The sequence below is a fragment of the Chryseobacterium defluvii genome (genome assembly GCF_014204415.1).
Lineage (GTDB): Bacteria > Bacteroidota > Bacteroidia > Flavobacteriales > Weeksellaceae > Chryseobacterium > Chryseobacterium defluvii_A.
The window spans coordinates 288,358-346,028 of record NZ_JACHLE010000003.1; the positions used below are offsets into that span (position 1 = coordinate 288,358).

General features: G+C 37.0%; 51 protein-coding genes (1 of these 51 running past the window's edge). 18 read left to right on the plus strand and 33 right to left on the minus strand.

From position 1 onward, the window contains the following. From murD to HNP38_RS12955, 10 genes are all read left to right on the plus strand, one after another. Positions 1-1,188 carry the 3' portion of a UDP-N-acetylmuramoyl-L-alanine--D-glutamate ligase gene (murD, locus tag HNP38_RS12910; protein WP_184190161.1) on the plus strand. It extends 138 nt beyond the left edge of the window, so 1,188 of the gene's 1,326 nt are visible here — the last part of the coding sequence; its start codon lies beyond the left edge, outside the window; its stop codon occupies positions 1,186-1,188. A gap of 69 nt (positions 1,189-1,257) precedes the next feature. Then, positions 1,258-2,496, plus strand: coding sequence for an FtsW/RodA/SpoVE family cell cycle protein (locus tag HNP38_RS12915; protein ID WP_184190163.1), 1,239 nt, complete (start codon positions 1,258-1,260; stop codon positions 2,494-2,496). Positions 2,497-2,590: 94 nt separating this feature from the next. After that, complete coding sequence (murG, locus tag HNP38_RS12920; protein WP_184190165.1) at positions 2,591-3,694, plus strand: undecaprenyldiphospho-muramoylpentapeptide beta-N-acetylglucosaminyltransferase; 1,104 nt, start codon at positions 2,591-2,593, stop codon at positions 3,692-3,694. Positions 3,695-3,752: 58 nt separating this feature from the next. Further along, positions 3,753-5,123: a UDP-N-acetylmuramate--L-alanine ligase gene (gene murC / locus HNP38_RS12925; protein WP_184190167.1), complete on the plus strand. Its 1,371-nt coding sequence runs from the start codon at positions 3,753-3,755 to the stop codon at positions 5,121-5,123. An 85-nt stretch (positions 5,124-5,208) separates the two neighbouring features. Further along, complete coding sequence (locus tag HNP38_RS12930) at positions 5,209-6,204, plus strand: cell division protein FtsQ/DivIB (protein WP_184190169.1); 996 nt, start codon at positions 5,209-5,211, stop codon at positions 6,202-6,204. Between the two features lie 81 nt (positions 6,205-6,285). After that, the gene (ftsA, locus tag HNP38_RS12935) at positions 6,286-7,668 is read left to right on the plus strand and encodes a cell division protein FtsA (protein WP_184190171.1); all 1,383 of its coding nucleotides are present in this window, start codon (positions 6,286-6,288) and stop codon (positions 7,666-7,668) included. An 80-nt stretch (positions 7,669-7,748) separates the two neighbouring features. After that, on the plus strand, positions 7,749-9,668 hold the full coding sequence (ftsZ, locus tag HNP38_RS12940) for a cell division protein FtsZ (RefSeq protein WP_184190173.1): 1,920 nt from the start codon (positions 7,749-7,751) through the stop codon (positions 9,666-9,668). A gap of 97 nt (positions 9,669-9,765) precedes the next feature. Next, the gene (locus tag HNP38_RS12945; protein WP_184190175.1) at positions 9,766-10,212 is read left to right on the plus strand and encodes a GatB/YqeY domain-containing protein; all 447 of its coding nucleotides are present in this window, start codon (positions 9,766-9,768) and stop codon (positions 10,210-10,212) included. Positions 10,213-10,647: 435 nt separating this feature from the next. Next, a complete protein-coding gene (locus HNP38_RS12950; protein WP_184190177.1) occupies positions 10,648-11,058 on the plus strand; it encodes a BrxA/BrxB family bacilliredoxin in 411 nt (136 codons plus the stop codon). 106 nt (positions 11,059-11,164) lie between these two features. Beyond that, complete coding sequence (locus HNP38_RS12955) at positions 11,165-12,679, plus strand: GH3 auxin-responsive promoter family protein (RefSeq protein ID WP_184190179.1); 1,515 nt, start codon at positions 11,165-11,167, stop codon at positions 12,677-12,679. Positions 12,680-12,708: 29 nt separating this feature from the next. Here the strand turns inward: HNP38_RS12955 and HNP38_RS12960 are convergent, their stop codons facing one another. The 30 genes from HNP38_RS12960 to HNP38_RS13105 all read right to left on the minus strand — a co-directional run bounded on the left by HNP38_RS12960 (position 12,709) and on the right by HNP38_RS13105 (position 44,077). After that, on the minus strand, positions 12,709-13,080 hold the full coding sequence (locus HNP38_RS12960; RefSeq protein WP_184190181.1) for a YtxH domain-containing protein: 372 nt from the start codon (positions 13,078-13,080) through the stop codon (positions 12,709-12,711). 28 nt (positions 13,081-13,108) lie between these two features. Then, entirely contained in the window at positions 13,109-13,465 is a 357-nt protein-coding gene (locus HNP38_RS12965; protein WP_184190183.1) for a hypothetical protein, read from the minus strand. A 60-nt stretch (positions 13,466-13,525) separates the two neighbouring features. Further along, entirely contained in the window at positions 13,526-14,518 is a 993-nt protein-coding gene (locus tag HNP38_RS12970; protein ID WP_184190185.1) for an endonuclease/exonuclease/phosphatase family protein, read from the minus strand. Between the two features lie 7 nt (positions 14,519-14,525). Beyond that, positions 14,526-15,293 (minus strand): rhomboid family intramembrane serine protease, encoded by a 768-nt coding sequence (locus tag HNP38_RS12975; protein WP_184190187.1) that lies wholly within the window; start codon positions 15,291-15,293, stop codon positions 14,526-14,528. A 5-nt stretch (positions 15,294-15,298) separates the two neighbouring features. After that, positions 15,299-17,077 (minus strand): DNA mismatch repair endonuclease MutL, encoded by a 1,779-nt coding sequence (gene mutL, locus HNP38_RS12980; protein ID WP_184190189.1) that lies wholly within the window; start codon positions 17,075-17,077, stop codon positions 15,299-15,301. 256 nt (positions 17,078-17,333) lie between these two features. After that, positions 17,334-18,467, minus strand: coding sequence for a DUF7005 family protein (locus HNP38_RS12985; RefSeq protein ID WP_184190191.1), 1,134 nt, complete (start codon positions 18,465-18,467; stop codon positions 17,334-17,336). A 1-nt stretch (position 18,468) separates the two neighbouring features. Further along, positions 18,469-21,378: an NHLP bacteriocin export ABC transporter permease/ATPase subunit gene (locus HNP38_RS12990; RefSeq protein ID WP_184190193.1), complete on the minus strand. Its 2,910-nt coding sequence runs from the start codon at positions 21,376-21,378 to the stop codon at positions 18,469-18,471. Between the two features lie 11 nt (positions 21,379-21,389). After that, positions 21,390-23,588 (minus strand): NHLP family bacteriocin export ABC transporter peptidase/permease/ATPase subunit, encoded by a 2,199-nt coding sequence (locus tag HNP38_RS12995; protein WP_184190195.1) that lies wholly within the window; start codon positions 23,586-23,588, stop codon positions 21,390-21,392. A 19-nt stretch (positions 23,589-23,607) separates the two neighbouring features. Continuing rightward, positions 23,608-24,870 (minus strand): NHLP bacteriocin system secretion protein, encoded by a 1,263-nt coding sequence (locus tag HNP38_RS13000; protein ID WP_184190198.1) that lies wholly within the window; start codon positions 24,868-24,870, stop codon positions 23,608-23,610. Between the two features lie 12 nt (positions 24,871-24,882). After that, positions 24,883-26,457, minus strand: a complete 1,575-nt coding sequence (locus HNP38_RS13005) for a TolC family protein (RefSeq protein ID WP_184190200.1) — start codon at positions 26,455-26,457, stop codon at positions 24,883-24,885. 26 nt (positions 26,458-26,483) lie between these two features. Then, positions 26,484-27,005, minus strand: a complete 522-nt coding sequence (locus HNP38_RS13010; RefSeq protein WP_184190202.1) for a cyclic nucleotide-binding domain-containing protein — start codon at positions 27,003-27,005, stop codon at positions 26,484-26,486. A gap of 82 nt (positions 27,006-27,087) precedes the next feature. Further along, positions 27,088-27,426 carry an NHLP leader peptide family RiPP precursor gene (locus tag HNP38_RS13015; protein WP_184190204.1) on the minus strand — a complete coding sequence of 113 codons (339 nt, stop codon included), beginning with the start codon at positions 27,424-27,426 and terminating at the stop codon, positions 27,088-27,090. A 22-nt stretch (positions 27,427-27,448) separates the two neighbouring features. Next, positions 27,449-28,102: a helix-turn-helix domain-containing protein gene (locus HNP38_RS13020; RefSeq protein WP_184190206.1), complete on the minus strand. Its 654-nt coding sequence runs from the start codon at positions 28,100-28,102 to the stop codon at positions 27,449-27,451. Positions 28,103-28,466: 364 nt separating this feature from the next. Then, the gene (locus HNP38_RS13025) at positions 28,467-28,712 is read right to left on the minus strand and encodes a hypothetical protein (RefSeq protein ID WP_184190208.1); all 246 of its coding nucleotides are present in this window, start codon (positions 28,710-28,712) and stop codon (positions 28,467-28,469) included. Positions 28,713-29,095: 383 nt separating this feature from the next. After that, positions 29,096-29,815, minus strand: coding sequence for a LytR/AlgR family response regulator transcription factor (locus tag HNP38_RS13030; protein WP_184190210.1), 720 nt, complete (start codon positions 29,813-29,815; stop codon positions 29,096-29,098). Between the two features lies 1 nt (position 29,816). After that, entirely contained in the window at positions 29,817-30,968 is a 1,152-nt protein-coding gene (locus HNP38_RS13035; protein WP_184190212.1) for a sensor histidine kinase, read from the minus strand. A gap of 73 nt (positions 30,969-31,041) precedes the next feature. Continuing rightward, positions 31,042-31,935: a thiopeptide-type bacteriocin biosynthesis protein gene (locus tag HNP38_RS13040; RefSeq protein ID WP_184190214.1), complete on the minus strand. Its 894-nt coding sequence runs from the start codon at positions 31,933-31,935 to the stop codon at positions 31,042-31,044. Next, entirely contained in the window at positions 31,922-34,144 is a 2,223-nt protein-coding gene (locus tag HNP38_RS13045; RefSeq protein WP_184190216.1) for a lantibiotic dehydratase family protein, read from the minus strand. Before HNP38_RS13045 ends, HNP38_RS13040 begins: the two co-directional genes overlap by 14 nt. 522 nt (positions 34,145-34,666) lie before the next feature. Continuing rightward, positions 34,667-35,407, minus strand: a complete 741-nt coding sequence (locus tag HNP38_RS13050) for a DUF3667 domain-containing protein (protein ID WP_184190218.1) — start codon at positions 35,405-35,407, stop codon at positions 34,667-34,669. A 269-nt stretch (positions 35,408-35,676) separates the two neighbouring features. Further along, positions 35,677-36,561 (minus strand): CPBP family intramembrane glutamic endopeptidase, encoded by an 885-nt coding sequence (locus tag HNP38_RS13055; protein ID WP_184190220.1) that lies wholly within the window; start codon positions 36,559-36,561, stop codon positions 35,677-35,679. A gap of 17 nt (positions 36,562-36,578) precedes the next feature. Then, complete coding sequence (gene lanM / locus HNP38_RS13060; protein ID WP_184190222.1) at positions 36,579-38,468, minus strand: type 2 lanthipeptide synthetase LanM; 1,890 nt, start codon at positions 38,466-38,468, stop codon at positions 36,579-36,581. An 88-nt stretch (positions 38,469-38,556) separates the two neighbouring features. After that, entirely contained in the window at positions 38,557-38,913 is a 357-nt protein-coding gene (locus tag HNP38_RS13065) for a TOMM propeptide domain-containing protein (RefSeq protein WP_184190224.1), read from the minus strand. A gap of 33 nt (positions 38,914-38,946) precedes the next feature. Continuing rightward, the gene (locus HNP38_RS13070; RefSeq protein WP_184190226.1) at positions 38,947-39,309 is read right to left on the minus strand and encodes an NHLP leader peptide family RiPP precursor; all 363 of its coding nucleotides are present in this window, start codon (positions 39,307-39,309) and stop codon (positions 38,947-38,949) included. Positions 39,310-39,333: 24 nt separating this feature from the next. Then, positions 39,334-39,663 carry an NHLP leader peptide family RiPP precursor gene (locus HNP38_RS13075; protein ID WP_184190228.1) on the minus strand — a complete coding sequence of 110 codons (330 nt, stop codon included), beginning with the start codon at positions 39,661-39,663 and terminating at the stop codon, positions 39,334-39,336. A gap of 24 nt (positions 39,664-39,687) precedes the next feature. Next, positions 39,688-40,008: a TOMM propeptide domain-containing protein gene (locus tag HNP38_RS13080; RefSeq protein ID WP_184190230.1), complete on the minus strand. Its 321-nt coding sequence runs from the start codon at positions 40,006-40,008 to the stop codon at positions 39,688-39,690. Between the two features lie 29 nt (positions 40,009-40,037). Further along, entirely contained in the window at positions 40,038-40,400 is a 363-nt protein-coding gene (locus tag HNP38_RS13085) for an NHLP leader peptide family RiPP precursor (RefSeq protein WP_184190232.1), read from the minus strand. Positions 40,401-40,461: 61 nt separating this feature from the next. Further along, entirely contained in the window at positions 40,462-40,812 is a 351-nt protein-coding gene (locus tag HNP38_RS13090) for an NHLP leader peptide family RiPP precursor (RefSeq protein WP_184190234.1), read from the minus strand. 11 nt (positions 40,813-40,823) lie between these two features. Further along, positions 40,824-41,153: an NHLP leader peptide family RiPP precursor gene (locus tag HNP38_RS13095; RefSeq protein ID WP_184190236.1), complete on the minus strand. Its 330-nt coding sequence runs from the start codon at positions 41,151-41,153 to the stop codon at positions 40,824-40,826. A gap of 481 nt (positions 41,154-41,634) precedes the next feature. Next, on the minus strand, positions 41,635-43,629 hold the full coding sequence (locus HNP38_RS13100; protein WP_184190238.1) for an adenylate/guanylate cyclase domain-containing protein: 1,995 nt from the start codon (positions 43,627-43,629) through the stop codon (positions 41,635-41,637). Between the two features lie 106 nt (positions 43,630-43,735). Next, on the minus strand, positions 43,736-44,077 hold the full coding sequence (locus HNP38_RS13105) for an NHLP leader peptide family RiPP precursor (protein WP_184190240.1): 342 nt from the start codon (positions 44,075-44,077) through the stop codon (positions 43,736-43,738). Positions 44,078-44,377: 300 nt separating this feature from the next. On the opposite strand from HNP38_RS13105, the gene HNP38_RS13110 reads away from it, so the two are divergent. The 5 genes from HNP38_RS13110 (at position 44,378) to HNP38_RS13130 (ending at position 49,226) form a co-directional block, all read left to right on the plus strand. Next, entirely contained in the window at positions 44,378-44,914 is a 537-nt protein-coding gene (locus HNP38_RS13110; protein ID WP_184190242.1) for a hypothetical protein, read from the plus strand. Between the two features lie 39 nt (positions 44,915-44,953). Next, complete coding sequence (locus HNP38_RS13115) at positions 44,954-45,610, plus strand: hypothetical protein (RefSeq protein WP_184190244.1); 657 nt, start codon at positions 44,954-44,956, stop codon at positions 45,608-45,610. Beyond that, positions 45,586-46,383: a sensor histidine kinase gene (locus HNP38_RS13120; protein WP_184190246.1), complete on the plus strand. Its 798-nt coding sequence runs from the start codon at positions 45,586-45,588 to the stop codon at positions 46,381-46,383. The genes HNP38_RS13115 and HNP38_RS13120 overlap by 25 nt, the downstream gene beginning before the upstream one ends. Next, positions 46,380-47,126, plus strand: a complete 747-nt coding sequence (locus tag HNP38_RS13125) for a LytR/AlgR family response regulator transcription factor (protein ID WP_184190248.1) — start codon at positions 46,380-46,382, stop codon at positions 47,124-47,126. The genes HNP38_RS13120 and HNP38_RS13125 overlap by 4 nt, the downstream gene beginning before the upstream one ends. Before the next feature lie 279 nt (positions 47,127-47,405). Then, a complete protein-coding gene (locus HNP38_RS13130; protein ID WP_184190250.1) occupies positions 47,406-49,226 on the plus strand; it encodes a S8 family peptidase in 1,821 nt (606 codons plus the stop codon). 231 nt (positions 49,227-49,457) lie between these two features. Here HNP38_RS13130 and HNP38_RS13135 read toward each other — a convergent pair whose 3' ends face one another. Beyond that, a complete protein-coding gene (locus HNP38_RS13135; RefSeq protein ID WP_184190252.1) occupies positions 49,458-51,491 on the minus strand; it encodes a hypothetical protein in 2,034 nt (677 codons plus the stop codon). 514 nt (positions 51,492-52,005) lie between these two features. Here HNP38_RS13135 and HNP38_RS13140 point away from each other — a divergent pair. Next, a complete protein-coding gene (locus HNP38_RS13140; RefSeq protein ID WP_184190254.1) occupies positions 52,006-53,643 on the plus strand; it encodes a helix-turn-helix domain-containing protein in 1,638 nt (545 codons plus the stop codon). 385 nt (positions 53,644-54,028) lie between these two features. Here HNP38_RS13140 and HNP38_RS13145 read toward each other — a convergent pair whose 3' ends face one another. Next, positions 54,029-54,403: a tail fiber domain-containing protein gene (locus HNP38_RS13145; RefSeq protein ID WP_184190256.1), complete on the minus strand. Its 375-nt coding sequence runs from the start codon at positions 54,401-54,403 to the stop codon at positions 54,029-54,031. Further along, the gene (locus tag HNP38_RS13150; protein ID WP_184190258.1) at positions 54,384-55,343 is read right to left on the minus strand and encodes a hypothetical protein; all 960 of its coding nucleotides are present in this window, start codon (positions 55,341-55,343) and stop codon (positions 54,384-54,386) included. The genes HNP38_RS13145 and HNP38_RS13150 overlap by 20 nt, the downstream gene beginning before the upstream one ends. A 1,076-nt stretch (positions 55,344-56,419) precedes the next feature. Here HNP38_RS13150 and HNP38_RS18025 point away from each other — a divergent pair. After that, a complete protein-coding gene (locus tag HNP38_RS18025; RefSeq protein ID WP_228461062.1) occupies positions 56,420-57,058 on the plus strand; it encodes a phage integrase SAM-like domain and Arm DNA-binding domain-containing protein in 639 nt (212 codons plus the stop codon). 9 nt (positions 57,059-57,067) lie between these two features. Further along, a complete protein-coding gene (locus HNP38_RS18030) occupies positions 57,068-57,646 on the plus strand; it encodes a tyrosine-type recombinase/integrase (RefSeq protein ID WP_317166734.1) in 579 nt (192 codons plus the stop codon). Positions 57,647-57,671 lie beyond the last annotated feature (25 nt).

Genomic DNA, 57,671 nt, shown 5'->3' on the forward strand with positions numbered 1-57,671 from the left:
ATTGAATTTGAAGAAGAAAACCACGACGAAGAAAGAATTCTAAATGCTGACTGGATCGTAAAAAGCCCGGGAATTCCAAAAAAGGCAGAGATCATTTCTAAAATTCATCAGAAAGGGATCAGGCTTTCCTCTGAAATTGAATTTGCTTCGGAATTTACCCAGGCCAAGATCATTGCCATCACAGGAAGCAATGGAAAAACAACGACAACATCCCTCATTTATTATATCCTGAAAAATGACGGATTAAACGTAGGCTTAGGCGGAAACATCGGGTATAGCTTTGCAAAGCAGGTTGCCGATGAAAACCACGAATATTATGTGTTGGAAGTAAGCTCCTTCCAGCTGGATGATATTCAGAATTTCAGGCCGTATATTTCTTTACTGCTGAACTTGTCACAGGATCATTTGGATCAGTACAATTACAACTATGAAGAATATGCGCTGGCAAAATTCAGGATCGCTGAAAACCAGGAAAATGACAACTTTTTCATCTACAATAAAGATGACGAAATGAGTAAAAACATTCTCGAAAAACTGGAAATAAAAGCAAAAATGATCCCCTTTTCAACCAAAGAAACATTGTCTGAAGGAGGTTTTATTGATGGAGATAATATAGTGATCAAGATAAAGGACGGGTTCTCCATGAAGATTGATGAACTGTCATTATTGGGAAACCACAATGTGGCAAACAGTCTCGCCGCTTCCATTGCCGGTAAGATTTTAGAGATCAGCAATGAAAGCATCAGGAACTCATTAATGACCTTTCAGGCAGTAGAACATAGATTGGAATTTGTTTCAGAGATCGATGGCGTAAAATATATCAATGACAGCAAGGCAACCAATGTAAATGCAACCTATTACGCTTTAGAAAGCATGAAAACCCCGACAGTCTGGATCGTAGGAGGGCAGGATAAAGGAAATGATTACTCGGAAATTGAAAATCTGGTTAAAAGAAAAGTAAAAGCAATAGTATGCTTAGGAATTGATAATCATAAAATTATAGACTTCTTTAAAGACAAAAAAGAGTTTATTTATGATACGTCAAGCATGGAAGAAGCGGTAAAGATATCAAAATCCGTTGCCAAGAACGGGGATACTGTATTATTATCTCCATGCTGCGCAAGCTTTGATCTGTTCAAAAACTATGAAGACAGAGGACATCAGTTTAAAGAACAAGTATTAAAATAAATGTAAAAAGTAAAAAGTCTGTTGTACAAAGTACATTTTACATTGTACAAGATACATGAATACAAAAATATGAACGAACAAGACACAGAAAGCAGATTTGAATTTCTAAAGGGTGATAAAGTACTTTGGATGGTCATTCTTGTGACCTCTATCTTCTCTATTTTCCCTGTATACTCTGCAAGTTCTAATCTGGAATATATTGTGAACAACGGGACCACAACCGGTCACGTCATCAAGCATATGTTCTTTGTACTTCTGGGTCTGGGGATCATGAGACTGGTCGGAACCGTAAAATATGAATACATTGGAAAACTCAGCAGCATTCTGCTTGGCTTGATGATCATTCTTTTGGTGGTAACCATGTTCACCGGACAAACCATTGACGGAGCCAGTGCCTCCAGATGGTTAAAGATCCCGGGAACACCTATTTCCTTCCAGCCGTCATCATTCGCATTCCTCATGCTGGTCATTTATCTGTGTAGGTATCTGACCAAGAAAATAACCCGGGAAAGGCTTCCGATCGAGAACATCATGTACATCTTCGGTCCCATTCTTCTTGTTTTTGTATTGGTGGCAAAAGATAACGGTTCTACTGCATTAATGATCCTGATGGTTTCCGTAGTGGTTTTAGTGATAGGACAACTTCACTGGAAATACATTGCAGGATTTATTTCCGCATCATTTGTGGCAATAGTCCTGTTCCTGCTGGTTGCCTTAAATACCGATTTAATTGGTGGAAACCGTGTCCATACATGGATGAGCCGTATAGAAACCTTTACCTCAAGCAAAGCAAAAACAGCAGATACCGATGATGAAAGTGTAAAAGCCAAAAATTACCAAGTAATGCAGGCAAAAGCAGCCATCGTACATGGTGGAATTACGGGAATGGGACCAGGAAAAAGCGCTTTAAAGCAAATGCTTCCCCAATCCGCATCCGACTTCATTTTTGCCATCATTGTTGAAGAATACGGATTAATAGGAGCCGCTTTCCTTATCAGTATGTATCTGATCATGATGATACGGATCGTGATGATAGCCAGTAAAATGCCCGCATTTTTCGGGTCGTTGCTCGTCCTCAGTCTCGGGGTGATGATCTTTATACAGCTTGCGGTAAATATTGCCGTAGCCGTCAACCTGATACCGGTAACAGGACAGCCCCTGCCATTGATAAGTTATGGGGGGACATCCATGCTGGTGACCTACATTCAATTAGGAATCATCCTGAATGTGAGTTCAAGGATCCAGATATATGATGAAGAAGGAATGGGCAAAAAACAAAGTGTTGCAGAAATAAATGATATCGCATAAATAAAGTTATAAAAGAACATAGGCATTGAGCCCCGAAGGGATGCCTTAACACAGAACAGGATGCAATCCTGTCAGATTGATATAAAACAAAAAAATGAGCAAAAAATTAAAAGTATTATTATCCGGCGGAGGAACAGGAGGTCACATCTTCCCAGCCATCGCCATTGCAGATGAGATCAGAAAAAGATTTCCTGATACTGAATTTTTGTTCATTGGTGCTAACGGAAAAATGGAGATGGAAAAAGTTCCGCAGGCAGGCTATAAAATTGAAGGCATAGATATCGCCGGAATAGACAGAGGGAACCTTTTATCCAATCTCAGCCTTCCTTTTAAGATCTTTAAAAGCTTATCAAGATCTAAAAAGATCATTAAAGAGTTTGCTCCTGATTTTGCCGTAGGAACAGGTGGTTTTGCAAGTGGCCCGGCTTTATATGAAGCCAGCAGATTAAGGATCCCGATCTTTATTCAGGAACAGAATGCCCACGCAGGAGTAACCAATAAAATCTTAAGTAAAAAAGCGCAGGCCGTTTTTACAGCCTATCCGAAAGTAGAAGGTTTTCCTAATGAAAAAATAAAATTTCTAGGCAATCCTATCCGTTCAACTATTATTTCAGGGATGGAAGAAACCTCTGGAGCAAAAGAAAAAATGGGCCTTAATAAAGACAGGCTTACCATTTTATCAGTAGGCGGATCATTAGGTTCAAGAACATTAAATAATGCATGGAAGGCTAACCTAACCAAAATTATTGATAAAGATTACCAGCTGATTTGGCAAACCGGAAAGCTGGATTATAAAGATATCCTTGAAGAAACAAAAGACATAGACAGCAGAAATATTCAGGTTCTTGAATTCATCAAAGAAATGGAGCTGGCCTATTCTGCAGCCGATGTCATTGTTTCAAGAGCAGGAGCTATTGCCATTTCAGAGCTGGCGGTAGCGCAAAAACCGGTTTTGCTGGTTCCCTTCCCTTTTGCGGCAGAAGACCATCAGACCAAAAACGCCATGACGCTTGTTGAAAAAAATGCCGCAAAAATGGTGAAAGACTCTGAAGTGCAGGACAAATTCTGGGATACTCTGGAAGAGATCTGTGAAAATGAAAATGTAAGAAAAGACATGTCTAAGAATCTGCTATACTTTGCCAAGCCAAATGCAGCCAAGGAAATTGTAGATGAAATAATGAATGTTATAATAGGATAATTTGATGATGAGTTAATTTTTAATCTTTAAATCATTTTAATCTTTTAATTTTTAATAAATGAACAATTTAGAAACATATCAGAATTTTTACTTCGTTGGAATCGGAGGCATCGGTATGAGTGCTTTGGCACGCTATTTCAATGCATCTGGTAAAAAAGTTCTGGGCTATGATAAGACCAACACCAAACTCACTCAGGAACTGATGAATGAGGGAATTGATATTGTTTTTGAAGATCTCATCGATGAAAGGATAATCTCTCTTCAGAAAGAGAATACACTGGTGATCTATACTCCTGCTATCAAAGTACTAGGAATTTTAGATCATTTCCACCAAAATAATTTCGAAGTATTAAAAAGAGCAAAAGTACTTGGATTAATTACTGAAAATACAGATTGCATAGCCGTTGCAGGAACACACGGTAAAACAACAACTTCTACCTTAGTTTCTCACCTATGCAAAGAAGCCGATTTACCTTTCTCATGTTTTTTGGGAGGTATTTCTGAGAATTTCAGGTCCAACTTCTTGTATAACGGTTCAACCTACTCCGTAGTGGAAGCGGATGAATACGATAGAAGCTTCCTGAATCTTGCTCCTGACTGGGCAGTGGTAACCTCCACCGATGCGGACCACCTGGATATTTATGGAGATAAAGATCAGATTGAAGAAGGGTTTAAGCAATTTGCGGCTTTAGTTCCGGACAGCAGACAATTATTCATCAGAAAAGGTATTGAGATCGGAAGAGATCACAGAACCTATGCAGTGAATGAAAAAGCAGACTATTATTCTGACAACCTTCGGATGGATTATGATAAGATCTATTTTGACTTCCATACTCCCACTGAAACAGTAAAAGATTTTGTCTGGGAAATTCCCGGCATTCATAATGTGGAAAATGCCACAGTTGCCTTGGCTATTCTTCACAATTTAGGGGTAGACTTTGAAACATTGAAAAAAGCAATTGCCAATTTCAAAGGGATCAAAAGAAGATATACCAAGCATATCTATAAAAGTGGTAAAATATACATTGATGATTACGCACATCACCCTACAGAAATCAATGCAGTGATGGGCTCCATAAAAACATTTTACCCGGATAAGAAACTTTTGGTGGTATTTCAGCCGCATTTGTTCAGCAGGACAAGGGACTTTGCAGATGGCTTCGCAGAAAGTCTGAGCAAAAGCGATGAATTGATCTTACTGGATATTTATCCAGCAAGAGAACTTCAGGAAAACTTTGAAGGAATTACCTCAGACTGGCTGCTGGAAAAAGTCACTTTAGACAAGAAAGAGGGAGTTATCTTGTCAGATGCCTTTGAAAAAATAAAAGAAAAAGAATTTGACATTCTGCTCACAGTAGGTGCAGGGAATATAGATACATTATATGACCCTATTGTAGAATGGTTAAAATCTGTACAAAGTACAACGTAAAAAGTATGATGTACAAAACCAGCGAATTTAGAAAATAAATAAAAATACATAAGTACACTGTACTTTTTGCATTGTACAAAAAAATATGAAAAATAAATACAGAATATTAAAAATTGCTATCACGGTGATCATTCTCGGATTCCTGTTGAGTTTCTCATTGAAGAGATTCAGTGGGCAGAAGATCACGGATAATAAGATTTCTGTAAAAATGAATGAAAAAACTCCGGTATATTTCATTGATGAAAAAGACATCCGGGAAATTGTAAAAAAACAAAATCTGTCCGGAAAGATCGGAGAACTCAATATTCCGGCACTGGAAAAGAAGATCAACGCCCTTCCGGCTGTTGACAGTGCCAATGTGTATTTAAACCTGAACGGAAAGCTCAACCTTGATATCAAACAGAGAGTTCCGGTTTTCAGATTAAATAAAAACGGAAAAGATTTCTATGTAGATGAAAAAGGAGCAGAATTCCCGATTTCAAAAACCTATTCCCATACATGCATGCTGGTAACCGGAGATGTGAAGCCTTCAGAATATAAAAAGCTGGCCGAATTGGTAAAAAAGATTGACAAAGATGATTTCAGCAAAAAATATTTCATCGGTATCTCAAAAGATAAAGATGATTACAATCTTCTCACCAGCAAAGGGAACTATAAAGTAGAGATCGGAGATCTGGATCAGATTGAATTTAAAGTAAAAGGTTTTAAAGAATTTGTGGAGAAGTTTCTGGTCTTTCAGGATCCTCAGAAATACAGCATGGTTTCCGTGAAATACCAGAACCAGATTGTCACAACTTTAAATCCTTATTTTAAAGAAAATGACAGTGTTCTAAAAGCCGGGCATAAAGAACTGGCAGCCAGCGTTCCGGTTTCGGCAACCGCTAAAAAAACAGAAACAAAGCCAAAGCCGGCGGAGGAAAAAAAAGAAATTAAAAAACAAAGCTCTTCTGCCTCAAAACCGAAAGAAAGCACCAAAGCCAAACCAAAAACAACAGCCAAACCAAAGGAAAAGAAAAAAGCAGTAGAGAAAAAACCGGCAGCAGCAAAACCCAAAACAAAAGCAAAAGTTAAAATAGAATAAAAGAGTCCCAAGGGGACAATCTAATATAGAATAGGATGCAAATCCTATAAAAAAGAATAAAAAATCAAATCGATATACACAATGGAAAATCAAGAGTATTCAGTAGGTCTGGACATCGGGACAACAAAGATTGTCGCGATTGTCGGAAGGAGGAATGCACACGGGAAAATAGAAGTTCTCGGTGTAGGAAAGGCCAAAAGTCTTGGGGTTCACAAAGGGATTGTGAATAACATTTCACAGACCATTAATTCAATCAAAGCTGCTGTAGCTGAAGCACAGTCCAGCGCAGGAGTTCCTATCCGTAAGGTAACGGTGGGAATTGCAGGCAAACATATCCGTTCCCTGCAGCACTCGGATTATATTATGCGTGAAAACCCGGACAAATTTATCACAGATGATGATATTGAAGCATTAAAAGACCAGGTAAAAAAGCTGGTCATGCTTCCCGGAGAAGAAATTATCCACGTGCTTCCTCAGGAATATAAAGTGGACTCCGAAGGAGAAATCCAGGAACCTGTCGGCATGCACGGAAAACGTTTAGAAGCCAACTTCCACGTTGTAGTAGGACAAATGGGAAGCATCCGGAATATTGCAAGATGTGTAAGAGAAGCCGGATTGGAAATGGAAGCCCTTACATTGGAACCTTTAGCATCTTCCGAAGCTGTTCTTACCAAAGAAGAAAAAGAAGCAGGTGTCGCCATCGTAGATATTGGTGGCGGTACTACGGATATTGCTATTTTCAAAGACAATATCATCCGTCATACCTGCGTGATCCCTTATGGTGGAGGAATCATTACAGAAGATATCAAAGAAGGCTGTTCAATCATTGAAAAGCATGCCGAACAACTGAAAGTGAAATTCGGTTCAGCCGTTCCTGAACTGGAAAAAGACAGCACATTCGTTACCATTCCGGGGCTTCACGGAAGGCCGGATAAGGAGATTTCCCTTAAAACATTGGCGCAGATCGTTAATGCAAGAGTAGAGGAAATCCTGGAAATGGTCAATACAGAGCTAAAAGCTTATGGCGCCTTCGAGCAAAAGAAAAAACTCATTGCAGGAATTGTTCTCACAGGCGGTGGATCCAACCTGAAACACCTTCGTCAGCTAGCAAATTATACAACCGGTTTCGACAGCAGAATTGGTTTTGCAAACGAATACATTGCCAATGACAAAAACCAATACCTGAAAGGTCCTGAATATGCAACTTCCATTGGACTATTAATGGAAAGTTTGAAGATCCGCGATAAAAAACAATTTGCCATAGAGGAAGAGCAACCTACTCAGGAAAAGCCTCATGCGGAATCAGCAGCGATATCCGTTGAAGCCAGTACCATTGTTCAGCAGACACCGGTTCAGGAACAGGAAATCGTGAGTGAGGCTCAGGACAGCAAAAAAGCGGCAAAATTAACTTTTGGTCAGTCGCTTATGGAAAAAGTTAAAAAATTCTTTGAAGAAGTAGAATAAAAAATATAAATGATGAATGATACGCGATAAATGATTTGTCAGCTATCATGAATCAATGATCAATTATAAAAATTATAATTATGGAAAATATAGGAACACAGGGATTTTCGTTTGATTTACCAAAAGGAAATTCATCGATCATAAAAGTAATCGGTGTTGGCGGCGGTGGTAATAACGCCCTGAAGCACATGTACGAAAAAGGGATTCACGGTGTTGATTTCGTGATTTGTAATACAGATGCCCAGACCCTGGACAACAACCCGGTTTCAAATAAAGTTCAGTTAGGCACTACCATCACCGAAGGGCTTGGAGCAGGTGCAGACCCTGAAGTAGGAGAAAAGTCAGCTATCGAAAGCATCGAAGAGATCAAGGCTGCCATGGGTCAGAATACCAAGATGGTTTTCATCACAGCCGGAATGGGCGGTGGAACCGGAACAGGTGCAGCCCCTGTTATTGCCAAAGTAGCCAAAGACATGGGAATCCTGACAGTAGGTATCGTTACCGTTCCTTTCAGCTTTGAAGGAAAAAGAAGACTGGAACAGGCTGAAAATGGTCTCGAAAAACTAAGAAATAATGTTGACTCTTTAATCGTGATCAATAACGATAAGCTGAGACAGCAGTTCGGAAACCTTGGATTCAAGCAAGGGTTCTCAAAAGCCGATGAAGTTTTAACGAATGCTGCAAAAGGAATGGCGGAAGTTATTACAGGTTACTTTGATGTAAACATTGACTTCAGAGATGCTAAATCTGTGCTTCAGAATTCCGGTACGGCTCTTATGTCTACGGGTACTGCCTCAGGTGAAAATAAAGCGGAAGAAGCCGTTAAAAAAGCTTTAGACTCCCCATTATTGAATGACAATAAGATCACCGGCGCCAAAAACGTACTATTACTGATCAGAAGCGGTGCGGAAGAAGTAACAATGGACGAGATCGGCATCATCATGGACCACATTCAGAAAGAAGCAGGAAATACTGCAGATATCATTTTCGGGGTAGGTGCAGACGATGAATTGGGGGATGCAGTAAGCGTGTTGGTTATCGCAACAGGATTTTCCAATGATAATCAGAAATTCTCCGGTCCTACGGAAAAGATCAGGATTGGCTTGAATGATGCTTTTGACGCACCCAAAGCATCACCATTCAAAACAAAGGAAGAAAGAGAAGTTGTCTCTGAACAGGGCCATGACTTCGGAGGCAAAAAACTTTTCAGATTAGATGACGAAGACCAGGAGACCCCACAGTTTAAGGTAACGTCCACTGAAAAAAAAATGATTGTTGAAGAAGAAGACGTTAAAACGGAAATAAAATTCTTTGATAGAGAGGAAGATACGCTTGACAACCCTGTTCAGAGCTGGAGAAACGAAGAAGAACCTCAGCAGGAAGCCTTCAATTTATTCTCTTATGATGAAGAAGCAGAAGAATCCGGTGATCTGGAGATCCAGTCCTTTTCATTTGAAACAGAAGAAAAGAAACAGGAACCGGGATCAAACACCTTCACCAGCTCTCACGAAGAAGGAAAGCCGATCGAGTTCAGCTTCTTTGTTAACGAGCCTATCAATGAGCAAAAAGCTGATTTTGGGCAGCCTAAAGAAGAATTTAAGGCTGAGCCTGTAGCTCAAACCAGCGAAGAGCCTGTTCAGAAAACAGAAAGCTTTTTTCCAGTAAAAGAAGAAGAGCCGAAAGCTGAAGAAAAGCCCGTTTTCGAGAATAAAACGGAAACAGAAGCTCCAAAACCGGCAGGAAGCGAGTTCACTTTTGTGGATAAAGCCGTTGATCAGGACAGGGTAGTAGAAAGAAGAAACAAATTAAAAGAATTCAATTCCCGTTATCAGAGTTTTGATAATGTGAATGAATTTGAATCCATTCCTGCATTCAAAAGAAAGAACATCTCTATTGACGGGACCAACGCTTCGGATCAGAATATCAATACCTATCTATCCGAGAACAACGGCTCTATGCAGGTTAGGGAAAACAGATTTTTAAATAAGGATGTTGACTAAAATAATATAACAATGTATCAATCTGGTAATGTAACAATTCTGTGCATTCATAATTATTGGTGCATTGGTACACTTTTACATTGTTAAATTAATTAAAATGAGCTTAGAAAATACAATAAACGAAGCTATAAAAACAGCCATGAAAGAGAAAGACAGAGTTGCTCTGGACTCTCTTCGTGCTGTGAAATCCCAAATCCTGCTGCTAAAAACAGAGGCCAAAGGTGCAGAAGTTTCCACAGAACAGGAAATTGCCATCCTGCAGAGAATGATCAAGCAGCGTAAAGACTCTCATGAGCAATTTACCGCTCAGGGCAGGCAGGATCTTGCAGAAGTGGAAGAAGCCCAGATGAAAGTGATCGAGCAATTTCTTCCAAAACAGCTTACTCTGGAAGAGCTGGAAGCAGAAATGAAAAAGATCATTTCAGAAACCGGTGCCGAATCTATGAAAGATTTAGGAAAGGTAATGGGATCAGCCTCAAAAGCATTAGCAGGAAAGTCAGACGGAAAGAGCATTTCCGAAATGGCTAAAAAACTGCTTTCTTAAGTAAGTTAACCGTTGATAGTCAACAGTTGCCGGGGACATTACTCTCAACTATAAACTCTCAACTACAAACTACTCCACACGGATATTCAACCTTTGCATATCGATTTGATTAAAGAAGCCCGGAACGATTGTTCCGGGCTTCATTTTTTCATCCTTAAAATTCTGATAAAGACAGAATGTTTAAATTCTCTATTGAAATGAGGGAAACTTGGGATAGCCTTTTTTCATGGTTATTTGTTTCTTTTAGAACCTTTTCAAATTTAATAAAAATTTACGAATATTTATTATTTAATTTTAAACATAATTTAATTATGCATATAATATTATCATTCAAATATCTTTGTTCTTTTATTTCCAATATGAGGCTGATAGTTTTTATATATTGAAGGAAAATAAATAATTGTTTAACTTTGTAAGGATTTAAAAAAACAAAAAATGTATCCAACAGATTTAGTAATGCCTATGAAGGCTGAACTTACAGATAAAGGCTTCGAAGATTTAGCAACACCCGCTCAGGTGGAAGAAGCTTTAAAACAATCAGGGACAACCCTTTTAGTGATCAATTCCGTTTGCGGATGTGCAGCGGGAGCAGCAAGGCCGGGAGTTGTCTATTCTTTGACCGGAGATAAAAAACCTGATCATTTAACCACTGTTTTTGCAGGATATGATACAGAAGCGGTTGCAGAAGCAAGAAAACACCTGGCACCATTTCCTCCAAGCTCTCCTTGCGTAGCACTTTTTAAAGACGGAGAACTGGTTCATATGCTGGAAAGACATCACATTGAAGGAAATCCTGCAGGAGCCATTGCGGCCAACCTTCAGGCTGCTTATGATGAATACTGCTAAGAAACAAATTATATCTTATTCATAAACCGTTACAAATTTCGTAACGGTTTTTTTATTTAATTCTGTTAAATATTCTCTAAAAAGCCAAATATCATTATATTTGAAAATGGCAACGAAAGCACTTTTCAATACTGTGGTCAATTGGTTTATCCGCCAGCGGATAGATCAGATACAGAACTTCATGAACCATCCTGTAGAAACACAGAAAGGCATCCTGTTTTCCCAGTTGTTTCACGCTGAAGATACTGAGTACGGCAAGAAATACGGCTTCAGTTCCATTTCCAGCTATCAGGACTTTAAAAATAAGGTTCCCATTGTTACCTATGAAGATTTCGAACCTTATATTGAAAAGGCAAGACAGGGGCAAAAAGACGTAAGCTGGCCCGGCTACATCAAGCATTTTGCCAAATCTTCCGGAACTACAAATGCCAAAAGCAAATTCATTCCCATTTCTGCGGAAAGCCTGGAATACTGCCACATGAAAGCCGGAAAAGATATGGTTTCCATCTATGCCAACAATCACCCTGAAAACCAGCTTTTCACTAATAAGAACTTACGCTTGGGGGGAAGTTCGGAACTCTATGCCGATTTTAATACAAAATTTGGCGATCTATCTGCTATTTTAATTGATAATCTCCCTTTCTGGGTGGAAATTACCACCACTCCGAGCAAAAAAGTCTCCCTCATGTCCGAATGGGAAAGCAAGCTGAAAGCTATCATATCTGAAGTTAAGAATGAAGATGTAGGAAGCATTTTGGGTGTTCCAAGCTGGATGATGGTTCTTTTGCAGAGGGTATTACAAGAAACCGACGTTAAAAATATTTCAGAACTCTGGCCCAACCTGGAGGTCTTCTTCCATGGCGGGATCAGCTTTAAGCCTTATCGGGAGCAATACAGACAGATCATCGGGAAGAACATCAATTATTATGAAATTTATAATGCCTCCGAAGGCTTTTTCGGGATACAGGACAGATCGAACAGTGATGAGATGCTTCTGATGCTTGATTACGGTATTTTCTACGAATTCATCCCCATGGATCAGTTTCATTTTTCAAACCCGAAAGTGGTTAGCATTGAAGATGTGGAGATCGGCAAAAACTATGCAATGCTCATCACGACCAATGGCGGATTGTGGAGATACCTGATCGGGGATACGGTTGTATTTACTTCTACCGATCCGTTCAGGGTAAAGATCTCCGGAAGAACAAGGCACTACATCAACGCCTTTGGTGAAGAATTGATGATCACCAATGTAGAATCGGCCCTTTCAAAAGCCTGCGAAGTTACAGGAGCTTCCGTTACAGATTTTACCGGAGCCCCCGTCTTTATGAAGGAAAATGAGGGCGGAGCCCACGAATGGATCTTCGAGTTCAGTAAAATGCCTGATGATATGGAACATTTCATAAGCGCATTTGATGAAAACCTGAAAGCCGTAAACTCAGATTATGAGGCCAAACGATACAATAATATGACCTTAAAAAGGCCTGTTGTACATATTGCAAAACCTGATCTTTTTTATCACTGGCTGGAATCCAAAGGAAAGCTCGGCGGGCAGAATAAGGTCCCAAGGCTGAGTAATGACCGGGAATATATAAATCCCTTGTTAGAAATGAACAAATAAAGAAACCGCAGCAGTCTGCGGTTTCTTTTTTATTTCTTTAAATCTTCTTTTAATTTTTTTGCACCTTCTTCCACTTTTTCAGCTCCTTTAGCTGCTGCGTCTTTGATATCTTTTCCAACTTCCTTAGCCTCGGCTTTGATGTCCTTTCCTGCCTTGTTAAGATCTTGCTTCGTCTTCTGAGCAGCATTGTCTATTTTATCCCCCGCTTCATCCACCTTTGCTTTTACATCTTCTTTCGCTTTACTGATCTTGGATGTATCTACGATATCCGGATGCGACACTGTTGTAGTAGTCGTGGTAACCGATCCGTCCGGGTTTTCCACTTTTTCTGTCTTTGTTGTTTTGGTGCATGATGCTGCGACAGCTGAAACCATTACTATGGCTAAAATGTGTTTTTTCATATTGGTTGTTTTTCAATTATATAACGAACTATTCGGTTTTTATATTATCCGGCGTTGAAGATTCCGTTGTCTTTTTTTCTTCCGGTTTTTTCTTCTCTTCCTCCTGTTTCTTTTTATTTTCTTTTTCCAGCTCTTCCTTTATACGTTTTTCTTCCTGTTCAAGCCTTGCCGCTTCTTTCAAAGAATCCTGATACTTTTGGGAAGACATCCTGATCTGCCTCACTACATCAATAGAGGTAGCTCCGGCAGAAAAAGAATCAATAGCTGCCGTGTCATAATGTGCTTTCAAATCCTGGACTATATCCGCATTTGCCGTTTCTTTTTTAGAACAGGCGGTCATCAATAGGAATGAGAAAATAAAGCCTCCAAATAATCCATTTTTCATGGGACTAATTTAACAGAATTTCCGCAATCTCCGGATAATGGTCTGATAATTTTATGAACATTAGTTTTTTATCTTAAAAGTCGCAATCACGGGGTAATGATCAGAAAGGCCCACAGACCTGTCAACCTTATAACTCACCGGCTGTATTGATTCTGATGCAAAAATATAATCTATCCTTAAAGGAAATTTATAATCATGAAAACTTGTTGCGCTTCCTTTTCCCACCTCAACAAAAGCATCTTTCAGCCCTTCAGATAACTGATAGTATTCATAAGAATTGGGAACGGAATTCAGATCTCCGGCGAGTATCACCGGGTAAGGCGAGCTATCGATCCCCTTCCGGACTGCTTTCACCTGTTCCTGATGTTTCTTAAAGGTAGGAATAAGCCTTTTGACGACATCTTTTAGTTTCTGCTCATTTTCTTCATTGCTGCTGTTCAGCCTGACCATACTTTTTTCAAATTTGAATGGCTGCAGATATACGTTGATGAAGCGGTAGGTTTTTCCTTTTATTTCAATGTCCGTCTGGGAGGCGTATGCATTGTTGGTTTCAAAATCACTTTTAATCAGTTCTTTCTGGTCAATGATCTTATACCGGGTGAAAATAGCATTGATGGCATCGGATTTTGTGTTGTTCAGCTTTTCAAACTGAAATTCTTTCCTGCTGTATTCCTGCAGCAGAACAATATCCGCATCCAGGCTGTTAATATATTCTTCAATATGGCTGATCCCTTTTGAACCTGCTTTTACATTGAGGGAAACAATTTTAATATCAAAATTTTCTTTGGGATCAGAATTATAATTGATCCATCTTTTTACAGGATTGAGAAAGATCATACCCACTAAAATAAATACAATAGCTCTTTTCTTCCAGCTGGCTACCCAGAAAACAGACAGGAAAAGGTACAGGATCATTAATACGGGAAATCCTAAAGACAGCAGGTTAAACCAGGGAAATATTTTTGGCGGGACATAAGCATTCATGAATATTCCCAATAAAAGGAACAGTACCATAATATGGGTGATCAGCAATATAGTCCGCAGCAATTTCATCCTTATCCTATTGCTGCTGAAACCTGTTAAGATGCTTTCTCCATATCCTCGCCAGTATATAGCCCACCAAAGCTCCGCCTACGTGGGCGAAATGGGCAATTCCCCCTATACTTCCGTTAACTCCAAGATAAACGGAAACCACAACAGTAATTACTAATAAATATTTAGCCTTAATGGGGTAAGGAATAAACATAAAAATAAGCCTTTCATTAGGAAATAGGGTTGCAAAAGCAGCCACCACTCCAAAAATAGCCCCTGAAGCTCCTACTAAACGAGTAAGGATAACCCCTTTTATATCATTTATCAAACCCAGCTGGGCATCAATAGATTCCGGGGCTCCTTTTATATTCGGATCTGCCCCTGAGAAATAATCATAAATATTTAGTCCGTAAGTATTCTGTAATTCAAAAGCGATCTGCTGAATGCGAATGAATTCCCAGGCATTAAACAATACAAAAGCACCTATCCCGCTCAAAAAATACAGGATCAGAAATCTTTTGCCTCCCAATATTCTTTCTAAAAAAGAAAAACTCCACAGGGTGAACATATTGAATACGATATGCATGATCCCTATCCCGGCCCCAATTTCAGCATGCATAAACATATGGGTGATCACCTGCCATGAGTGGAACAATGGAGAAAAAGGATAATAACCGGAAAGAACGATATAAAGCTCGGGATTAGAAAGTACGTACAAAAAGAAATTCGACACCACATACACAACAATATTGATGAGGATAATATTTCTCGTAATTGGCGGTATATTGTCAAACATCTTTTTTAAAATTTATTTTTAAAATCATTGAAAGGAATTTCATAGAAGCATCTTTTCCCGTTTGGTAAAAATTCCGGGAACCCCAAAGCAGTAAAATCTTTGATCAGCTGTTCTGCATCCTTTTTATAAATAAAATCGAACCGGGACTTGGACTGCATTTTATTCCACTGAGTCTGGTAATACTGCAGAAACTCTTCTTCCGTTTTGTATTCCAGGATCTCAAACAGATCCTCCAGGAATTTCATGACCTGGGTTTCTTTCAGGCCTTCGGGCACGGCATCTATCCTCAATACATTTTCATGAGCAATCTTCATATCGAATCCAAGCTCAGGAAGATATTTTTTGATCGACCGGTACTTGTTCTTTTCCACTTCATTCATATGGTATTCCAGAGAGAAAAGAAGGGAATGGCTGCTTATTGTTCCCTGTTTTGACGGTTTGGCATTTTCAGAAACCACCAGGCGGTGCATTCTTCCCAGATCAAGCATCAGTGTCATATCTCCTTTATTGAAAAGCCAATAGCCATTCGGAAGCCTCATCAGGTCTTCATCAAAATCTTCATCTTCAAACAGATTGATCTTTGATGGCTCCGCAGCGATATTCTGATGATACATCTCTGCCAGATTCTGGATTTCCGCCTGTTTTACCTCTTTTTCCTGTAAAAACGGATTGTAGTCTCTATCAACAACAATTTCAGGCATTTTGATGCTCACACTGTTTCCCTTGCTTGGGGAAGGTGCATGCATGATCTGATCCAGCTGAGGATCTTTCTCAAAATCAAGGCTTGGCGCTACATTATAGATCCCTAAGGATCTTTTGATCGTAGAACGGATCAGGGCAAAAATAAGATGCTCGTCTTCGAATTTCACCTCTGTCTTCTGCGGATGAATATTGACATCTATCTTTTCCGGATCAAGTTCCAGAAAAAGAAAAAAGGTCGGCACATACCCCGGAAGAAGAAGCCCTTCAAATGCTTCCTGAACCGCTTTATTGAAATACGGACTTTTGAAAAACCTCCCGTTGACAAAAAGGAACTGCTCTCCTCTTGTTTTTTTGGCGCCTTCAGGCTTGGCCACAAACCCGTGAAGCTTACACCAGATGATATCTTCTTTTATGGGAATCAGCTGCGGCTGCAGTTTTCTCCCGAAAATATCCACAATACGCTGCATCTGGCTTCCTTTTCTCAGTCTGAAAACAGGCTCATCATCATGGAACAGGGAAAATTCCAGATTTTCGTGGGCCAGTGCCACACGCTGGAATTCATCGATCACATGCCTGAACTCAACATTATTATTTTTAAGGAATTTCCTTCTTGCCGGAACATTATAGAAAAGATTCTTTACTAAAAAATTAGATCCGTCCGCTGTCTGGACAGGATCCTGAAACTGGAAAACCCCGCCTTCAATATAGATATTGGTTCCTACGGCTGCATTTTTCTGCTTGGTTCTCAGCTCTACCTGGGAAACAGCTGCAATGGAGGCTAAAGCTTCACCCCGGAATCCTTTTGTAACAATTTTAAAGATATCGTCCGTGCCTCTGATCTTGGAAGTGGCATGTCTTTCAAATGACATTCTTGCATCGGTCTCAGACATTCCTTTTCCGTCATCCACCACCTGGATCAGGTTTTTCCCGGCATCTCTTACGATCAGCTCTATTTTTGAGGCATCTGCATCTATGGCGTTCTCCAAAAGTTCTTTCACGATGGAAGCAGGTCTCTGCACCACTTCACCTGCGGCAATCTGGTTTGCTACATGATCCGGTAAAAGCTGAATAATATCTGACATAAACGTTAAATCAAATACAAAAATAGGTAATGAAAATGGTAATAAAAATAATAATATCCTAATTAAGATTTTTTTATCTCTATGCAAATAGCTTGCCTTTCGTTTACTTAGACGTTTCTGTAATAGGAATAGATTTTCTATTTATTGATAGAAATGGCTTTTATGGATTTAGATAGAAATGATTTAAAAGAATTTTTTACTTGTATATTACAAAGATATATAATAAGAAATTATTTTGAATTAAGCGCGGCGGGGGTCAGAAGTTTATATCCTTAATCTCATTATACTTCTCAATCAGTAAGCCAGCACCTCCCCGTGATGCAATTTCCAGGAGATCGGTTTCACACAAAGCATCCATTCTGTACATCTGGTCTTTATCTGAGCTCATTACTCCTAGTACCTCATCAAATTCTGCAATGTTATCTATCGCGTTTTTGATGATATCGATGAGTTGTTCAAAATTTTCAGAAGATACAGCAACATCCCCTATATAGTTTTCCAGCCTGGCACCTTTTCTGTACCTGGGATACTCTTCCAGTCCCATAAATGCCAGCATCCATTCTTTCCTATAACTCCCTGCGGCTTTGCTTATTCCTATATAGTCTGCTATAAGTTCATCATGCAGATTGTTGGAGGCCTGCCCATATCTTTTCAGGGTATATAAATGAGCGCACTCATGTTCGAGCCTTATGGAAAAAGAATAGGATTCCCAGACCTCATCCGCAAGTCCCAGGCTACGGGCAGGCACATTACTATAGGGCTTTGTGCTTAATATGACCAGTTTATCCTTATATAACCCATGCACAGGCAAAATATTCTTTGAAAATTCCTGATTCCAGTTTCCCAAAGGGTTGTGTATTGTCCACTCTCTTTTAAGGGAACGGATCCTGTCCCAATTATTCACCCCATTAGCCAGGAGCGCTCCCATAGACAGGGGCACCGGGAAGGGATTATTTTTGTATAAAATACATTGAATGATCTTTATAAAATCCTCCGCATCCGGTATGACGAGAACCGGAATCTTGCCGGCAATACTTTCGTGTATTTTTATCTTTAGACCGTCCGGATCGTTAAGATTCAGAGGATCACTGATATTCAGGTGGTCTGTTTTTCCTTTTAAGACCGCTTCAGCGTACACCTGGGTTTTGTCAACCCCTTCTTCTATAGGGAAATGGAATTGGGGATAGCAGCTTCTCAATATAGATAGGGCTCCCTCTTCCATAGCTCTTTCACAATATTTTTCCCATGAGCTAATATATGACTCCTCCGGAAAAGATGTTTCCTGCTTTTTTTCCTGCGAACAGAATTTATTCTGAAAATACTCATTCAGCTTCTCCGAAAAATCCTGTTCTTTTTTTTCAGGCCTTACATATGAAATATCAGGTATCATACTATGCGATCTGGCGTTTGGCAAGTTGTGAGAATAAGCCTTCTTTTTCCATAAGCTCATCATAGGTACCGGTTTCCACAATGGTCCCTTTATCCATCACATAGATGCGGTCGGCATTTTTAATGGTGCTTAACCGGTGGGCGATAATAATACGGGTAGCCTGAAGCTTATCCAAACTTTCGGAAACAATATTCTGCGTCCTGTTGTCCAATGCGCTGGTAGCCTCATCCATAAAGAGGAGTCTTGGTTTGTGCACTATGGCTCTTGCGATCATAAGACGCTGTCTCTGTCCACCCGAAAAAGTTCCTGCTCCTTCACTTACCACGGTATGCATTTCCATAGGCATCTGCTTGATATCTTCTTCCATACCCGCCATACGGGCAGCTTCCCAGGCTTCATCCAGGGTAAGCTCTGAATTCCCTACAATATTCTGATAGATACTTCCGGACATCAGTGCTCCATTCTGTAGAACCACCCCAATCTGTCTCCTTACCAGCTCTTTATTCATAGAGTCATACGAGTCCCCATCATAATATATTGATCCGGCTTCCGCCTGTTCAAACCCTAAAAGAAGTCTCATAATGGTAGATTTTCCTGAACCTGAGGCTCCTACAAAGGCAACCATCTCTCCCGGCTTGATTTTAAAGGTAACATTATTCAGCACTAAAGGCAGGTCTTCATTGTATCTGAAGGAAACCGAATTCATTTCAATATCTCCTGCCAGCTCACCCGGGTCTACACTTTGTTCTGCAGATTCCGTTTCTTCTTCCAGGATGGGTTTTACTCTTTCATAAAGAGAAATTACATTAAGAGAGGTGATCAGAGCCATGCTTAATCTTAAGCTGTCACTTAAAAACCGGTTAAATGCCGTAATGAATGCCATAAATGCTCCCACTGTCAGCATGCTGGTTGCCGCATCTGAATGAAGTACCGTATAATATAGGAAAGAAAAGAAGAAGATGCTTGTAAGCAAAGGATAAGAAGCATTAAATGTTTCTACAAAGTTCTGATAGCTTCCTGAACTAAAGCCCAGTTTTTTCAGCTTTGAAAATTTATCCGCCCAAAGGGTAAAAACTCTTCTTTCTCCGCCTGTTACTCTTATTTTGGTAATGCCTGACAGGAATTCGAAAAGAAAGCCCTGTATTTCACCCTGATATTCAGATACTTTTCTATCATGCTTTAATTTAAGCCATCCCATGCTGATCATAAAAACAGCCGCAATCACCCCTAGAGCTACTCCTACCCAAGCCAGTTTGGAGTCATAATAAAAAAGAAGTATTAAATTCACGAAAGAAAAAGCCCCGCTCAATACGGCTGTCATTAGAGTACTTGAAACTATCTGTCGTATCGCGTTGATACTCAACACCCTGTTGGTAAGGTCTCCTGCCGTAAATCTTTTATAGAATGTTACCGGAAGTCTGAGCATATGATCCATTACTCCCGCCTGTAAATTAATGCTGGATTTTGTTTCAACCCTTAACTGCAATACACCCTGAGCCAGCTGCAATCCTGCAGTAACCAGTCCTATCATGATCAGAATCATGAAAACCTCCACGTGTAAGGATCTGTCTGCTGTCGGGATAACGTCATCATACATTTTCCCGGATAATATAGGAACAAGCAGACCGATCAAGCTACCTGCCAATGCTGCCAGTGCCAATACTTTTGCATCTTTTTTAACTCCTTTCAGGGCAAAACCCGCCACTTTTTTTATGGAGCTCATTTTACCGTCAAATCCTGAAAAAAACATATACCCTATCGGCTCCAGAGTATCGGCAACTTCATTATTGACATCTGTCTCCTCCCCTGTTGAGAGGTCTTTTAAAATATAGCTGTCTGAATTTTTTTGAAGCAGGGCAACAGGGGTTTTGTCTTTTTTGGTAAATGCTAACAGAGGACCGTTTTCTTCTTTCCACCATACCCCTCTCAGGATGATCTTGCGGATCCTGATATTGGAACTTTTGGCTATGGCATACAGCTGATTGGTCATACTGTTCTGATAAGACTCCATATGCTTAGGGATCTCCAGCTTAAATCCGATCTGGTCCCCTATTAACTGACATGTCGAAAAAAGAATATTCCGCCCGTTTGATCTTTGAACCGGAACAGTATGGGAACTTCCTTCATTCCCGGCTACGATAGATTTTATCTTATCCAGGGTATTCTTCAGCCCTTCTTCTTCATTTACCAGCTTCTCCTGAAAATAATTGCTCTCATCTGATTTTTGGGTTTCTATGATCGTATTAAGCTGTGAATAGAAATAGCCTTCCAACTTATGCAAAGAGTGCAAAAAATAGATCTCATCCTGTAATGCTTCTCTGGTACTTAATACTTTAACTTCCGTATCACCAGTTACTGATTTTATCCATAATTTATTGGATACCGGAACATGAAAACCGGGATATTCTTCAAAACTGACAGGTGTATTTTCAGAAAACACATTGATTTCCCCTTTAAGAAGCTGGATCCAGTTGATCCCGTTTGAGGGGAAAGCAACAGTATTTTTTTCTAAAGTTATCACTTCAAAATCATCCAGCGCCTTATAAACTCTCGGACTGTTGCCTGTATTGATGACTGAAGTGGTCTTTAATATCCATTTATTGACCATATTCTTTAAAAAGAACTGGTCTATTTCAAAAACTTCGCTTTTATCAATGGCCAATAGTACAGCCTGGTTTGAAAAAGCAATGAGTCTTGTATTGTCTGTGTGCTCCTTAGTTAATAAGCTAAATAATATTTCTCCTTTTTGAACGGTATAGAAATGCTTCAGAGGGTTTAAATATTCTCCGTTTTCATCCACTTTCGTATAGAAAACATTGACTTCCCCCGAAAGCACCATCCAAAATTTATCTGTATCATTCAGAGTAAAAGGGTTTTCGACTCCGATATATATTTTTTCTTTTGCAGACATAGGATTAAAATTTACTTTGTTTCTATTAATTGGGCATACACTCCGTTTTGTTTCATTAATTCCTGATGAGTTCCCCGTTCTACGATCTTGCCATACTCCATTACAATGATCTCATCGCAATCGATGATGGTACTCAGTCTGTGCGCTACAATCAGGCAGGTGCAGCCTCTTTTCTTGATATTATCCATGACCAGCTTTTCTGCGGTAGGATCCAGTGCACTTGTTGCCTCGTCCATAATCAGTACGGAGGGATTGGTGGCCAGAGCCCTTGCTATTTCCATACGCTGTCTTTGCCCACCACTAAAGTTTGCCCCTCCTTCCAATACAGAACTGTCATAGGCATTATTTCGGGCTGCTATGGTATCATGAATTTCTGCATCCCTGGCAGACTGGATAATATGTTTATCTGAAATAGTGGAATCCCAGAAAGAAATGTTTTCTTTAATGGTCCCGTTGAATATCAATACTTCCTGATCAATCACTGCTAAAGATTGTGTAATGATATGTCTCGGAATATCATCTTTAGGTTTCCCGTCAAACAGGATTTCTCCGCTCCATGGGGCATAGAGTCCTGATGCTATTTTGGCAACAGTGGATTTTCCGCTGCCGGATCCTCCTACCAATGCTACCCTGCTTCCCGGTTTAAGCTTCAGATTAAAGTTTTCTACCAAAGCAGGCATAGTTGTATTGTAACCAAAGGTTACGTTTTTCATTTCAAAATACCCGATCAGTTTGTTGGCCATCTCTTCTTTCTGACTGTCTGATTTTGTATTTTCCTCTTTTTCCTGGAACTGCCCGTCAACTTCATAGTTCATTACGTCATCTATTTTTCCCATATCACTTTCTGTTTCGTGCAGCATGGAGCCTACGGAAATGAGCTGATTAACCGGAGAGATAAAGTTCCCCATCAAATAGCTAAAAGCGACCAGGGCTCCGAGGGTCATTTCACCGTCCATGATCCGTAAGGCTCCTATTCCCAGAATGAAGGTGGTGGTCAGGGAAGTAATCAGCGGTGGTATGGCATTGAGCCTGATGGTCAACCATCCCAGTTCCTGCTGGGCATTCGTTACTTTTGCCAGATAGCCGATCCAGTTTGTAAAAAAATCATTTTCCCTTCCGGAGGCCTTTAATGTTTCAATCATGCTGATCCCCGATGTTGTGGTTCCCAATAGCTTTCCTGTTTCGTTGCTTAAACGGCGGTTTCCGTCTTTCCTGGCTCTGGATACATATTGAAGCACAGCAACATTCACGAGTGCCATCCCTATCCCGATCAGGGTGAGAACAATATCATATGAAAACATTAAGAATGCATAAAATATAACTACAATGATATTGAGTGCTGCATTGGCGAGATCACCGCTCAGCAGCTTAGCCACTTTGTCGTTAAGTGAAACCCTGTTACCGATCTCCCCGCTATACCGCTGGGTGAAAAAGGCTATCGGCAGGTGGAAAACATGCCACAGAAATTTGCTGGAAGTCGTTAAGGCCAGTTTTGTCTCTAATTTGAGAAGATAATACTGTTGAAGATAAACCAGAACTGAATTTATAATTAAAACCGCTCCCATGATCAGCAATAAAGGCATTACAAATCCGGAATAGCTGTTGATCAGATATTTATCTATGAATATTTTAATAAAGGACGGAATAACCAAACCCGGAATCACTAAAAAGAGGCTCGCGAGAATGATATAAATGATACTTAGTTTTGAGTTTGAGATCCTGGAAGCTAAAGATGCGGCCAGCCCTCTTTTTTCGTTTCCTTTTTCAAAATTCTCTCCCGGATTGAAGGTAAGGACTACCCCGGTATATGCATCATCGAATTCCTGGTGGGTAACCTGGTACCTCCCCTGTGCAGGATCGCTCAGGTATACTTTATTTTTTGTAAAGCCTTCTAAAACCAGAAAGTGGTTAAAATTCCAGAATATGATGGCCGGGGTCTGCATCTGCATCAGCTTTTCAATGGATTTTGCGTATCCTTTGGCTTCCAGCCCGAATTCTTTGGCCGCTTTAATGATATTGGTAGCTTTGAGCCCGTCTCTGGAAACTCCACAGGCAATTCTCAATTTTTCCAATGGAACGAATTTTCCGAAATGCCCCAGAATAATACTTAATGCAGCGGCACCACATTCTACGCTCTCCATCTGCAGTACTGTAGGAACCTTTACCGGCCTTGCCTGCTTTTCAATAACAAATGTTGCATTGCTTCCCATTTCAAAAATCAATTAGTGATTAGTATAGATCAAAGAATTTCTTAAATGCAGGAACTACGATGGTAGCCGGAGGTTCCTGATTGATGGTAATTTTACCGGAGCATGAGGTTCCTTCTTTTATGGCAATATTTGGTCCTTTGGCAGAGGTCCATTTGAAACCGCTGTAAGACTGATTGTCTTTTTCAAATTCAACATGCACTTCAAATAGAGGCCCTGAAGCTAATAATCCTTTAGCCAGCTGGTCATTTTTAACGGAGGTCATCATCCCCTGCTGGGTAATCGGGAAATCTGAGATATAGGTTACTTTTCCTTTTATAAACCCATATTCCTGTGGCTGAACTGTAGATGGAACCACGAAGGCTTCCATTCCTTTTTTGATCTTTTTCCCGTCCTGGGAAGGGATATATAGAACCCCTTTTAGTTTAGCATGTTGTATGCTATATTTATTTTTTAGTTTAAATAACGGGGTTCCCGGGCCTACAACTACTCCCGCATCTGTTAAAACCTCAACGACTTCTCCGTCATAAGGGCTTCTTATATTGGTCTGGGTATCGTGTCTTTCCGTTAAAAACTGGAGATTTCGTTCTGCTTCGGCAATACGCTGGTTTTGTAATGTTATTTTCTGCTGCAGATCGAATCCTAAGTTATGCTGCTGGCTGGACGTTTCCGCCATTTGGGCTTTCAGCCTTTCTATAGTATTTTTGGAGGCTTCTATCTGCTGCCTTGTACCGGCAACCTGAGATTTGATGATAAGCCCTTTATTAAGGAGATTGTTTTCAGACTCCAGCTGACTGCCAAGAAATGCCAGTTTTTTTCTTTCGGCTTCAATTTCTCCCTGAATGCTTACTCTGTTCTGGCTGATCATTTCTCCCTGCAGGTGATTACCCTGGCTGCCGTAAGACATCAGTTTCCCCATTTCGAATCTTCTGTCTGAGAGGACTGCTTTGGCATCTTCTATCTGCTGGAAAAGCTCCGGCTGCTGAACGGTTGCAATAATGTCTCCTTTTTTTACTTTGTTGCCTATGGAAACCTGCAGCTTGACCAGCTGGCCCTGTGAAGTGGCTACCACTTCATGGACTTCTCCTCCCAAGACAACTCCTACTGCATTGAGTTTTGTTTTCACTTTACCGAAAATGGCCCATCCTATGCCCGTACCCAAGGCTATTACAACAGTAAAAAGGGCAATCCATGCTTTTGGCCCTGTAACTTTTATTAACTGGTCTAATTTTTCCGGTGTCGAAAGTTTTTCTAATGCTGACTTTCTGAAAAAACCTGCTGACATAATTTTTAGTTTTTAATAATTATCTGTATTAGGAATGGTATAAAATGCTTTTTGATCTACAGTAAACCCATTATTATCCTGAGAGATCAGAGTTCCTGTTTCGTGTCTGAAACCTATAATGGCATTGGCAAACTGCTGATAGGCCTGTAAATATTCCAATTCTGAGGAGGTAAGCCTTTCCTGAAACAATATGAGATTCAAAATGGTGGTCAATCCGGTCTGGAATTTTATCTGCTCATTACTGAATGCTTCCTGGTAATAGTTTAATGCTTCTTTGGCCTTTTCCAGAATAATCACCCGGTTATTCAGGTTATTGATCGCATTGCTTATGTTGAGGTCTATATTTCTCTGAAGGTTATCATTTGAAACTTTCTGGTCTCTCAAAGCAATCTCACTTTTTGTATAATTCCCCCTTGCCCAATTGTTATTGACCGGAAATGAAAAGGTTAACCTTGCTCCGGCCCCTATATTTCGTCCTTCGTTATTGGTAAATGCCGTGAAGGCTTTATCTATTCCGTTTCCGGCACTTGCACTTCCATAGTACACGAAGCCCGTAAGATCAAGCTGCGGTTTTTTATTGTTCTCCGCCAGTTTGTACTGCATTTCCAGAGCTTCAGATATTTTTTCAACGGCTTTCACATCTCCTCTTTTTTCTTTAGCTACTTCTATGAAGGCATTTTTATCTAACCCATCTCTGTATGCTGATTCGGCAATCGTAGGAAACTCATTGAGAGGAATGTCCAGCTGCTGGCTTTCCTCGTTGTTTAATCCGATCGCTCTTCCCAGGTTGATCCTTGCTTCATACAGGTTTTGCTCGGCCATTGTGGTCAGCTTCTCCTGATTAGCCAGATCGGCATTTACCTGAGCCAGATCTCCTGCCGGTTTTTTATCTGCCTTTACGAGTTCTTTTGTAATGTCCAAAACATTTCTTACCCTACCTTCATTCTGCCTGTAAATTTCCAGGCTTTTAAAAGCCGTATAATAATTCCAGTATGCCAATCCTACCTGTAAGATCTCGTAGGAGTTGGTAAATTCATTATTGTTTTTGGAATTCTCTATATAAAGGCTTGAGATCCTTTCCGAAGTGGTTGTAATACTTCTTCCTCTTCCTTTCAGCAAGGGCTGGGTGAGGGAAAGATTAACGGATGTCGTATGATTTCCCCAGAAAGGCCCTACAGGCTGGTTAAAAGCGTCAAAAGGAAAGTTATTATCATTAAAACCATAATTAAAGCTTATATCTGTTGTCTGTCCTGAACGGAGCTTTTTACGCAACCCCGCCGAAAGACCGACTGTATTTGACTTAAGCACCTTATCTATAAACTGATTTCTGGGATCTGCATTAAAGAGGGTGTACCTGTCTTTTTTAGCTGATATCTCCGAAAACAGATTGATATCAAATGTGCCTTTCTGGACTTGTAAATCTGCTTCTGCGTCCTGTATGGTATAAGAACTTCTTTTTATTGTCGGATTTTTATCAAATGCCTTATTGGTAATTTCAATTAGATCACATTTGATTTTTGACTGACCATACAAGTTGCTAATATATACAACCAATACGCATGTAAAGATGTATTTACAAATCCTCATTTTAAAATATTTTTATTAATGCTTAGTTATACTTCGGAAAACCTGTGTAATATCTGGCCGAAACGCGATCCTGCCTGAGCAACGCCATCCAGAATATTAGTATCTATAAGGTCTTCTTCTTCAGGGTTGCCATACCCCAGCTGGTCTGTTGTTTTTCTCAGCCTGTTGGAAAGGAATAATGCCATTGCATAATAGAAGCTTGACCTGAATTCCATATTGGTTGAAAGCCTGTAATTGATCATCTCCCGGGATATCTTATAAACAACTGATGGTTTTGCCGCGATAACGGATACGGAAGGCGGCCTGGACTCTATAAAGGACATTTCCCCTACTATTTCACCGGACTCCAGCTTAGCAAGTGTTTCATTGGTTTTGCCATCTGTGCATACGGCTAACTGACCGGATAATACAATGTATAAGCTGTCAATATATTCTCCTTTATTGATCAATCTGTATCCTGCTTCCAATTCCATCTTGCTTCCGTTATGGATCATCCATTCCACATCTCTGTCATTTAATTGGCCTAAGAAAAAAAGTACTCGTTTCATAATATATTTTTTAATAAGGTTATGCTAATTTATTTTGTTTTATATCGATAATTAAGACAAAAAAGCCGTTATTACTGACGACTTATTTATTAATGGTTTGCAGGGAGTCATACAGTCCGTTATAGTCTGTTATCATAGGATCTTCCATCATTCCTCCCGTCACCTTGTCTAATTTTTTTTCATCCAGCTCCGCATCACACTGCTGTGGCTTTACCGGAATATTGATGTATAAAAATTCCGGATCCGACTGGTCTGTCACCCTGATCTTTTTACCAACCGGCAATTTTCTTCCAAAAAACTTTTCTAATGTTTCTTCCGGCCTTATCAGCAGGGATTCTTTAAATTCATCATTTTCCCAAGCTTTGGAAATTATCTTAAAGAATACTTCCTGTCCTTTTTTTTGTTCTTCTGTTAATTCCATGCTCTTTTAATTTATTGTTGTTTTATCGAAATGAACTCAACAGCTCTTTGGGTGATACATTATACTGGTCTATAAAAAGCCTGGAAAAATAATGTACATCATTATAACCCACTGAATAAGCAATCTGAGAGATCGAACTCTGCAGATAATTGTCTATCATCTGTTTTGCTTTGTGAAGACGGAGAACCCTTACATATTTGTTCGGTGTCAAATAAACCAGATTGACTATTTTTCTATGCAGCTGTCTCTCGCTTACTGCCATTTTATAGGACAATTCATACAGATTCAGGTCATTCTGGGTGATGGATCCATAGATCTCTTTTTCCAGGTTAATGAGCCAGTCCTGGTCCTGTTTGGTAATTTTCTGAGGATTTATCTGCTCCGAGCACATTTCCCGGACATTTTCATTGGATTCATAAATGTCAAAAATTTCCGGGCGGCCCTGGAAGGTCAGATTCAAAGACTTCGACTTTGATTTTGACATGATCTCTTCTATGATGTCATTAATTTCCTTACTGCTGGAAAATATAATTTCATCTTTTTTATCTTTATTGTATATGGTGCTGCTCTTACTCGCCGTAATGATATTTTCCAACGGATTTTTAATATTTTGGACGATCTGTTCCAATACATCCGGTGAAGACCAATCAATTGTTATATTCTTTGAAGCATTCATAGGGCTGGATTAGTTTTTAGCGTTATACTTTTCTCACACATCTTCTTCATAGTTGTAAAAAATGGAGAAACCTGAAATAAAAGTAGACAGCAATCTTATCAACCAAAAATCTATTAGACGGAACTCAAAGATTTTAAGACGAAACTCCTGTTTTTTTCGATTAATGAAATCCGGCCCTGGGATCAGTTAGCATGGAAGCCGGCTCCCTGAAAAAAATAGCCCATGCTATATGAATATAACATGGGCAGATAAGCTGCAAAAAATTGCGTTACTTTGACAAGTGCTTAAAAAGTTGTTTTATTTTCAAAACAGAGGAATTTTTCGATTGAAAAAGAATTCCTTATAATGGGGATGAAATGCTATTCTAAATATCCGCAAATCTCCCTTGGTCTATCAAATTGCTCAAACTCTCGACAAAATCTGTATATGAAATATTTTTCGGCAGAATAAGTGTATGATGATTTTCGTTAATATCCAGGAGCTGTTTAATATCTGTTAATATCAAAAAACACTTCTCTGTTAATTTAGTTTGAATCTCTTTTAATTTATCCTTAGTGCGAAAGTTAGCTTCTGCTATAATAATATCTGCCTGTGATATATTTTTTCTCATTTTGTGAAGATCAAACAGATCATATTCTTCTATGATTAGAAAGGGTGTTTTAGAAATATATTTTTTTAACCTGCTTTCTAAAACGACATCCTGAACGAAGCAAGCACACCGGATAAACATTTTTTAAACGGCTAGGCTGGTGAAGAAATTGAAATGCTTGTCACAAGTGTAGGAAGTAACACCATATTTGTAGTCATATCATATCTGGATACAACACGCTTTTTAAAAGTTAAAGTTTCTGATCCGTTTTTTTTAGTTGTTTGAGTTTTCATGGTTATCTTTTTAGTGACTCAAAAATGATAACTCTGCCTGTCAAACGAAATTTAATTAGACGATGTCTTCAGAATTTTAGATCAATGATGTGTTTTTTTAGATAAATGATTTTAATCATTTTCAATTCCAAGCTTTTTATACAGTTCTGTCTTTTGGGACAGGGATATAGGCAGATTTTCGCCTATTTTAAGCTTAACGGTATTTCCGTAAAAGGATTTTATATACTTTGTGTTAATAATATAGGAACGCTGTATCCTGAAAAAATAAGGCGGCAGCTTTTCTTCCATTGCCTTCATGGTAGAATGGGTAACATAACGTTCTGATTCTGAAACATGAATTCTCAGATAATCTTTAAGAGCTTCTATGTAAATAATATCTTTAAAAAATAATTTGACAAGCTGGTTATCTGCTTTTATAAAGATCCGGTCTATTTCATCCGCATGATCTTCCTGTTTGTTTTTTTTTGTATTCAAAACTTCCTTTGCCCTCACCAAGGCTTTCAGGAACCTATCGTAGGAAACCGGCTTTACCAGATAATCCACAACCCCGGAATCAAACCCGTCTAACGCGTAGTCCCTGTATGCCGTGATCAATATGATTACCGGCTTCTTGTCTAGTGAATTGATCAATTGCAGGCCGTTCAATTGCGGCATTTCAATATCCGTAAGGAGGATATCTACCGGGTTTTCCTGGATAAAGTTCAACGCTTCAAATGGTTTTCCGTAAGAACCCACCAGTTCTAAAAAGGGGGTGTTATTAACAAAACTTTCTATAATTTCCCTTCCCAGCGGCTCATCATCAAGGACTAAACATTTAATTTTCTTTTCCATTTTAGTGTAAATTTATTTTTAACTGAACAAGAAATCGTTTCCCATCATTTTTTATATCTAAGGTGTGCTTATCCGGATATAATAATTTTAATCTTCTTTTGGCATTTTCAATCCCGATCCCTCCATTATTGCCTGCTTTTTTATTGATCTCTGAAACGTCATTTTCAATGATAAAGTGAATATTTTTTCCTTTAATCTCAATCATTATACTCAGAAAAGGATTTTCAGACTTTAATCCGTATTTAAAGGCATTCTCTATAAAGACAAATGAGAGGAGCGGGGCTATTTCCAGATTGAAAAGATGATCATTGTTTATTTTTTTCTCAATATGATAATCATCCGGATAGCGCATTCTCTCCATTTCATAGTAATTGTCAATAAACTCCAGTTCTTTCTCCACATATACCACATTTGCATTTGTTTCGTAAAGCGTGTATCTCATAATTTCCGAAAGTTTTAAGATGACTTCCGGCGCCAGATCGTCTTTCTTTAATGTAAGAGCATACAGATTATTGAGGGTATTAAAAAGAAAATGAGGGTTTAGCTGGGTCTGCAAGAACTTATTTTCCATTAAGAGGTTCTCATAGTTCAGTTTCTCAATCTGTCTTTGGGCTTTAACCGATTTTGCATAGGTCTTGCTCAGGTCAAATGTTATCTTAATGAAGAAAAAAGGAGAAAGAGCCATTATTACCTCAAAAAGATGCCCCAAAACATTCCGAAGTGAAATTATTTCTGATACGGGAGTATTGTAATTTTCCTTCAAAAGGTCTTTTAATACTCCAAAATCAGGTTGTATATCGTTTATATACAGAAATTTATAAAAATAATGATTAATTGCCAGCCAAAGCTGGATCAGCAATGGAACAGAGACAATGAAGAGAATGATATAGTTTCTATTAAATGTATAGGGGACTACCATATAAAAAAAGATATAAAAAACACTCATGTTACATAGTGTCATCCTGACTGAAAAAAGCAATGAGGACTGAAACTCAAACTGATAGCCGTAATAATAATTCAGCAATACTAAAAATGTGAAGATAAGCCACATCAAAGCATGGCTCATGAGCCTTGTTCCCGTCGTGTAAAAACGATCAAAATCAAAATTTACAATTTTCTCTATAAAGCTCTGCGATGGTAATTCTTTTCTCATTATTTGTTTCTATATACTGATAAGTAACCCATGTTTAAAGTAGGGCTCTTATTTTTCAGGACATAAATATACCTTAGTTTGACATAACATTTATACTTAGTTTTTTATTTTTATACAATTCTTTTGTGTAGAAACGGGTCAAAAAATCGTACAGAATATATTCCTGCTTCCTTTGCTCTATTCTGAATAAACGGTTGCAATTCATATGAATACAGCTGGAAAGTATGCCGTGAAAATTCTGCGTCAACATTTTTTCCCGGTCCATCATTATTATTTTAGAAACAGCCTTCCTACTGATCTCTGATCTGTGAGCCAGCAGCTGAGAGAAGGCATTATCATTTTTCAGACTGTCCGTAATTAATTCTTCATATTCACGGAATGCTTTATCCAATTGTTTATTCAGTACTTTATCTTTTTTAAATTCGACACTGAAATGGGAATTGATATTTGAAACAAAAACCAACTTTTCATTTAAATCCATCCCGAAGTCTGACAGTGTTTTATCCAGAGCAAGGAGACCGTATATCCATCTGTCATTCTCTGACAACAGGTTTTGTTCCACTCCATTTAACAAAGGGAGAACTGTTATTGTGTCATAAAAAAACAGTTCTTCTACCTGTTCAATACATTTCGGGTCATAGCGCTCCAATTCCCTGATATAGGTATCTAAAAGTATCGTTGCAATTCCTTTTTTTATCTCATTTTCCAATACTGCATTTATTTCGGACAGGATACCGGCTGTTTCAGACGGATCAGGTAAAAACAATCTTACCCTGACATGAAAGCCGGGATCATAATAGCGTATAAAAAACCACTTTTCCACTTTTCCATCAGCAATTTTGGAAGAAATAAATTCCTGTATCTTCAACAGGATCTTATCTGCAAAAAAGCTTCTCAGGTATATTTTTAAATACAGCCATTCTTCGCCAACTGCAAAACGTCTTTTAACAGCACTATCCTCTTTCATGGTCATTTTTTTTGTAGAAATTAACTATAAACTCATTGGTAAAATATTTATTCTCTTCATTTTTAACGAGCATATTATTATCGTTAAAAAGTACTTCTTCCAGAACTATTTCCCTGCTGTTTTTAATACTGTCCAAAAACATGTCTGTAAGCAATTCATTATTAAAATCTATATAGAGTTTGTTATCCATATCTTTTATGACAACAGTATCCGGAATGTGATTCCGGAGTCTCCAAAGCCCTATTTTCTCAGTAAAATCGCTTTGCCTGTATATTTTTTTGAGGTACTTTATATCATCTTCCATGATGTTCCAGTATGCTTTTGAAAGGATGATATCCTTATATGTTACACGGGGCATATATCTGAACGTTTTTCCCAGTATTCCCCAATCGAAGAATATATTTTTCTGAAGATCCTGATATTGAAAATCCGCCAAAAATTTATAGATACTCAGATTCTTGGGATGTCCAGAATAATGAGCGGAAGAAAGCCGGGGGATAATTTTTTTATTCAGTCTTATAGATCTTAATACCAGCCTGTCATCTTTGACGGACAGTACCAGATCTTCCGGCCGGATCTGATGATCTTCCGATAAGAGTGACCCTGATAAAACCGGGATCTCATAATCGGTAAGCTGAGGGCGCAATATTACATTTCCTTCCCGGGACTCCGGTAAATGGGTAATTTCTGCGAAAACTGTATCGTTATCCAAAAACTCTTCTTCTTTTTTAATGATCTTTTTTATGATCGCTTTCATACTTTCATCAAAATATGAGAACCGCCCCAATAATTTTGCCGCTGATGCCGAAACCGAAGGAACATAAATAACCTCTTTATCTTCTTTGTATATTTCTATGGTCGCTGACAAGGTGTCATGGAAGTCCTGATCATTTTCATCATCAATGGAAAGAAGGTCTTCATCTGTAATTTCAATTTCTTTAGGAGATCCTGTAGAACTATTTAAAAAGAATTCACTTAATTTTCGGGATAAAAAAGAGTCTTTACTACTCCACCTGATATTTTTATCTGCCGTTTTATCGGAAAACTTTATTTTTTCCAGTAATGGGGTCATCAGCTTTTCCTCCAAATGAGGATATCCCAGCCCGAAGTCCTCATCAAGAGCTTCCAGCAAAGGAACTTCTTCTCCCTCATATTTCGTATAAAACCTGTCCTTAAAAATTTTAAGAACATCATCTTCTGAGGCCGGAGACAATTTTTTTATGATATTAAGAGCTTTTGAGATCTTATTTAGTGTCTTTTCGGAAAGTGTATTATGATGGGCGTTAAGCTGTAAATCGGTCTGGAAAATATTCCGGATATCGTGTTCCATAAAAGTAAAGATATCCGCTCCTTCCTCCATACCGGCAATATGATCCCTATTCTCCGAAATATCCGAAAAGGAGCTCATCAGCATTTTACTTTTTTTGATAAAAGACCGGGAATTATTGTTTAGGTTCAGATGCTCTAATTTACTTATCAGTGTTTTAAAAGGATCTGTATCCAGCGTGGATATTTCCAGTTCGGATGCCAGTATCTGACTTTCGATAAGGCTTTCAACATATTCTTCAGATTCTTTCTTTTCGAATCCTTTATTTACAAAAAACTGTACGATTTCATCAAAAAACCTGCTTTTATTGCAAAAATCTAATGCAGATGACAGGTCTTCGTTATATTCTGTTGTGGATTTAAAATATATTTTTTTATTGTCCATAACATCAGACTCTACATAGCTGTAAAAATCATCTACAGCATAAAGCATATTATTGGGTGAGAATTTTATTTGCCTTTGTATTTCCGGCAGAGAGGAGAAATAGCTAGTCAGTTTTGAGACCAGCTCCATATCCAGACGGATATGCTTTTTATACTCTTTTTTATTTTTTAGCAAAACATTTGTTTCATGGCCTGCTTTACCGGGAGCACATCCTGCAAACAGGCCAAAAGGCGTACACCTTGTTTTACTTCTTACGTAATATTTTGTCAGGGAACTTATGAGTTTTTGCTCCAGCTGCTCTTTATCCAAAGATTTATTGATCTCTTGGTAAAGAACCTGTGAAGCAGTAAAAACACCTTCTCTGAAAAACGGATCAGAGGTGAACAAAGTGAGGAGTTCTTCCGGTTTAAGATTCTGGAGCTCTTCTTTACTAAAGTGCAATGCCGGAGTTCTTACTATAAAGTCTTCAAAGTGCGTGTATTCGATATTTTTTCCCATGGCATCGTTAAGACTGTCTTCAATACTTTGAGATAGTCCTGTTCAGTTTTGTTTTCAAAAACACTCACCGCAATGTTATCATTCTTTATAGTAGGCTCTTTTTCATTTTGTACCTGATAATTATTTGGGACAGATTAAGAAACATTTTGAGTGTGTTTTTTTGTTAATTAGTTTTCATAAGGGCCTTGTTTTCAAAATCCCGCATAAAATTAGAAAAATAATTCACAAAATGATGGATTTATTAGTAGAATATTTAAAAAGGGGCATATCTCCTAATATTGTTTGGCATTGTAAGCTTATGGAAGAGAAATACAAATATTTGGAGGACTAAAATTTCACGATAGAAATCCTATTTAATAAAAGAGGAAGTCAGAAATTTTGAAGCTCTACGCATTAAGTTTCAACATTAATGAGATAATGGAAACCATTTTATTTTTTTAGACAATATAAAAATTCTATCGAAGAAAATAATTAAAGGGATAGAAGTGGTTAACATCACAAAGACTACAATAATAAATTGATTTAGTGGAAATACATTAAACCAATTTTATTTACAACTTTAGCTATTATCCCCGTTATGAATAAAATAATACAGACAATTACTATACATCTAATGATAAGATCAACTTTTTTATAATTGAAAGCCGAAAAGTACTGATAATAAAACCAAAAGAAATAACCTAGCTTTAATAGTTCTGTAAAAACAGAAACATATTGTAATGCCTTTATATTAGAGCAAAATATAGTTACAATAGGAAATATATAATTTATCATCAGTATTCCTGCTATCATATACATAGTTTGTACCAAATGTTCAGAGTAATTCTGCTTACTTTTTTTAAAAAGAATATAGCTTGCAAATGCATAAAATGGAACCCATGATAATGCTATTAGTTTAGCATATTCCTTGGTTACTTTTGTGAATCCTTCAAAATTTTTCTTATTTTCAACAATATCAATCATTTTAACTTTCTCATAGCTTCCAATAAAATGAGTAACTGCAATAATAATAAGTAATAAGGTAAAGTAATTGAAGTGTTTTACTCTTTTACCTTGTATATATTCTCTAGTACTATGCCCAGGTCTAATAAAAAGTTCCTTTACGGTAAACAAAAACCCTTTGTCTAAATGAAATACTCCATGAATAAAATCATGCAATATAAAATGTTTTAGAGAAAAACGATGAGTAGACGTTTTCTGTCCACAAACAGAACAAAAATTATTTTCAGTTGTTGTGTTACAATTTAGGCATTTTCCGTTCATAATTTTTTATATATTTTAAACCCTAAAGCAAAACATAAATATTAAATTCCTTTACAAATATAAGTTTTATATGTTTATTTTTGGCTCAATATATCTTGGCTATTCCTTTTTGTATTCCCTTGAGAGCAAATTTATTTTGTGATATATAATTACCCAAGCAGCTATTTTCGAGCATTTCATAAAAAAATATTAATTCTCTGTGCTTTTGAAAGTATGAATGAGGGTGTTTTCTTTTTTGAGGAGTGTATAATTTGTTTTTTTAAGTGTCTCTACTTATCGTGTTTTAGTAGTGATCTCTTCCAGTAGGGTTTTATAATCCTTCTTTTTTTATGACATAATACCATAAGAATCAAGGTAGCAGTAAAACAAAAAATCGTTGCCTGAATTGATCCTTCAGGTCCGAATTGCCCTCCAGTATACCAATTTTCCCCGTTTATATTTGAAACAATTAAGGATTTTGAAGCTTTAATTCCGGAAATTGTGGCTCCGAACACTCCTGATTGTGTAAAATTCCAAGCAAAATGAATTGCAATGGGAAACCATAAATTTCTTGAATATATATAGGCAGCACCTAGTAACAACCCGGCTTGGATCGCTAATCCAATACTAGAACCTATTGAACTATTTGGATTTGTAAAATGTAACAACCCAAAAATTATAGCAGATATTAATAACGAGATATAGCTTCCTAGTTTTTCCTCTGTAATTCTAAATATGATTCCTCTAAATAAAATCTCTTCAAAAGTTGCTGAAGCAAAAGCCATAGTTAAAGGAGAAATAATGTATAGAAGAGGGTTTATAGAAATTATAGAATATCCACCTTTTATATATATAAATAGAATTGTTAAAGATTGTAATATTGCTCCTAAAAGAGCACCAATAATTAAGTTTTTGAATATATTATTTTTAGAAAACTCTGTTATATTTCTTTTTTCATAAACTTTATATAGATAAATATATGCACCAACTGCCAAGATGGTTGAAATAATTGTTACAATTAAATTATTCCAATCTTTAGAAAGAAAACTGAGTCTGGCTATTCCTCCTCTAAAATTTTTTGTAATTCCATAAGTACCTGAAACAACAATTATCCCTACTAATATTTTTGTTAACGGAAAATATAAAATTTTGCTTCCTATGCTTTTATTTTTCATCCTATTGAGTATTTAGTTTAAAGTGCTATTACTTCATCTATCAGACTTATTTGATATTGAAAATCATCTATTCCTGCTTTTTTAATTTTACTTTTTATATTATCTAACGCATTCAACCTGAAGATATTTACTTCTTCATTTGATAAGATAATACTATTAGAGAGTGTATTTACGTAAAATGCAGGAATATCTCCCGACAACATCTGTTTTCTCTCAGAACTCAAAAGACTTGACCAATTTCCATTTACATTATAAGCTCTAGCCATAAGCTCTAATTTCAATCCATATTTAATAGAGTCTTCTAAATATTCTGGTTTGGTTAACAACTTTAAAATTTTGAAATATACACTTGTCCGTCTATTGATAAATCTTATTTTTAGGTTTTTAAAAGAATTAAGAGGTGAATTTTTAGAAAGTAGTTGTGTCCTATTATTTAAAATAAGTTTATAAATTTTTTCAAAACCAATTTTGAATTCTTGTTGATAATTTATGAGATTTTCTATTTTGTTATTTAGAATTGGTTTATTTTTTCTGTAAAGCTTTTTTGTTAATACTTCTGGAACTATTGACATATTACTTTTATTACAATTCTTTATCTTTGGAATTATGGCAATTTGTTCTAATTCAAGAGAAGATCCAAAACCACTAAGATATGACGGAGCATCCTTAATCCCAGTAGGAAGAAGAAGAGTTTCTAAAACAGTTCCGAAAATTTTCTGCGAAGAGTTTTTATTTATCATTTTTTTCCTTTTCAACTGTGGATTAATCAAAGTTTCATGATCAATTAAAACCGGACAATCCCTAGCTGCTATTAAATTTTCAAAATGATAATCTGATGAATTCAAAAAATAAGTTATACAGGCTAACATCCCAGCTCGCTCATAATAAAGCTTAACCTCTTCAATATTATTACATTCTGTATGCTCAACATATTCTAACCACCCATAATCTTCTTTATCAACGGCTCTAAAACTTTTAAGTTCATTATCTGAGTTAATTTTTATCCAATTTAAAAATTGATTAAAAGCTTTAGTTATTGTCACATTTACAGGTTTATAAACTATTTTATATGAATTCTTAAATTCGAATATAACAGTAGTTCCTCCATTATGCTGATCTCCTAAATTTAGGTGAAGCTGGTTAATTTTATCCAATTCTGCATTGAAAGAATTTTCTATTTCTAGAATGTCAGTATTAAACCTTTCAAACATAGTTGTAACAAAATCAAGGTAACTACTCATTTTACTTACTAACTTTCTAGAAAGCATTGGATATTTTAGAAAAAGGTTTTGAAATTGGTTTAATAAAACACTATCAACAAATTTCTCATAGTAAAAACCTTCGTCTTGATCATTTATTATATTGCACATTTTTTCTTCTTTAATGAATTTGTTAAATTCATTAAATAGAACTAAACTGGCTACATTAAATAAATCTTTATATAAAGCATCATTTAATTGATTAATTACATTTTGATTTGGTAATGCAATATTTAAAGACTCTAAATTTTTCTTAAATGAAGAATAAAATGAATTAATAAAAGGGAAAAGCAGTTGGTAAAAAGGTTTTTCTTTATTTAAAACATCGAATTTTTTATTTTGTAAGTTTATTTTATTTAAAACTTTTTTCAGTTCATTTATCCAAAGAGGAAATTTAATTTCTGAGGAGAAATCATTTATTTGAGATGTCATTAAAGAAATATCTGTATCACTTAAATTATTAGCTATGCAGTATTCATTAAATGACTCGGTTGAACCATCTTTACTAATACTATCTTTCCATAAATTTATATAAAATAATTGTTCTTTTTTTTTAACAGAATAATTATTGTGATTATAAAATTCTAAAATCTCAAAAGGGGTCAGCGATTGAAGATAGAGTTTTTTAAAAAACAAAGACTTTACCATACTTATTAATATTAAAAAAATATGCCATAAAAAGTATATTTTAATTTTTATGACATATCTCAAGAGTTAGAAAAAGTTATCTTAACCTTTAGAATCCAACTGAAGCACCTCCAGGATCACCATCTCCAAAACTGATTGATGTCCATAAAAGTGTAACAAACCATCCACCAGCAACTGCTTCTAATTCGCTATCTGACAATTCCATATTATCAAAATTAGGCTTTGCAGGAATATTAACATATATGATGGACGAATCTGTTTGATCATTTACTACAACTCTAGATTTACCATGCTTAGCTAAATCTAAAGATCTACTAAAAAACTTTTCCATAGTTTGAACAGGCTGAGCAATAAGTTCTTGTTTAAAAGATTCATCTTCCCAGCATTTATTTACTAACTTCTCTAAGTTTTTCTGTGAGTTTTGTATTGTTTCTGTAAAATTCATAGTATTTTTATTGTTATTTAAGAATCTTTTTAATCATTTACTAACACTAACAGAAGCATCTCCAGGATCACCATCTCCAAAACTGATTGATGTCCATAAAAGTGTAACAAACCATCCACCAGCAACTGCTTCTAATTCGCTATCTGACAATTCCATATTATCAAAATTAGGCTTTGCAGGAATATTAACATATATTGCAGACGAATCTGTTTGATCATTTACTACAACTTTAGATTTACCTTGTTTAGTCAAATCTAAAGATCTACCAAAAAACTTTTCCATAGTTTGAACAGGTTGAGCAATAAGTTCTTGTTTAAAAGATTCATCTTCCCAGCATTTATTTACTAACTTCTCTAAGTTTTTCTGTGAGTTTTGTATTGTTTCTGTAAAATTCATAGTATTTTTATTTAAAGTTTATTTTTAAGCGTTAATATCGACTGCTCCAAAAGTGGTATAATATATTACTCCAGTCCAAAACCCATTATACCCCCCCGCAGCCATTTCTAATTGCTCTTCGCTTAACTCTATATCTTCCATTTTTTGTTCCGCAGGAATATTAATGTAAAATGTAGATTCATCAGTTTGATCTTGAACTACAATAGTTTTTCCTTCAGGTATATTTAATCTAATACCTGTAAGTTTCTCAATAGCATCTAAAGGATTGGCTTTTAATTCATTTTTGAAAGTAGCATCTTCCCATGCTTTTTGTACAATTTCTGTGTACAATTTTTGTTTTTGTGTGAGTTCCATAATAATTATTTTAATTTGTTTAACTTATATTTTGGGAGTAGATAACTGAAATAAATCTACAATAACATCTAAAATACCTTTTCCTCCTGCTACTGCCTCCAACTGTCTTTCATTTAACTCTACATCCTCTAAATTTTGTTCTGCAGGAATATTAATGTAAAGTGTAGATTCATCAGTTTGATCTTTTATCACTAAAGTTTTACCTTCTGGTAAGTTTATTTTTTTACCCATAAAGTTTTCAATAGTCTCTACAGGATCTCTAAATAATGCTTTCTTAAATTCTGCATCATCCCATACTTTTTGTACAATTTCTACATACAGTTTTTGTTCTTGTGTAAATTCCATAATCCCCAGTAATTTTAAATATTAGGAAATTATCCTGGTAATGAATATTGAAGCCAAGGCAATGTACTATCTCCATCACAACCAGCCATGCAAGAAACAATAAGACCTCCTCCCTTGACAGGATTAACAACACCTCCTGCAACCATTTCTAATTGTTCATCTGTAAGCTCTGCTTCTAAAGATTCTTTAGTTGGTATTTTTAAGTAAACCACAGACTCGTCCGTTGTATCTAAAATCACCAGCCTTTTACCAATTGGCAATTCTAATTTTTCACCTGTTAGTTTTTCAATAGCTGCCATTGGACTAGCAACTAACTCTTTTTTAAATTCAGCATCTTCCCATGCTCTTTCAAGTACCCTCTGTAGTACTTCTTGATTTTTTGTTTGTTCCATAATTATTAATTAATAAATGTTAATATGATTTTATATAAAAGAAGATTTTATCAATTTTTTTTTAATTATTTTCGCAAATAATCACATCTTCTGGGGGAAAGCATATTATTGGCCCACCAATACGATCTTTATCTATAATATAAACTCCTCCAGATACAGACTCTAATTGCTCTTCGTTTAATTCAACATCCACAGTATGCTTTGGCTGGGCTGGAATGTTGATATGTACCGTCGACTCATCTGTCTGATCTCTTACTACCAATGTTTTTCCTTCAGCCAGAGCCAATTTGACTCCCATGTGTTTTTCAATTGCCTCTAATGGATTAACGATTAACTCCTTTTTGAATTCTGCATCTTCCCATGCTTTCTGCACGATCTCTGCGTATAACTTCTGTTCTTGTGTAAATTCCATGATTTGATATTTTAAATTTTTATATAATCTCTTAAATCCGGGAACATCCCATCTACCAAATCCCTCCATACCGGCTGCGCCCCTCCTGCTATCATCTCTAACTGCTCTTCTGACAGTTCCATGTTTTCCATTTCCGGTTCTGCAGGTATGTTGACATATACTTTAGATTTATCTGTCTGGTCAACAATAATCAGTTCTTTTCCTTCCGGCAAAACCACCTTTACTCCTGTTAATTTTTCTATTGCAGTTACAGGATCCACAACCAGCTCTTTTCTGAAGTTCATATCTTCCCAAGCTTTAGAAATAACCTGCTGTATAATTTCTTGTTTCTTCTGTTCCATAATTCAATATTGTATGATATAAAGGTAAAGTGACTTTTTCTTATAGATTTGCCAAACTTCCCGACAAAATCACTCATTGATATTTTTGTTTCTTCAGAAGCAAATTGTTGTTTTAATCATCTACTCCCAACAATTTTCTTTTTGTATAATGTAAAGGTAAAACAGAGATTTTTTATAAAACTGACAAAAAAACCGACAAAAAAGAAAATTATAGCTCGTCTTTTTATCGAATTGATTAATAGACAACAAACACCCCTGCCTGTTGCTTTTTTGAACCACTAAGTTTTAATAAGCAGCTAAGAAAGAAGTCTCCTATGTTTTAAAAAAATCAGAATAATTGATCTTAAATCGGCTTAACTTCTTAAAAATAATTCCTGACGGTTCAAGAGTATGAGATATTCTGCCAGGTTTAAGCCGGTTTATATTTCGGAAGAAGTTCTGTAAAGAAGATTAATTAAAGAATTAACAAAATATTTTTTTGTTAAACAGTAATAGCCTCTGATCGGACAGGATTGTTCATAAGATAAGATGTATTCTTTTCTACAAAATACATTTCTATTTCACCCTTTCCTTTTGCCTGGATGCTACCCCGATACTCAAAGGCAAAGCATTCTTCATCTTTGATCAGGTTATAAAGTGACTCGCTGATGTTTACTTTTCCTACGATCCCGTTGCTTTCTATGCGACTTGCGGTGTTTACGGTATCTCCCCAGACGTCGTACTGAAATTTCTTCACACCCACAATCCCGGCAACGATAGGTCCCGCATGTATTCCCAACCGCATTTCAAAAGCCGGTATCTGTGTTTCAAGGTTTTCAGTTTTTCTTTTGTCCATAAACTCCTGCATTTCTAACCCTGCCAGCACTATATTTTTAAGCGAATTTTCATCCGGATTCGGAATGCCTCCTGCTGCCATATAGGAATCTCCTATGGTCTTTATTTTTTCTATCTGATATTTTTCCGAGATCAGGTCAAATGCTTTAAAGCAGATATTGATCTCTTGTACCAGGCTTTGAGGAGACATTTTCTCAGCAGTTTGGGTAAAGGATTTGAAATCTGTAAAAAGAATGGAAACAAGATTGAAGTTTCTGGCATTTACGCTGCCTTTCTCTTTCAGCTCTTCGGCTATCTCTTCGGGAAGGATATTTAGTAATAGCTCTTCTGAGCGGTCTTTTTCTATTCTTAAAGCTTCTCTTGATTTTTTTACAAAATTCAGCCTGCTCCATAGTCCCCCTGCAAGAATAAGAATAAAGCCCAAAGATACCATAATCATATTCTTCTGCTTTTCTTTTTTCTGTACCTCTTCCTTATGCCTGAGCTGAACGATGTGATCTTTTTTCACGTATGCAATACTGTCGACCAGCTGCTGCTTCTGAAATTCCATGTTCATCATTCTGTTGGAAGTTTCTTCGGATTGAAGGCTGTCTTCGAAAATATGCTCCTTTTCGTAATACTCAAGGGCCTGTTTATTGTTTCCTAATGCCTTATAGGATTTATACAGGCACGCGCAGGCATCTTTTTTTCCAGAAACTGCGCCCAGCTTTTCCGCTATTTTCAGTCCTTTCTGACATTTATTTATCGCTTCCCGGTATTTTCCCAATTGATGCAGGGTACTTCCGATGGCAACCTGAGAATCACTTTCATACTGTAAGCTGCTGATCTCTTCAGAATATTTCAGGCAAAGATTGTAATAGGACAATGCTTTTTCAAAGTCAGAATGGTTATAGAAAAGCTCTCCCAGGTTAGACATCACTTCTATTTTTATCTGCCTGTCATTTTCTTTATCTGCAATTGCCAGTGCCTGATTAAGGCTTTCCAATGCTTTTTGATAATTGTCCTGTTTTATGTAAACAAACCCTATTGCATTCAAACTCTGGGCAACAGCTTTTATATCATTGAGTTTTTTATAGATGGAATATGCTTTATTATAATATTTCATAGCATTCGGGTAATCTTTCACTTTGGAATAGATCCCCCCGATGTTCTGGGTGGTAGCCGCTATGATCTTTTCGTCTCCGGCTTCTTCCTGGAAAACAATGGCCTGTTTGTAGAGCTCCAGTGCCTTGGGATAATTTCCAAGGTAATAATACACGCCACCCATATTGTTCAATATTGATGCGATCCCCCTTTTATGCCCCGCTTTTTTATAGGTTTCCATACTTTTCTGGAAAAAGGACAATGCTTTTGAATAATCTCCCTGGTAATAGTATGTTGTCGCTATATAGCTGTAACAATCCCCAATATTGCGGATCTTACCCATACTCTGGTAAAGTTTCAGGCTTTGTTCAAAAAAGGATAAAGATTGCGGAAAATTCCCTGAGTCCTGGTTCCTGATCCCCAGTTCAAGGAGGCTGTCTGCATCTCGCTTATCCGAATGCTCTTTAAGGATCGTATTATTCCCTTTTAGTTTAGTCTGTGCATATGTGCTTCCTCCTATTCCATTTAAAAATAGAAAAAGAAAAAATAGTATCTTCATCCAAACATTTTTCATTTTTCAGAATATTTTAGGGAAAAACTAAATGATAAAAACGCACATACTCATCTGAGGAATATATACGTTCTTATTTTATTTCAGGGCTTTATCAGGGCTGGTTTCCACCTAGCAGGTTGCCATTGCCATCATAGTTTGCGGGCTTGACAATTACCGGCGGGAGGTTTTCTCCCCCTGAAACCATATCCAACAGCTCTTCATCCAATTCCATGTCTTCTATATCCGGCTCTGCGGGAATAGTGATGAAAATAGTTGAAGTGTCCGTCTGGTCAACAAAGGATATTTTTTTACCTTCGGGAAGATTAATGGGATGCCCTAAAAAGCTCTCTACAGCAGCAACAGGATTCTGCAGTAAATTGTTTTTAAATACAGGGTCCCTCCATGCTTTTTGTACAATAGACTGCAAAATTCTTTGATCGTTTGTCAGTTCCATAACTTAGTATTTTATAATTAAACATAATTTTCCCAGTGGTACAGTGTAAAATTATTCTGATTTTTTCTGACAAAACAGACAAATAGCCCGACAAAAACACTTCGGTATGTAAGCCTGTGAAATTGATCTATTAATAAAAACTGTTACTATTATATCTGTAAAAGCCTTTTACGGAAAAAATTTAAGAGTTCAGAATAACCGGATAAAGATAAATAACACTTCATCGGATGAAACCTACATTTTATCGAATATGAGTTGTACATTAGAATAATCCGCTTCATCTTTGAATAAAAAACAACCATGAAACGTATTTTTATTTTTTCAGCCACAGTCATTTTACTTCTTTTACAGACTTCCTGTATCTGTATAAAAAAATGCTGCACCCCGGAACAGATCCCACAGGGTTTGATTACGAATTCACAGGCTTATAACCTCCAAACCAATTACAGAAATAAACAGGAGCAGATACAATCCGGACATGCAGCCGTTTATGCAGATGATGTGGATTCTTTCTGGTTTTCAAAAGAAAAACTTAAAGAGTATATTTGTTATGCCGAGGAAGAGGCCTCTAAAAATGGTAAAACCGTAAATGGCTTCAGGATATATATGGGAGCTTATCCTCTGAACAGTATTTCTGATTCAAAAATCGGGTATAATACGGTATTTATTGTTCCTACGGAAAAAAAGACTTTACCTCCGGTCAATTCCAATGCAAAAATGTCCGGAAGTGATGCTTCTACAGAAACCATTGAGGGGAACAACAGTGAGGATATTAATTCCGTAAGTCCTCTGGATTATGCCGGCGCAGGAAATCCTCCCAAAGTATTCAGGCAATAGATCCTTATTATATAATAATTGTACAAAAGAGAAATAGACATGCGATATTTATCTGTTTTGAATGACATGGTAAGCCATCTCTGGCTCCAGCAGAAGATAGTTATTCCCCTTTTATTCATTGCTTTGATAATAGGGGTTTTCAGATACAATAAGATCCGGAGTAATGACCGTTTATTTGTCTGGGTTATTGCCCTCGCATTATTCACAGAAATTTCGGCAATATATATTGGTTTCGTTTTAGCTCCCCAGAACTTTTTTTGTTATAATATCTATACTATCATCTCTTTCTTTCTGTATCTTATCTATTATAAGAACCTGCAGATCCGGTTTCCGTTCTACTTATTAGGCGGAGTATTTTTAATGAGTATTATTGCCTCTTTCTTGTGGGAAGATTTTTATACTGATCTCCAGTCTTATATGTTTTTAACCGGAGCATGTACGGTGATCATAAGTATTTTTTATTATTTTTCACAGCTTATGCAGAAAAAGCAGATCGACAATTTATCCGGTTCTCCTTCTTTTCTCTTTTCGTGCGGGCTTCTCATTTTTAATCTGGGTATTATTCCCTTATTTTTATTGAGAAAGTATCTGGATTTTACCAATGACATCAGCCGGTTTTTTGTCATTGGGTTAAACGTTGTATTATACATATTCTATATATTAGCATTTTTATGCAAACCTCAGAAAATGAACTGACCTTAAAACTTTTTGTAGTTTTTTCCTGTATTTTCATACTGGTGGCTATTGTATTTCTGTTTTTATTCTATCGTTTTACCCAAACCAAAAACGATATTCTTAAAGAAAAGTTTAAGGAAAAACTGGAGAATGAAGTCCTTATTAACCGGGCAGAATTATTAGCTCTTCGGTCCCAAATGAACCCTCACTTTGTTTTTAATGCCTTAAATACGGTACTCTATTTCATTCAGCAAAATGATATTGAACAATCTGAAGATTTCTTAGCTAAATTTTCACAATTGGTACGGAATTTCTTCGAGTATGCCCGGAAAACAGATCTGACCATTTCGGAGGAGCTGGAATTCATCAGCCATTATCTGGAAATTGAAAAGCTCAGGTTTGAAGACAAGCTTTCATATTCCATAGAGGTGGATCCTTTGATAGAAACAGAGACTACCAGAATTCCCTCTATGATCCTTCAGCCAATTGTAGAAAATGCCGTCAATCACGGAATTTTTCATAAAAAAGATCCGGGAGAAATCGGGATTTCTTTCAAAAAAAACAATAATAATTCTTATTTTGTGATTATCCGAGATAATGGTATAGGGATTAATCAGTCCAAAAAACTCTATAAAAATACACACAGGCATCTGAACACCCATACTCATATACTGGAAGAAAGGCTAAGGTTATTAAGAGATGGCAGGCAATGGAAAATAGCGTACAGTATTGAAGATCTGACCTCTAACGGGGGAGAGGGCACAGAAGTCACCCTTAAAATAGAAACATTATGAGCATAAAAGCTTTTATTATTGATGATGAAAGAAAGGCTATCTCTATTCTTAAGAGTAAGCTGGAAAGAATAGCCCCGGATATCCTTATCACCGGTGAGTTTCAGCATCCGAAAGATGCCCTGAAATCTATTGAAGCCCTTACTCCTGATCTGATATTTTTGGATATTACAATGCCGGAAATGAATGGTTTCGATTTCTTAAAGCAAATTGAAAATCCTGTTTTTGAAATAATTTTTGTGACCGCCTACGGAGATTATGCCATTGAAGCTATTAAACATTGCGCCATAGGATATATTGTGAAGCCTATCATCAACGACGACTTAAAACTGGCTTTGGAAAATGCCAAAAAAAATATTGAGCAAAAAACAGCTCTTCTTAAAAACAGGCAGCTTATAGAAAATTTAAATTTCAATCAGGGCAAAAACAGAAAAATTGCCATTCCTTCGTCCAAAGGATTAGATTTTATTGAAATTCAAAACATCATCCGTCTGGAAGGGTTACAGGGTTACACGATCCTTCATCTTAAAAACAATGAGCAATTGGTAAGCTCTTACAGTATCGGATATTTCTATAGAATGCTGGAAAACCTTAATTTTTTCCTGATCCACAAATCGCATCTAATCAATTTAGATTTTTTAAACAGGTATGACCGCAGCGGCATTGTGGAACTTCATGGAAATCACTCCGTTCCGGTTGCAAGAAATAAAAGAGAGGCTTTCCTGGATCTGATAGGGAAACTATAATTCTCTCTCCGCATTATCTTATTTTCTTTTAATATTTTCTGTTTTTTACAGAAAATAGAATACATTAAACTCCCGGGAGTTTTCTTTTCTCCCGATACAATCCAACTTTTATCGAATCATTCCGACAGTTTAACCAATGGATATTGTATCCCTTTGTTATTCATACAATCTTTGCAAAGCAACCTTTCTATCGCGGAGCAATTCTGAAAATCCCTATAAAAGAGTAAGACGGTAGATGCCTAAAACCGTAGAGAGCAGGCAAACTAATAAATTAAAATCATGAAAAAAGAATTCAAAAACTTAGAAGATTTCAACAATTATTTAAAATTAACATGCGTTGTTGAATTAGAAAAAGAATATCTCCTAAAAGATGCTAAAAAAGTTCTTGAGATTGGCAAAGTAGAATCATTTGAAAGATTATTTTCTACAAACAATCTGATAAAACAAGTTGTAGAAAATAATGGAAAACTACAAAAGTTTGATGAAGAAAAAGTATTATCAGATAATTACAGTAATTATTCTCAGGAAGAAAAGGCTTTATATCATTTTTTCAAAATTACTTTTGCTTCTGAAGCAGAGAAGGCTTCATTTATTGAAAAAAATAAGGACAATAAGGCTGTGAAGTCAATTTCTGATGACCAGATTATGGAAATTAATGCCACTCCCGTACCCGTTCCAAACGATGCAGAATATAATATTCTTTGGGGTCTTGAGAAAATTAAGGCAAGAGATGTCTGGGATTGCTCTAAGGGGTGCGATGTAACAGTAGCGGTTATAGATACTGGCTTAGATTATAATCATGCTGATATTAACAATAATCTTTATGAATATCATCCTACTGTCAAAGGATTAAATTTTACATCAGATAATAGTGCTAACTTTACAGATCCTTTAGATGGAAATGCACCTGTATTTCATGGTACTCATGTATCAGGAACCATTGCTGCAGAACAGAATAATTTATTCGGTATTACCGGGGTTGCGCCAGGTGCGAAAATTTTACCTATAAAAGGATTATATAATTTAGGTTATGGATTTATGTCGGATCTTACGTCTGCAATACAATGGGCAGCATCTGTTTTTTTTGATGTAAAAGTAATTAATAACAGTTGGGGATCTGCTTCGCCTAACCCAAGCTACCCTCCTATGGTAGCAGCAATTAATTATGCTAATTCTTTAAATAAAATTTTAGTTTTTGCTGCCGGAAATAATGCAATAGATGCTAATTTGATTTTCCCTCAAAATCATCCCGATGTTATTGTAGTAGGGGCAACTGATCCATCTGATCATGGGGCCGGTTTCTCTAATTACGGATCCAAAGTAGATGTTTGTGCTCCTGGGGTGCAGATTAGATCTTTGAGCCAGGCAGGTTCTACTCAGTATTTGCAAGGTACTTCAATGGCTGCTCCTCATGTGAGTGGGATGATTGCCTTAATAAAATCTAAATACCCTGATCTTAGCTTAGCTGCGGTTCGCAAAATAATCAGAATTTATGTAGAGCCTTATAATTCGCCTGTGTATTTGGGGACAGGTAGAATAAGTCTGGAATTTTTAGAAGAAATTCTTTGTGGATGTGGTTGCTCCCCCTGTAAATTAAACCAAATTATTAAAGCACGAGAGGTAGAAAACAAAAGAAAAAGAAAATTCAAAATCATTCAAAGTCTTAATTGTGAAGCTAATATAGCTCAAGGAGCATGTCAAACTATCAATATTCCGAAATTTAAGCCTTGTTTCAGCTTACATTGGGCAGACTCACCTCAGGATAATATAGAGACACACGATACAGAAATTGCCTATCTACGTATTTGTAATAATTACTCTAACATCAAATTTAACAATCTTATGATTTCAGAAATCATTATTACCCCTAATCAGGTACTTCCAAATGGAGAAAATTCTGTGAGAATTGTTCCAGAGGAGTTAATTTGTTTTGAAACATTAAATCCCTGTTCCTGCTCTTCCAGGGAAGTTGCTTTGCTGACAAGGAATGCTTCACCAGGCAGCTACAATATAAAGATTAAATATTGTGTACAAAGTGTAGAGCTATTAGGTCAAAATCAATTTGAAGATAATATTGTAATTAATTTAGTTAACAGTTAATAATCTTCATGTAATAAATAGTGAAGGAGTACTAAATAATAATACCCTTCTCATATCTGATAAGATAAACATTCAAATAAGAGTTACAGTATTAAGACCGTAACTCTTTTGATTTTCATTCGACTGATAACTGATTCGAAATTAGCAAACTCCGGATCAGTCATAAATTTGTATTGCTTTAAAAAAGAGTTTCCAATAATTTCATTTCATATCTGACCTTATGATTATAAATTACTGCAATCTTTCTACAAATAATGTGATGGAAGAGGTTACTGCCGGTACTGATCCGTCGGCAGCAATGTTTCCATTAGCATTGGCTGTTATCCTGTAGACCTCTTTTGTATTATGCAGCGTTATAATGGCATAAGCTATATCCCTGTTATTCGGATTGATATCTCTGGTGGCATTTCCTGTTTCACCATTAAAGCTGTACCAAGTATTGGCTGCAGAAGCCTGTCTTCCCCATTCTTCCAGATTAGCTCCTCCGCTACCTGCTTTGTGATATAAAATAGTCACATGATTAGCCGAAGACAAATTGTATTCCATATTAGCAGCCCCTGCAGATGTCCCGTTAAATCTTAAACTCAATGTTCCGATAGTAACAACAGAATTAGTAGGCGTATTGGCATCAATAGGGCTTACCGTTTTTCTTGCATAGGTCAGAGTTTGGGTATTAGGCTCTGCAACGCTTGGCAATCCTGTTACATACCCTAATACCCCATTAGCGTCTGCCACTACAGTTCGTGTTCCCGTAAAGGTCTGATTTTGGGTAGCTGATGCAGTACCGCCGCTTTGGGTATAGATCGCATTGGTTGCTCCATTCTGAGGAAGGTTTCTAAGTCTTGTTATACCGTTGTTATCCAGTTTTTCTGTGGGAGTCTGGGTATTGATCCCCACATTTCCGTTAGCAGCAATTTTCATTCTTCCCAAACCACTTGTAAGAAGATCAAGAGAACTGTCAGTTGTGGTTCCATCACCATCATAAGAAGAACGAACTGAGGTAAGAGTATAATTCCATCCTGTGGAAAGATATCCCCCGAAATTATATTCTCCCATCAAATCCCCGTTTTGCAGAATTTCAGGAATGGCTTTGGATCCTCTTGCAGATATAAAGAAAAGACCGGGCGTCAAAGAAGTTCCATATCCGTAAAAATATGTGTCATTTCCTGCAAAAGATCCGGCATTGTCAGACTCTACAGTAAAAGGGTTTGTAGAAGAGCTGTTATTGTAGGCATGGAATAAACCTGTGGGACTATCCGTCATTACTCCTACCTTGCCCATTTGATAAATATCCTGAGTGTTTGCTGTGGCAAAAGTATGAGTAGCAACATTATTCCAAGAACCCGAGTTTAGTGGCAATCCGGACACATATCCTAATACCCCGTTAGCATCCGCCACTACAGTTCGTGTTCCTGTAAAGGTCTGGTCCTGTGCAGCAGATGCCGAACCGTCAGGTGCTGTATAAATTGCATTCGTACTGCCATTCAATGGCAGGCTCTCGATCCGGATATTACCTGCAACTTGAAGATTTTCGGTAGGGGTAGCAGCGCCTACCCCTACATTGCCTTCTCCTGTGATACGCATCTTCTCTGTCCCTGAAGCCTCCCCCCCAGCACTGGTCACAAACGATATGGGGGACGAATTTGTTGTCATATGAGTCTGCAGTATTAAAGATGTAGCATCACCACTTGCAGTAATAACACCATCTCCTTCGGGAAAGGTCTGGATATCCATCCGGGATTGTTTTCCATTACTGTCCTTATCTGCTGAAAGCAGAGCCATTGAGGCATCTCCAGAAGGAGAAGAAGCTAATCCCATCTGATAAAAATATCCCTGGCTTGCCCATTGTGTCACCTGATCAGAACCCAGGAAATTGAGTAAATTCCCCCCAATGGTCAGTGTGCGGGCATTGGTAAGTGTACCGCTGGTATTATAAATATTGGTATCTGCTCCGGAGGTTTTCATCCAGACATTTCCATCAAAATAATACATTCCTTCGCCGGTTACATTAGCAACCTGCCCTGCCGGTATGCCGGCTGCTGATGTAGCATAAACAACCGCACCTTTCTGATCTGCAGTATAAATTTTTGCAGCCAGCTCATCTCCTGTAAGCCGGGGTGGAATAATACCATCCAGAGATAATGCATTTGAGGGTTTTCCTACAACATCCAGGGTCGCTTTAGGAGCAGCGGTATTAATCCCCACCTGTCCATAAACGACTGCACCTGTAAAGAGGACAGTGATTAAAATTACATTCTTTTTCATCTTAAGTTTATATTTAGTAATTAATATTCTACCAGATACTATATGGCAACAATATATTATTCGGATCTATACATTACTATACAAAATTAGTATGACCCGGCAGTTTCGGCAATGATTACTTATCATAATTTCAGAAATCATTCCATATATAAACAGCTGTTTTACAAATACATTTATTGATAATCACGCCGTTTAATATTTTTTTTGATATTTATAAAAACCGGAAATTATTCTGTCGAAATGTTTGCCGTCATTATATATGAATATTGTATTTTTGAGCTGGTTTTTGAACAAATGCCAAGGTGGGCATACAAAGATTTATTCTTTATATTTTTCTGTTGGTCTTTATGTTATTCCTAAGAAAAAACCAATAAAGAAAAGCTTGCCCGTACTACCATCATAAGCAAACAAACCTTATTGATATAAGGCTGCAGAAAAACGAAAAGGAATGATCGAAGAATTGATATAATTTCAATAAAAAAAACCTTAAGAATTAAAAAATGTAATCTTTTTAATGAAAAAATTATTTTACCTCTTTCTCACCTTTATTTTTTTTCATACTATCTCTATTGATGCTCAAAATTCGAAGCAATCTGGTCCAACACTCCAACCTGAAGAAAGTATTGATAAGAAACTAAAAGATATCGCAACGACTCCTGATATTGATCCAAAGCTGATGGAAACTCAATTACTTCAGCTAAAAGCGGAATCCGGAAAATTAAACTATGATTGGGGAGTTTTGCAAAGCGGTGATTATCTGATGGACCTGTATTTGAAACAAAGCAGAAACAAAGAAGCTCTTGAATTGGGAAATCAGCTGAAAAAAGTAGCAGCAAATAAAAAAGACACTTACGGTTTTATATCCAATATCTATCGCAGGAATGCACTTGCTCTCGGTTATCTTGGCCTTAGCGATGTTAGTCTGAAGGACTTTAAAACAGCGATCAGCTATGCTGAAACCATTGCTGACACAGACAAGAAACTATATCTGCTTGCCCTGTGCTATGAGAATATGACTATATATTATATTAATAAAAGATTTGAGAATAAAACATCCAAAGATTCTGTTGTGTACTATCTCAACAAAAGCCTTGAAACAGCAAAGCAGATCAGAGACAATAATAAAACAATACCTAAATATGACCAAATTTCTTTTATTGATATGCGTCTGGGTATATTTTATCTCGAGCAGGCTAACGTGAAAGGAAATATAGACTCTGCGGAAAAACATCTTCTTGAAGGATTAAAAATTCACGAAAATAAAGAGTATAATATCCCTCCTGACAATAAGATCATGATGCTGAACCAGGTAAGCTGGCTGTATATGGAGAAAAAGGAACATAAAAAGTCTATTGATTTTGCAAAGCGTGCCCTGGAATTAGAAAAACAGTTCAATGATCCTTATCACAGGGTAGAATCTTTCGAATTCCTGGCCAATTCTTATTTGGAAACCGGCGAAAAAGAAAAGTCAAAATTCTATATGGAAAAATATACTTTTCTTAAAGACAGCCTAAGCTATGCTGATAAGAGCAATGCAGACACAACAATGAAAGAAATGGTAGCGGAGGTAAGTGATAATCATAAGAAAAATACGGAGAAACAATTAATATTCATTTCAATATTTGTTCTGATAGCCGCAACCGGCATATGGATCCTCTGGAGGAGAAAAAACAGGGTCACTCACAGAAAGTATGAGCAAATGATAGAGAAGCTTAAAAATGAAGCTCTAAAAAATTCAGAAGAGACAGATAAAAATGAATTACCTGTATCCTATAACAGGAACAATATCGCTGATGAGACGGAAAGAAAATTGCTGAAAAAATTAGAAGCATTTGAAAATTCAGAAAAATTTCTCAGGAAAGATCTCACGATCAGTTTTCTTTCCAATCAGTGGAATACCAATCCAAAATATCTGTCAGAGATCATTAAAAATAACAAAGCTCAAAATTTCAGCAATTATATCAACACTTTAAGGATCGATTATATTGTTCATAAGTTGTATAATGATCCCAAATACAGGCAATACAAGATAAGCTACCTGGCTGAAGAATGCGGATATGCATCACGTCAGGTATTTGTATTTGCTTTCAAAAAAATAAATGGGGTAACACCGTCTTATTTCATTCAGAATTTGAAAAATGAATCTGTTTAATTCTGAGGTATTTTAATCCGCTACCTTATGATTATTTATTTTGAACCATTTATTTAGCATCCTGAATGCTATATTCATTTCAGGGTATGAAAAAATCTTTCATAAAGAGAGCCGCATCTGAGGTATAAGCAAATAAATTGAAGCCGCAAAACAGCCAAAAGAGGCACGGTATTTTAAGTTCTTAGAAGGATCTAAGATTCAAATAACTTTAAAATTGAGTCTTATAGGCGCTTTAATCAACCAAAGAGTTTACAGAGAGCAGGATATTTCTACCCCGCATCTGTAACTTTATGAAACAAGCATACGGAATCCTGAATCTTCAGTTCCTTAAAATTAGTTTTTGAAGCTCCTGATAAGGATTGATTTTTTACAAAGTGCTTTTACTTTAAAGCTTCTTTTCCAATTGTTCTATTCTTTGTATAAGTCGCTCAATTTGCACCTGTTGCTCCTGAACGGCTTTGGTTAGCACTGAAATAACGGGAATGGGATCTAAAGTCTGTGACTGCATTTCTCCCGTACCTGAAACAGCATCTTTTTCCCCGTTTACAGCATCTGTAATAACTGTTTTCAGCTCATGTGCTATGAAACCTTCATGTATTTTTCCATCCGATTTGAATATACTGCCCGGAATATCTTTGTATTCATAAGTAACCGCCCGCAGCTGCATGATTCGGTCTATTGCGTTTGCGGTAACGGGTTTTATATTTTTTTTCAGACGATAATCACTCGTATAAGAAAAATTACCTAAAAAACGTTCCATCAATATAAACACCTGCATGAACCCCATCCCAGGAAATGTTAAAACTATTTCCCGTAAAAAAACCATTGGTACCATGTCTTACACTCCAGCCCTCTGCTGCAGCCTGACCTCGTACACTAATATTGGCAGCCGCAGTGAATTTTTGGCTGGTGCCTACCCCTACTCTGCCATCTGAGTGAATATAAAGAGGTAAAGCGTTAATATCTGTGGATACATTATTTATAGTAACTGCCAATGCATTTAAGCCGCTGCTTAATGCCGTTTTTGCTATTCGGAAGCTGCTTCCTCCTCCTTCATACCCTCCGTTAAAATCGATATACCCTCCCACATGTCCTGCAAAAGGTGTAACCCTGTTCAATTGTATATGCCCCTGGCCTAATCTTGCCCAGGATCCATCCTGGGGATTTGTAAGGTATATCCCACCCACAGGTCCGAATCCACCAGGCGTGCCATAAAGATGAAGTAAATCCTGAGGGTTTATCTCATTAATACCTACATTGTCATTTTCGCTTATGGAGAATTGTCTCCCGTCCGCAGCACCCGTGGATTTATTGGAGTAAAAAATTCGGAATGTGGGAGAAATACCCGGCCAGCTAAACTGATCTATACTCCAGTTTTTTGTAGAACCAACAGGGGAGCCCATTATATCTATTTGCCCTCCTTCTCTCTCCGTATTCTGCGGATTTAATTTCATATAACCCGGAAAACTGCCGTTTGCAGCTCCTACCGTAAGGGAAGCGTCAGGATTAGGTATTCCTACTCCTACATTTCCATTGTCTAAAACAGTTACCATTTCTCTGGATGGAGAGGAACCATTATTAATTTTTAAAGCTTTGGTTGAGCCATCCACTCCTTTTGAAAAGATATCCAGGGTAGCTTGAGGATTTGAATTCTGAATGCCAACTTGAGAAAATGCGTGACAGCTTAGAAAAATTGACATTGTCAATAAAGTATTTTTCATCATGAGTTAATAAATTTAAATGGCAAACTACAGGTAATTCATGACCAGGAACCAAGCAAAACACTCCCGGAATTATTAATTTCAGGAATATTATGTGCTATTTTAATAGTCGGAGAAATATCAAATATCCTGTTTAAAAATGCAGGCGCATTTCAATTGATTTTTAGTAAAGAAGATCTCTTCGTGTTTTATTGGATTCAATGTAAAAGATTGAATGTTATTCATAATTCTTTTTAGTTGTTTTTATTACATTTAAATAACCGATGATGAAAAACCTAAAGGCCAGGAACTTAAAAATCGCAAAAATATTCCTGCCATAACTTTACCCGCTTTGACAGAGAAACTCTGCAGAATGAAGATGAAATAAATGATAAAAAATGGATGTGCCATGCCGTTTTGGCTACCCGTTTTATGTGAATTACAGTATCAATGATCAGTAGACGATATGCCTGATGTGAATTGTTCTATAGGTCCGGATGCAGATCCTTTAATCTTGTATCCGTTAATTTTCGGGCATAAAAAAAGCCCTCTTAAAAGAGAGCTAATGTGCTGATTGTCAGCCAGTACCACAGGAGGGACTTGAACCCGCACGCCAAAAGAGGCACAGGATTTTAAGCCCTATTAGAATTGGTTCTAAAAAGTGTAAAATGGCTTATTTTAGGGCGTTTATGGCGATTTTTATTTTCATTATAAACTAAGATAAGCCGTAAGAAATCGCCATTTGTTGTACCCATGTTGTACCCAAGCTTTTTGAACTAGCTAAAATATGGGCGGCTTCTGTCCCAAATTTTGCCCTATTTTTTTATTCGTTTTGACAGATTTATTTATCTTTTCTCCTAATTCTTTTCTTGATTTTTCTTCAGGATTAACTTGCGTGTGTCACATTTCCTGTGTAATTTGGCTTTATAATAAAGCTGTGGCCGCCTGCGTATTTGCTCATAATACCAGCCACCTTCTTTATTCATTTTTAAAGTTTTTTATTCTGAATCTGATTAATCATTCCTGATGATTAATGACTTCGAATTGATTATGTATAACCTAAATAATTTCTATTTATGTCTACCATCAGCGCCATACTCCGAAAGAAAGCGAACAGGCAGGGACAATATCCCGTTTATCTTCGCATCACCAAAAACAGAAAATCTACTTTTATCAATCTTGAACATTATATTGATAAAAAGGATTGGGACGAAAAAACCAAACGGGTCAAAAAAAGTCATCCAAATTCTGTCCGCCTCAATAATCTCATCTCCAAAAGAATCACAGAAGCAGGTAAAGAGGTCATTGATTTGGAAGCCAATGCTGGAGAAAATGAGAGAAGCAATGCTTCTGATGTGAAAGCGATTCGGAAGAAAATTATCAATGCGGATCACGATTTCTTTTTAATTGCTGAGGATTATCTTGCTAATCTCAAAAAGCTGGAAAAGTACACTCAGCTTTCTGCTGAAAAACCAAGGGTGGGTTGTTTTAAAGATTTTCTCAACACCGATAAATTTGCTGTTGAAAACATAACAGTTCAGCTTCTTAAATCTTTTCAGGCTTATCTTCAGGTGGAAAAGAAAATCTCACAAAGAACCATTGTTAACCACTTAGTTGTTATCCGAACTATTTATAATAAAGCGATTAAGGAAGGATTGGTAAACGGAAAAAATTACCCTTTCGGGAAAGATAAAATTCAGATTAAGTTTCCATAAACTCAAAAAATAGGTCTTTCGGAGGAAGAAGTTGTTCGTATTGAAAATTTGGATTTGGAATTTGGTTCTAAGGAATGGCATTCACGGAATGTTTGGCTGTTCAGCTTTTATTTTGCGGGAATCAGGGTCGCGGATGTTTTGAAAACAAAATGGAGTGATATTAAGGATGGTAGACTCCACTACCGAATGAATAAAAATCAGAAGCTGGTTTCTCTGAAAATTCCCGAAAAGGTTTTGGGGATTATTGAATTTTACAGGAAAGATAAAATTCTGAATAACGGTTTTGTTTTTCCTGAACTGGCTTTGGTGGATGAGAAGGATAAAAAGGCGGTATTGGACGCTACTCGTTGTGCGAATAAGAATCTGAATAAGTATTTGGGTAGGATTGCCGAAAAAGCAGAAATTGAAAAACCTTTGACAATGCACATCTCAAGGCATACTTTTGGAAATATTTCCGGTGATAAGATTTCTATTCAGATGCTTCAGAAGCTTTACCGCCACTCCTCTATTACAACTACAGTTAACTATCAATCCAACTTTATGCACAAAGATGTGGATGATGCGTTGGAGAATGTGATTGGGTTTTGATTTTGTATTTTTGCCTGATTTTCAG

Coding starts and splice junctions, on each gene's coding strand:
- mutL (WP_184190189.1), bottom strand. CDS start 17,077: ATGTCAGATATTATTCAGCTTTTACCGGATCATGTAGCAAACCAGATT.
- HNP38_RS13120 (WP_184190246.1), top strand. CDS start 45,586: ATGCAAACCTCAGAAAATGAACTGACCTTAAAACTTTTTGTAGTTTTT.
- HNP38_RS13080 (WP_184190230.1), bottom strand. CDS start 40,008: ATGGAATTTACACAAGAACAAAAACTGTATGTAGAAATTGTACAAAAA.
- HNP38_RS13110 (WP_184190242.1), top strand. CDS start 44,378: ATGAAACGTATTTTTATTTTTTCAGCCACAGTCATTTTACTTCTTTTA.
- HNP38_RS13125 (WP_184190248.1), top strand. CDS start 46,380: ATGAGCATAAAAGCTTTTATTATTGATGATGAAAGAAAGGCTATCTCT.
- HNP38_RS12985 (WP_184190191.1), bottom strand. CDS start 18,467: ATGATACCTGATATTTCATATGTAAGGCCTGAAAAAAAAGAACAGGAT.
- ftsA (WP_184190171.1), top strand. CDS start 6,286: ATGGAAAATCAAGAGTATTCAGTAGGTCTGGACATCGGGACAACAAAG.
- HNP38_RS13035 (WP_184190212.1), bottom strand. CDS start 30,968: ATGAGAAAAGAATTACCATCGCAGAGCTTTATAGAGAAAATTGTAAAT.
- HNP38_RS12930 (WP_184190169.1), top strand. CDS start 5,209: ATGAAAAATAAATACAGAATATTAAAAATTGCTATCACGGTGATCATT.
- HNP38_RS12975 (WP_184190187.1), bottom strand. CDS start 15,293: ATGTTTGACAATATACCGCCAATTACGAGAAATATTATCCTCATCAAT.
- murG (WP_184190165.1), top strand. CDS start 2,591: ATGAGCAAAAAATTAAAAGTATTATTATCCGGCGGAGGAACAGGAGGT.
- HNP38_RS13140 (WP_184190254.1), top strand. CDS start 52,006: ATGAAAAAATTATTTTACCTCTTTCTCACCTTTATTTTTTTTCATACT.
- HNP38_RS12970 (WP_184190185.1), bottom strand. CDS start 14,518: ATGAAATTGCTGCGGACTATATTGCTGATCACCCATATTATGGTACTG.
- HNP38_RS13055 (WP_184190220.1), bottom strand. CDS start 36,561: ATGAAAAATAAAAGCATAGGAAGCAAAATTTTATATTTTCCGTTAACA.
- HNP38_RS13130 (WP_184190250.1), top strand. CDS start 47,406: ATGAAAAAAGAATTCAAAAACTTAGAAGATTTCAACAATTATTTAAAA.
- HNP38_RS12955 (WP_184190179.1), top strand. CDS start 11,165: ATGGCAACGAAAGCACTTTTCAATACTGTGGTCAATTGGTTTATCCGC.
- HNP38_RS13105 (WP_184190240.1), bottom strand. CDS start 44,077: ATGGAACTGACAAACGATCAAAGAATTTTGCAGTCTATTGTACAAAAA.
- HNP38_RS12960 (WP_184190181.1), bottom strand. CDS start 13,080: ATGAAAAAACACATTTTAGCCATAGTAATGGTTTCAGCTGTCGCAGCA.
- HNP38_RS13075 (WP_184190228.1), bottom strand. CDS start 39,663: ATGGAACTCACACAAAAACAAAAATTGTACACAGAAATTGTACAAAAA.
- HNP38_RS13010 (WP_184190202.1), bottom strand. CDS start 27,005: ATGAAACGAGTACTTTTTTTCTTAGGCCAATTAAATGACAGAGATGTG.
- HNP38_RS13095 (WP_184190236.1), bottom strand. CDS start 41,153: ATGGAACAGAAGAAACAAGAAATTATACAGCAGGTTATTTCTAAAGCT.
- HNP38_RS12945 (WP_184190175.1), top strand. CDS start 9,766: ATGAGCTTAGAAAATACAATAAACGAAGCTATAAAAACAGCCATGAAA.
- HNP38_RS12915 (WP_184190163.1), top strand. CDS start 1,258: ATGAACGAACAAGACACAGAAAGCAGATTTGAATTTCTAAAGGGTGAT.
- HNP38_RS13000 (WP_184190198.1), bottom strand. CDS start 24,870: ATGTCAGCAGGTTTTTTCAGAAAGTCAGCATTAGAAAAACTTTCGACA.
- HNP38_RS13100 (WP_184190238.1), bottom strand. CDS start 43,629: ATGAAGATACTATTTTTTCTTTTTCTATTTTTAAATGGAATAGGAGGA.
- HNP38_RS18025 (WP_228461062.1), top strand. CDS start 56,420: ATGTCTACCATCAGCGCCATACTCCGAAAGAAAGCGAACAGGCAGGGA.
- HNP38_RS13050 (WP_184190218.1), bottom strand. CDS start 35,407: ATGAACGGAAAATGCCTAAATTGTAACACAACAACTGAAAATAATTTT.
- HNP38_RS13045 (WP_184190216.1), bottom strand. CDS start 34,144: ATGGGAAAAAATATCGAATACACGCACTTTGAAGACTTTATAGTAAGA.
- lanM (WP_184190222.1), bottom strand. CDS start 38,468: ATGGTAAAGTCTTTGTTTTTTAAAAAACTCTATCTTCAATCGCTGACC.
- HNP38_RS12995 (WP_184190195.1), bottom strand. CDS start 23,588: ATGGGAAGCAATGCAACATTTGTTATTGAAAAGCAGGCAAGGCCGGTA.
- HNP38_RS13070 (WP_184190226.1), bottom strand. CDS start 39,309: ATGAATTTTACAGAAACAATACAAAACTCACAGAAAAACTTAGAGAAG.
- HNP38_RS12965 (WP_184190183.1), bottom strand. CDS start 13,465: ATGAAAAATGGATTATTTGGAGGCTTTATTTTCTCATTCCTATTGATG.
- HNP38_RS12990 (WP_184190193.1), bottom strand. CDS start 21,378: ATGTCTGCAAAAGAAAAAATATATATCGGAGTCGAAAACCCTTTTACT.
- HNP38_RS13115 (WP_184190244.1), top strand. CDS start 44,954: ATGCGATATTTATCTGTTTTGAATGACATGGTAAGCCATCTCTGGCTC.
- HNP38_RS13005 (WP_184190200.1), bottom strand. CDS start 26,457: ATGAGGATTTGTAAATACATCTTTACATGCGTATTGGTTGTATATATT.
- murC (WP_184190167.1), top strand. CDS start 3,753: ATGAACAATTTAGAAACATATCAGAATTTTTACTTCGTTGGAATCGGA.
- HNP38_RS13040 (WP_184190214.1), bottom strand. CDS start 31,935: ATGAAAGAGGATAGTGCTGTTAAAAGACGTTTTGCAGTTGGCGAAGAA.
- HNP38_RS13030 (WP_184190210.1), bottom strand. CDS start 29,815: ATGGAAAAGAAAATTAAATGTTTAGTCCTTGATGATGAGCCGCTGGGA.
- HNP38_RS13015 (WP_184190204.1), bottom strand. CDS start 27,426: ATGGAATTAACAGAAGAACAAAAAAAAGGACAGGAAGTATTCTTTAAG.
- HNP38_RS13090 (WP_184190234.1), bottom strand. CDS start 40,812: ATGGAATTTACACAAGAACAGAAGTTATACGCAGAGATCGTGCAGAAA.
- ftsZ (WP_184190173.1), top strand. CDS start 7,749: ATGGAAAATATAGGAACACAGGGATTTTCGTTTGATTTACCAAAAGGA.
- HNP38_RS13135 (WP_184190252.1), bottom strand. CDS start 51,491: ATGAAAAAGAATGTAATTTTAATCACTGTCCTCTTTACAGGTGCAGTC.
- HNP38_RS13020 (WP_184190206.1), bottom strand. CDS start 28,102: ATGAATGCTTCAAAGAATATAACAATTGATTGGTCTTCACCGGATGTA.
- HNP38_RS12950 (WP_184190177.1), top strand. CDS start 10,648: ATGTATCCAACAGATTTAGTAATGCCTATGAAGGCTGAACTTACAGAT.
- HNP38_RS13150 (WP_184190258.1), bottom strand. CDS start 55,343: ATGTCAATTTTTCTAAGCTGTCACGCATTTTCTCAAGTTGGCATTCAG.
- HNP38_RS13025 (WP_184190208.1), bottom strand. CDS start 28,712: ATGAGAAAAAATATATCACAGGCAGATATTATTATAGCAGAAGCTAAC.
- HNP38_RS13085 (WP_184190232.1), bottom strand. CDS start 40,400: ATGGAACAAACAAAAAATCAAGAAGTACTACAGAGGGTACTTGAAAGA.
- HNP38_RS13065 (WP_184190224.1), bottom strand. CDS start 38,913: ATGAATTTTACAGAAACAATACAAAACTCACAGAAAAACTTAGAGAAG.
- HNP38_RS13145 (WP_184190256.1), bottom strand. CDS start 54,403: ATGGAACGTTTTTTAGGTAATTTTTCTTATACGAGTGATTATCGTCTG.